This window comes from Devosia sp. UYZn731 (assembly GCF_040546795.1).
GTDB lineage: Bacteria > Pseudomonadota > Alphaproteobacteria > Rhizobiales > Devosiaceae > Devosia.
Genome location: NZ_JBEPOL010000020.1, coordinates 1 through 46,102 on the forward strand (window position 1 = coordinate 1; position 46,102 = coordinate 46,102).

Annotated in this window: 52 protein-coding genes, 1 tRNA gene and 2 pseudogenes; 25 read left to right on the top strand and 30 right to left on the bottom strand. The window is 59.1% G+C overall.

What is annotated here, in order from left to right:
* The first annotated feature begins 238 nt into the window (after window positions 1-238).
* A complete protein-coding gene (locus ABIB57_RS26165) occupies window positions 239-571 on the top strand; it encodes a hypothetical protein (RefSeq protein WP_354044359.1) in 333 nt (110 codons plus the stop codon).
* Window positions 572-1,131: 560 nt separating this feature from the next.
* On the opposite strand, the gene ABIB57_RS26170 is transcribed toward ABIB57_RS26165, so the two are convergent.
* Window positions 1,132-1,749: a class I SAM-dependent methyltransferase gene (locus tag ABIB57_RS26170; protein WP_354044360.1), complete on the bottom strand. Its 618-nt coding sequence runs from the start codon at window positions 1,747-1,749 to the stop codon at window positions 1,132-1,134.
* 468 nt (window positions 1,750-2,217) lie between these two features.
* Between ABIB57_RS26170 and ABIB57_RS26175 the strand changes: the two genes are divergently transcribed.
* Both ABIB57_RS26175 and ABIB57_RS26910 read left to right on the top strand, forming a co-directional pair.
* Entirely contained in the window at window positions 2,218-2,613 is a 396-nt protein-coding gene (locus ABIB57_RS26175) for a YkvA family protein (RefSeq protein WP_354044361.1), read from the top strand.
* Window positions 2,586-3,233: a hypothetical protein gene (locus ABIB57_RS26910; protein WP_502914489.1), complete on the top strand. Its 648-nt coding sequence runs from the start codon at window positions 2,586-2,588 to the stop codon at window positions 3,231-3,233. The genes ABIB57_RS26175 and ABIB57_RS26910 overlap by 28 nt, the downstream gene beginning before the upstream one ends.
* Window positions 3,234-3,568: 335 nt before the next feature.
* Here the strand turns inward: ABIB57_RS26910 and ABIB57_RS26185 are convergent, their stop codons facing one another.
* Window positions 3,569-4,150: a TetR/AcrR family transcriptional regulator gene (locus ABIB57_RS26185; protein WP_354044363.1), complete on the bottom strand. Its 582-nt coding sequence runs from the start codon at window positions 4,148-4,150 to the stop codon at window positions 3,569-3,571.
* A gap of 104 nt (window positions 4,151-4,254) precedes the next feature.
* Between ABIB57_RS26185 and ABIB57_RS26190 the strand changes: the two genes are divergently transcribed.
* Window positions 4,255-4,407 (top strand): hypothetical protein, encoded by a 153-nt coding sequence (locus tag ABIB57_RS26190; RefSeq protein WP_354044365.1) that lies wholly within the window; start codon window positions 4,255-4,257, stop codon window positions 4,405-4,407.
* Window positions 4,408-4,893: a hypothetical protein gene (locus tag ABIB57_RS26195; RefSeq protein WP_354044366.1), complete on the top strand. Its 486-nt coding sequence runs from the start codon at window positions 4,408-4,410 to the stop codon at window positions 4,891-4,893. It begins immediately after the preceding gene.
* Window positions 4,894-5,076: 183 nt separating this feature from the next.
* Here ABIB57_RS26195 and ABIB57_RS26200 read toward each other — a convergent pair whose 3' ends face one another.
* The 3 genes from ABIB57_RS26200 to ABIB57_RS26210 all read right to left on the bottom strand — a co-directional run bounded on the left by ABIB57_RS26200 (window position 5,077) and on the right by ABIB57_RS26210 (window position 8,839).
* Window positions 5,077-5,844, bottom strand: a complete 768-nt coding sequence (locus tag ABIB57_RS26200) for a DUF930 domain-containing protein (RefSeq protein WP_354044367.1) — start codon at window positions 5,842-5,844, stop codon at window positions 5,077-5,079.
* Between the two features lie 71 nt (window positions 5,845-5,915).
* Window positions 5,916-6,335: a CopM family metallochaperone gene (gene copM / locus ABIB57_RS26205; protein WP_354044369.1), complete on the bottom strand. Its 420-nt coding sequence runs from the start codon at window positions 6,333-6,335 to the stop codon at window positions 5,916-5,918.
* 137 nt (window positions 6,336-6,472) lie between these two features.
* Window positions 6,473-8,839, bottom strand: coding sequence for a heavy metal translocating P-type ATPase (locus tag ABIB57_RS26210; protein ID WP_354044370.1), 2,367 nt, complete (start codon window positions 8,837-8,839; stop codon window positions 6,473-6,475).
* Window positions 8,840-8,957: 118 nt separating this feature from the next.
* On the opposite strand from ABIB57_RS26210, the pseudogene ABIB57_RS26215 reads away from it, so the two are divergent.
* Window positions 8,958-9,413, top strand: a pseudogene (locus tag ABIB57_RS26215) (transglutaminase-like domain-containing protein); the annotation flags it as partial.
* Between the two features lie 772 nt (window positions 9,414-10,185).
* The gene (locus ABIB57_RS26220) at window positions 10,186-10,464 is read left to right on the top strand and encodes a GlsB/YeaQ/YmgE family stress response membrane protein (protein ID WP_354044371.1); all 279 of its coding nucleotides are present in this window, start codon (window positions 10,186-10,188) and stop codon (window positions 10,462-10,464) included.
* Window positions 10,465-10,942: 478 nt separating this feature from the next.
* Here ABIB57_RS26220 and ABIB57_RS26225 read toward each other — a convergent pair whose 3' ends face one another.
* The 7 genes from ABIB57_RS26225 to ABIB57_RS26255 all read right to left on the bottom strand — a co-directional run bounded on the left by ABIB57_RS26225 (window position 10,943) and on the right by ABIB57_RS26255 (window position 17,930).
* The gene (locus ABIB57_RS26225; RefSeq protein ID WP_354044372.1) at window positions 10,943-11,080 is read right to left on the bottom strand and encodes a hypothetical protein; all 138 of its coding nucleotides are present in this window, start codon (window positions 11,078-11,080) and stop codon (window positions 10,943-10,945) included.
* 135 nt (window positions 11,081-11,215) lie between these two features.
* Window positions 11,216-12,250, bottom strand: a complete 1,035-nt coding sequence (locus ABIB57_RS26230) for an Ldh family oxidoreductase (protein WP_354044373.1) — start codon at window positions 12,248-12,250, stop codon at window positions 11,216-11,218.
* Entirely contained in the window at window positions 12,247-13,320 is a 1,074-nt protein-coding gene (locus ABIB57_RS26235) for an ABC transporter ATP-binding protein (RefSeq protein ID WP_354044375.1), read from the bottom strand. The genes ABIB57_RS26230 and ABIB57_RS26235 overlap by 4 nt, the downstream gene beginning before the upstream one ends.
* A gap of 30 nt (window positions 13,321-13,350) precedes the next feature.
* The gene (locus tag ABIB57_RS26240) at window positions 13,351-14,820 is read right to left on the bottom strand and encodes an alpha-L-arabinofuranosidase family protein (protein ID WP_354044376.1); all 1,470 of its coding nucleotides are present in this window, start codon (window positions 14,818-14,820) and stop codon (window positions 13,351-13,353) included.
* Window positions 14,821-14,842: 22 nt separating this feature from the next.
* Window positions 14,843-15,670 carry a carbohydrate ABC transporter permease gene (locus ABIB57_RS26245; RefSeq protein ID WP_354044377.1) on the bottom strand — a complete coding sequence of 276 codons (828 nt, stop codon included), beginning with the start codon at window positions 15,668-15,670 and terminating at the stop codon, window positions 14,843-14,845.
* A 9-nt stretch (window positions 15,671-15,679) separates the two neighbouring features.
* On the bottom strand, window positions 15,680-16,540 hold the full coding sequence (locus ABIB57_RS26250; protein WP_354044379.1) for a carbohydrate ABC transporter permease: 861 nt from the start codon (window positions 16,538-16,540) through the stop codon (window positions 15,680-15,682).
* Window positions 16,541-16,643: 103 nt separating this feature from the next.
* Window positions 16,644-17,930, bottom strand: coding sequence for an extracellular solute-binding protein (locus ABIB57_RS26255; RefSeq protein WP_354044380.1), 1,287 nt, complete (start codon window positions 17,928-17,930; stop codon window positions 16,644-16,646).
* A gap of 178 nt (window positions 17,931-18,108) precedes the next feature.
* Here ABIB57_RS26255 and ABIB57_RS26260 point away from each other — a divergent pair, with 178 nt between their 5' ends.
* Complete coding sequence (locus tag ABIB57_RS26260; RefSeq protein ID WP_354044382.1) at window positions 18,109-18,831, top strand: GntR family transcriptional regulator; 723 nt, start codon at window positions 18,109-18,111, stop codon at window positions 18,829-18,831.
* A gap of 459 nt (window positions 18,832-19,290) precedes the next feature.
* Here ABIB57_RS26260 and ABIB57_RS26265 read toward each other — a convergent pair whose 3' ends face one another.
* The 4 genes from ABIB57_RS26265 to ABIB57_RS26280 form a co-directional block, all read right to left on the bottom strand.
* The gene (locus tag ABIB57_RS26265; protein ID WP_354044383.1) at window positions 19,291-20,019 is read right to left on the bottom strand and encodes an ATP-binding cassette domain-containing protein; all 729 of its coding nucleotides are present in this window, start codon (window positions 20,017-20,019) and stop codon (window positions 19,291-19,293) included.
* Complete coding sequence (locus ABIB57_RS26270; RefSeq protein ID WP_502914490.1) at window positions 20,016-21,005, bottom strand: ABC transporter permease; 990 nt, start codon at window positions 21,003-21,005, stop codon at window positions 20,016-20,018. Before ABIB57_RS26270 ends, ABIB57_RS26265 begins: the two co-directional genes overlap by 4 nt.
* Window positions 21,006-21,090: 85 nt before the next feature.
* Window positions 21,091-22,047, bottom strand: a complete 957-nt coding sequence (locus tag ABIB57_RS26275) for a sugar ABC transporter substrate-binding protein (protein WP_354044384.1) — start codon at window positions 22,045-22,047, stop codon at window positions 21,091-21,093.
* 100 nt (window positions 22,048-22,147) lie between these two features.
* Complete coding sequence (locus ABIB57_RS26280; protein WP_354044386.1) at window positions 22,148-23,674, bottom strand: aldehyde dehydrogenase family protein; 1,527 nt, start codon at window positions 23,672-23,674, stop codon at window positions 22,148-22,150.
* Window positions 23,675-23,810: 136 nt separating this feature from the next.
* Here ABIB57_RS26280 and ABIB57_RS26285 point away from each other — a divergent pair, with 136 nt between their 5' ends.
* Complete coding sequence (locus ABIB57_RS26285; protein WP_354044387.1) at window positions 23,811-24,494, top strand: GntR family transcriptional regulator; 684 nt, start codon at window positions 23,811-23,813, stop codon at window positions 24,492-24,494.
* 730 nt (window positions 24,495-25,224) lie between these two features.
* On the opposite strand, the gene ABIB57_RS26290 is transcribed toward ABIB57_RS26285, so the two are convergent.
* Window positions 25,225-25,881, bottom strand: coding sequence for a Crp/Fnr family transcriptional regulator (locus ABIB57_RS26290; RefSeq protein ID WP_354044389.1), 657 nt, complete (start codon window positions 25,879-25,881; stop codon window positions 25,225-25,227).
* A gap of 237 nt (window positions 25,882-26,118) precedes the next feature.
* Here ABIB57_RS26290 and ABIB57_RS26295 point away from each other — a divergent pair, with 237 nt between their 5' ends.
* From ABIB57_RS26295 to ABIB57_RS26325, 7 genes are all read left to right on the top strand, one after another.
* Window positions 26,119-26,400 (top strand): hypothetical protein, encoded by a 282-nt coding sequence (locus tag ABIB57_RS26295; protein ID WP_354044390.1) that lies wholly within the window; start codon window positions 26,119-26,121, stop codon window positions 26,398-26,400.
* 79 nt (window positions 26,401-26,479) lie between these two features.
* Window positions 26,480-26,953: a response regulator gene (locus tag ABIB57_RS26300; protein ID WP_354044391.1), complete on the top strand. Its 474-nt coding sequence runs from the start codon at window positions 26,480-26,482 to the stop codon at window positions 26,951-26,953.
* 229 nt (window positions 26,954-27,182) lie between these two features.
* On the top strand, window positions 27,183-27,833 hold the full coding sequence (locus ABIB57_RS26305; protein ID WP_354044392.1) for a ferritin-like domain-containing protein: 651 nt from the start codon (window positions 27,183-27,185) through the stop codon (window positions 27,831-27,833).
* A gap of 11 nt (window positions 27,834-27,844) precedes the next feature.
* Window positions 27,845-28,507: a ferritin-like domain-containing protein gene (locus ABIB57_RS26310; RefSeq protein WP_354044393.1), complete on the top strand. Its 663-nt coding sequence runs from the start codon at window positions 27,845-27,847 to the stop codon at window positions 28,505-28,507.
* A 149-nt stretch (window positions 28,508-28,656) separates the two neighbouring features.
* Window positions 28,657-28,860, top strand: a complete 204-nt coding sequence (tatA, locus tag ABIB57_RS26315) for a twin-arginine translocase TatA/TatE family subunit (protein ID WP_354044395.1) — start codon at window positions 28,657-28,659, stop codon at window positions 28,858-28,860.
* A 121-nt stretch (window positions 28,861-28,981) separates the two neighbouring features.
* Window positions 28,982-29,167, top strand: a complete 186-nt coding sequence (locus tag ABIB57_RS26320; protein WP_354044396.1) for a hypothetical protein — start codon at window positions 28,982-28,984, stop codon at window positions 29,165-29,167.
* Entirely contained in the window at window positions 29,131-29,352 is a 222-nt protein-coding gene (locus tag ABIB57_RS26325; protein ID WP_354044397.1) for a response regulator, read from the top strand. Before ABIB57_RS26320 ends, ABIB57_RS26325 begins: the two co-directional genes overlap by 37 nt.
* A gap of 219 nt (window positions 29,353-29,571) precedes the next feature.
* On the opposite strand, the gene ABIB57_RS26330 is transcribed toward ABIB57_RS26325, so the two are convergent.
* Window positions 29,572-29,648 (bottom strand) — tRNA-Arg (locus ABIB57_RS26330).
* Between the two features lie 505 nt (window positions 29,649-30,153).
* On the opposite strand from ABIB57_RS26330, the gene ABIB57_RS26335 reads away from it, so the two are divergent.
* Both ABIB57_RS26335 and ABIB57_RS26340 read left to right on the top strand, forming a co-directional pair.
* Window positions 30,154-31,575: an ATPase domain-containing protein gene (locus tag ABIB57_RS26335; RefSeq protein WP_354044399.1), complete on the top strand. Its 1,422-nt coding sequence runs from the start codon at window positions 30,154-30,156 to the stop codon at window positions 31,573-31,575.
* Window positions 31,576-31,606: 31 nt separating this feature from the next.
* Window positions 31,607-31,978 carry a response regulator gene (locus ABIB57_RS26340; protein WP_354044400.1) on the top strand — a complete coding sequence of 124 codons (372 nt, stop codon included), beginning with the start codon at window positions 31,607-31,609 and terminating at the stop codon, window positions 31,976-31,978.
* A gap of 3 nt (window positions 31,979-31,981) precedes the next feature.
* On the opposite strand, the gene ABIB57_RS26345 is transcribed toward ABIB57_RS26340, so the two are convergent.
* The 3 genes from ABIB57_RS26345 to ABIB57_RS26355 all read right to left on the bottom strand — a co-directional run bounded on the left by ABIB57_RS26345 (window position 31,982) and on the right by ABIB57_RS26355 (window position 34,611).
* Complete coding sequence (locus tag ABIB57_RS26345; protein ID WP_354044401.1) at window positions 31,982-33,451, bottom strand: PAS domain-containing protein; 1,470 nt, start codon at window positions 33,449-33,451, stop codon at window positions 31,982-31,984.
* Window positions 33,452-33,510: 59 nt separating this feature from the next.
* On the bottom strand, window positions 33,511-34,098 hold the full coding sequence (locus tag ABIB57_RS26350; protein ID WP_354044403.1) for an NIPSNAP family protein: 588 nt from the start codon (window positions 34,096-34,098) through the stop codon (window positions 33,511-33,513).
* Window positions 34,099-34,473: 375 nt separating this feature from the next.
* Window positions 34,474-34,611 carry a hypothetical protein gene (locus ABIB57_RS26355; protein ID WP_354044404.1) on the bottom strand — a complete coding sequence of 46 codons (138 nt, stop codon included), beginning with the start codon at window positions 34,609-34,611 and terminating at the stop codon, window positions 34,474-34,476.
* Between the two features lie 64 nt (window positions 34,612-34,675).
* Here ABIB57_RS26355 and gst point away from each other — a divergent pair, with 64 nt between their 5' ends.
* Window positions 34,676-35,377, top strand: coding sequence for a glutathione transferase, Atu5508 family (gene gst, locus ABIB57_RS26360; protein WP_354044405.1), 702 nt, complete (start codon window positions 34,676-34,678; stop codon window positions 35,375-35,377).
* A gap of 151 nt (window positions 35,378-35,528) precedes the next feature.
* On the opposite strand, the gene ABIB57_RS26365 is transcribed toward gst, so the two are convergent.
* Window positions 35,529-35,834 carry a YciI family protein gene (locus ABIB57_RS26365; RefSeq protein WP_354044406.1) on the bottom strand — a complete coding sequence of 102 codons (306 nt, stop codon included), beginning with the start codon at window positions 35,832-35,834 and terminating at the stop codon, window positions 35,529-35,531.
* 188 nt (window positions 35,835-36,022) lie between these two features.
* Here ABIB57_RS26365 and ABIB57_RS26370 point away from each other — a divergent pair, with 188 nt between their 5' ends.
* Complete coding sequence (locus ABIB57_RS26370; RefSeq protein WP_354044407.1) at window positions 36,023-36,736, top strand: glycoside hydrolase family 16 protein; 714 nt, start codon at window positions 36,023-36,025, stop codon at window positions 36,734-36,736.
* On the opposite strand, the gene ABIB57_RS26375 is transcribed toward ABIB57_RS26370, so the two are convergent.
* The 3 genes from ABIB57_RS26375 to ABIB57_RS26385 all read right to left on the bottom strand — a co-directional run bounded on the left by ABIB57_RS26375 (window position 36,707) and on the right by ABIB57_RS26385 (window position 38,131).
* Entirely contained in the window at window positions 36,707-37,105 is a 399-nt protein-coding gene (locus tag ABIB57_RS26375; RefSeq protein WP_354044408.1) for an FAD-binding oxidoreductase, read from the bottom strand. The genes ABIB57_RS26370 and ABIB57_RS26375 overlap by 30 nt on opposite strands.
* Before the next feature lie 379 nt (window positions 37,106-37,484).
* Window positions 37,485-37,685: a DUF2161 family putative PD-(D/E)XK-type phosphodiesterase gene (locus tag ABIB57_RS26380; protein WP_354044409.1), complete on the bottom strand. Its 201-nt coding sequence runs from the start codon at window positions 37,683-37,685 to the stop codon at window positions 37,485-37,487.
* Window positions 37,682-38,131, bottom strand: coding sequence for a DUF2161 family putative PD-(D/E)XK-type phosphodiesterase (locus tag ABIB57_RS26385; protein ID WP_354044411.1), 450 nt, complete (start codon window positions 38,129-38,131; stop codon window positions 37,682-37,684). Before ABIB57_RS26385 ends, ABIB57_RS26380 begins: the two co-directional genes overlap by 4 nt.
* Before the next feature lie 178 nt (window positions 38,132-38,309).
* Between ABIB57_RS26385 and ABIB57_RS26390 the strand changes: the two are divergent.
* Window positions 38,310-38,459, top strand: a pseudogene (locus ABIB57_RS26390) (exodeoxyribonuclease III); the annotation flags it as partial.
* Between the two features lie 68 nt (window positions 38,460-38,527).
* Here the strand turns inward: ABIB57_RS26390 and ABIB57_RS26395 are convergent.
* Both ABIB57_RS26395 and ABIB57_RS26400 read right to left on the bottom strand, forming a co-directional pair.
* Window positions 38,528-39,292, bottom strand: a complete 765-nt coding sequence (locus tag ABIB57_RS26395) for an SDR family NAD(P)-dependent oxidoreductase (RefSeq protein ID WP_354044412.1) — start codon at window positions 39,290-39,292, stop codon at window positions 38,528-38,530.
* A gap of 31 nt (window positions 39,293-39,323) precedes the next feature.
* Window positions 39,324-40,946, bottom strand: coding sequence for a GMC family oxidoreductase (locus tag ABIB57_RS26400; RefSeq protein ID WP_354044414.1), 1,623 nt, complete (start codon window positions 40,944-40,946; stop codon window positions 39,324-39,326).
* A 449-nt stretch (window positions 40,947-41,395) separates the two neighbouring features.
* On the opposite strand from ABIB57_RS26400, the gene ABIB57_RS26405 reads away from it, so the two are divergent.
* From ABIB57_RS26405 to ABIB57_RS26420, 4 genes are all read left to right on the top strand, one after another.
* Complete coding sequence (locus tag ABIB57_RS26405; RefSeq protein WP_354044415.1) at window positions 41,396-42,688, top strand: cation:proton antiporter; 1,293 nt, start codon at window positions 41,396-41,398, stop codon at window positions 42,686-42,688.
* 554 nt (window positions 42,689-43,242) lie between these two features.
* Entirely contained in the window at window positions 43,243-44,304 is a 1,062-nt protein-coding gene (locus ABIB57_RS26410; protein ID WP_354044417.1) for a sensor histidine kinase, read from the top strand.
* A gap of 18 nt (window positions 44,305-44,322) precedes the next feature.
* Window positions 44,323-44,535: a hypothetical protein gene (locus tag ABIB57_RS26415; RefSeq protein WP_354044418.1), complete on the top strand. Its 213-nt coding sequence runs from the start codon at window positions 44,323-44,325 to the stop codon at window positions 44,533-44,535.
* Between the two features lie 47 nt (window positions 44,536-44,582).
* A complete protein-coding gene (locus ABIB57_RS26420) occupies window positions 44,583-44,759 on the top strand; it encodes a hypothetical protein (RefSeq protein ID WP_354044419.1) in 177 nt (58 codons plus the stop codon).
* 59 nt (window positions 44,760-44,818) lie between these two features.
* Here ABIB57_RS26420 and ABIB57_RS26425 read toward each other — a convergent pair whose 3' ends face one another.
* The 3 genes from ABIB57_RS26425 to ABIB57_RS26435 all read right to left on the bottom strand — a co-directional run bounded on the left by ABIB57_RS26425 (window position 44,819) and on the right by ABIB57_RS26435 (window position 45,939).
* Window positions 44,819-45,217: a response regulator gene (locus tag ABIB57_RS26425; protein ID WP_354044421.1), complete on the bottom strand. Its 399-nt coding sequence runs from the start codon at window positions 45,215-45,217 to the stop codon at window positions 44,819-44,821.
* A gap of 140 nt (window positions 45,218-45,357) precedes the next feature.
* Window positions 45,358-45,594: a hypothetical protein gene (locus ABIB57_RS26430; protein ID WP_354044423.1), complete on the bottom strand. Its 237-nt coding sequence runs from the start codon at window positions 45,592-45,594 to the stop codon at window positions 45,358-45,360.
* Between the two features lie 162 nt (window positions 45,595-45,756).
* Window positions 45,757-45,939 carry a hypothetical protein gene (locus ABIB57_RS26435; RefSeq protein WP_354044424.1) on the bottom strand — a complete coding sequence of 61 codons (183 nt, stop codon included), beginning with the start codon at window positions 45,937-45,939 and terminating at the stop codon, window positions 45,757-45,759.
* Between the last annotated feature and the right edge of the window lie 163 nt (window positions 45,940-46,102).

Sequence of the window (46,102 nt, forward strand, 5' to 3'; positions counted from 1 at the left end):
GAGCAGGTCTCGTCCTCACAAGACGCGCCGATAACCCCTGCAAGCGTCGTCGCGGCCCTACCCAATTCGCCAGCACCACCGGCGCCAGCAGCGCAGCAACCGCAGGTCACCCCAGCTAACACGCCTCCCGAAACCTCAGCTGGGCAAACCACTCTCGGTCAGTCGAACGGCAACGGCGGCGGGAACGGAAACACCGGCAGCAGTAGTGGTAGCGGGAGCAGTAACTCCGGCAACGGCAATGGCAATAGTGGCGGGAACGGGAACGAAAATTCCGGGAACGGCAACGCCAATAGTGGCGGGAACGGGAACGAAAATTCCGGGAACGGCAACGGCAATAGCGGCGGGAACGGGAACGAAAATTCCGGGAACGGCAACGGCAATAGCGGCGGGAATGGGAACGGAAACTCCGGCAACGGCAATGGCAATGGTGGCGGGAATGGGAACGGAAATTCCGGGAACGGCAACGGCAAAGGCAAAGGTGGCGGGAATGGGAACGGAAATTCTGGAAATGGTAACGGCAATGGTGGCGGGAACGGCAAGGGCAAAGATTGATCGCCTTACCCTGTCTTAATGTCTCCGGCTCGGCTTCATCTTTCCCAATTGTTCGCTTTTTTAGAAACGGAACAACCCGTTCGGGCGTGGGGCCGCCGCTTCTACCGAGCGTTGTATGTCCGGTTTTCGGGAGCCCCGGTATTTCTTAGACGGCATACATGGGGTCGGCTGCTGACCAGTTCGGGGTGGAAAACGGCCCGACTGCTTTCGGACGGCAGACGGCAATAGCTGCCGTTGCCAAAGGTGTCTGTCGAGGGCGTTTGTTCAAAGCGGCATCCACCTTGCTAGGCCGCTTCGACCGAGCCTCGCCGCAAAGCCCTGCCACGGCGTGATAGGATCACAACTGTGATCAGAACCTGCACTAGGTCCGCAAGCGGCTAGGCGGCCCATATTCCAGTCTCACCCATCAAGAACGGCAGGGCGAAGGTGAGCGGGATTGCGAAAAGCTAGGTTCGCATGACTCGCGTCATCGGCATGCGCACGACGGCGCAGTGACCGAGCCGCACTCCCACTTGCATCGCCATGCCCACCCACATTTTCCGGACGTGTATCATCGGCACCGTCACGGCAAGCGGCGCGTTATCCTACCTTTTCAAACGTGCTGAACTGAAATTTTTGCACCGAACCCCACGGCGTGGTGTGTTCGTGTCGGCGCGTTGCCATGAGCTTGAAGCCGGTGCCGAAGATGGCATGCAGGCTCTCCGCATCGTGCCGCGCGACTTCAAGGCCGCTGCACTTTTCCGGGCCGTCCGGTGCGAAGGTTCCGATGATGGCCTTGCCACCCTTGACAAGCGCTTGGGTCATGACTTCAGCATATTTCTGCTGGTCGGCAGGCGCAGTTAGGAAATGAAACGCTGCCCGATCGTGCCATAGGTCATAGGATCGCGTTGGCTGCCATGTCGTCACGTCCGATACGAACCAGTCGACGCGGTCGGTTGCCTGCATCCGAGCACGGGCAAATTCAAGCGCGCTCGATGACAGGTCCAGCACGCTCACATGGGCCTGTCCCGCCGCGATCAGGGTATCTACAAGGCGAGACGCACCGCCGCCGATATCGATGATCGCTGCTGCAGGCGTTAGGCCTGCTTCATCCAGAAGTGCAAGGGAAAGTTCCGGCGAGTCCTCAAACCAACTCACCTCATTTTCGCCTTTGGTGGAATAGACTTTGTCCCAATGGGACGTGCGTTCGGTCGGCATAATATCTGTCCCTATTTTGGCGATGCTGTCGCTGACAGGATTGCGAAACGTTAAGCATCAGTTTGAGACGCCCAAGCGTCTGCCACTCTGGCTTGGATGGCACTTCCAGTTCAAACGTGCAGCCTCGGCGAGCGTAAGGTGGCCCAAGGCAACAGCCGCACGCGTATAGACTAGCTCGGTCATGCAGCGCCGTGCACTGCTTTGGCCTGATCGCCCAGATAAAAGGTTAGCCTAGACAACCCAGCACGTTGATGACGATAGGCACCTGTCGAGAATGCAGGTCGCCCCTACGATGCACATGTCGGCATTTAGATCGGGAATCGGTGCTTTGGCTATGGCTTGTCGGGATGGCCCGTGCCGTATCGCTGGGATAATATTGGCGCTGTGTTGGGTTTCGTTGCCGCCGTTCTAAACCTCGCCTAGCTTTAGGCGAACCACCATGGTCTGTTTCATTGAAAGGAGGTGACCATGACCACCCCCACTGGATGGCTGCAACAGGCAAAAACGTGGGCACGGTCAATAAAATGGGACGTGGTTGCCCTCTGGATCGCGGCGCGAGATCGGCGGGTGCCGTGGTACGCAAAGCTAGCGGCCGGATGCGTCGCTGGCTATGCGCTGTCACCGATTGACCTGATCCCTGATTTCATTCCGGTGCTCGGGTACCTCGATGACATCATTCTGGTGCCGCTCGGCATAATGTTGGTGGTGCGGCTCATTCCGGTGCGACTGATGGCCGAGTTTCGTGCAATGGCGGCAGTAAGAGACGGGCGTCCAATGAGCCGGGCGGGCGCGGTAGCCATCGTTCTGATCTGGTTGGTTGCAGTGGTTTTGTTCGCTTGGAGATTCTGGCCGCGCCGAACCTGATGTTTCCAGATGAAGCGTGGTGCATCTGTCAAGATTTACGCGCTGGATCTGAGTTGGGCGGTATTTTGATACTGACCTTACCAGTGTGGGAAGGCGGACGGCGCTTTCGGCGTAAAAGTCTTCAACACGTAGCGCGCCGGAAAGAAAATGGCCCGGCAATGGCCTGGCCCAGCGTTTCAGGACTTCAGATTGCCGGTGTAACCCGCGTCTTCGATGGCCTGGGCGAAAGAGGCCGCGGGTTGGGTGCTATCGATGCGAACCACCTTGGTCGCCAGGTCGATCAAAACTTTGGCCGCAGGATCGGCACTCTGGACCGCCTTTTCAACGGTACCAACGCAATGAGAACAGGTCATGTCGTTGACTTGAAAATTGAGCATCTGCAATTCTCCATTTGTATCATCAACAGGGTGCGTCATTCCAAGATGGTAAGGTCAAGGGCCGCGTTGCTTTTTGGCGTTTGTGGAAGGCAGCATTCTTCCCAGTACGCCGCGCTCACCACTGAGCCATCGTGCCAAGAGGCCCATCAGGTGCAATGCAAACAGCAAAAGCATGATATAGAACAAGAGTTTATGCGCCACGGCTCCGGCCGCGGACGAAGTAAATGGTATTGTGGGCAGTGAAGTCCAAAGACGCTGGGCGGCGGTGTGAACGCGGAGCGCTGGCTCGCCGTTAGACCGGATAACGCCAAAGCGATGGAGGTCACGTAGAGGCCCGCATAGAGCCGCGACGAGAAGCGCAGTTTTATTCTGGCCGATCCAGAAACGACGCGCACCAGCAGACGAAACACGATCACCGTTAGAACGGCAACGCCCAACGAAGCGTGCCAAGATCCTCCGAAGCGCTATGGCCCCCCAAAATCCCGTGGCGAACGCGGGCACCCGTATGATGACCGTAGTCCAATGGCCAATTTGGACTAGCGCGTTCCAACGTCGGAGGTCGGAGCCATGGGCTAGCGCTACCGTTTGTCGGGTGCAAGGACGCCCAGGCCGTCCAGCACAAGCTCGAGGTAACGCTCCCGACCACTGGACGATGCCGGCAGGCCAGCGCCAGACAATGTTCCCAGGCAATACTGCGTCAGTTCGGTCGCGGAGTAGTCGGTACGCAACCCGCCGGCTGCCGCAGCGTCGGCGATGCAGTCCCGCACCAGATGCAGCAATCGATGGTGGGCCGGCGCCATGTTGGACCTTTGATGCAAAAAAGACGGCACCCCAGCCTCATGGCTGCCGCGTTGCAACCGGGTGTAAGCAGTCAGCACGGCCAGTAACCCGGCAAGCGCATCCGGCGCGGACGCCCGCGCCGCTTCAAGGTGCGTGAGATGCTGCTCGACCTGACGTTCGTGCCAAGCCAATAGTGCAGTATCGACATCGGCAAAGTATTTGTAGAGCGTCGCCCGGCTGATACCGGCGCCGAGCGCGACATCGGACATGGTGACGCCGCCGATCCCTTTTTGCTCCACCAGCGTACCGATAGCGTCGAGCACAGCGTCCCTGACAGCCTGCCGGTGGGTATCGATGGTGGTGTTCCAAAGCTTTGGCATGGCGTGCAGCGATACATCACGCCGCAGGGGGTGTCGAGACACGCCGATTTGACTCTTTACACAGTGTATAGATAAATGAGGTAACCACTCGAGGAGCCCGACCTATGACCATGCCAGCCGGAAACGACGGACGCCGTGCCACTTCCATGCCAAAATGGGTCAAGGTTTCGCTGTGGATCGGCGGCGTCCTCATTGTGCTCGTTGTGGTGATGACCGCGCTCGGTCATGGGCCCGGACAACACATGGGCCTGCATTAAATGAGCTGGTCTCCGTTCTGGCGCAAATTACTCTTAACCCTGCATGTGGTGACTTCGGTAGGGCTGATCGGGGCAGTCGCGACCTTCCTGCTGTTGGCGACCATCGGCGCCAGCAGCAGCGATCCAGCCTTGGTCAATTCGGCTTATCTGGCCATGAACCTGATCACCTGGCCGATCATTGTACCACTGGCCTTTGCCTCGCTGCTGATCGGCATTGTGCAATCGTTGGGAACGCCATGGGGCCTGTTCCGCTATTATTGGGTGATCCTCAAGCTGGTGCTGACGGCTGTGGCTATTGTTGTTCTACTGATCCAGACACCGACAATTGCGGCGCTGTCACACGCAGCCAACGGCGGTGAACTTACCCAATTGGCCGGCGGCAGGTTCGCGATGATCTTGCACAGCGCGGGCGGGATCGTGGTGCTGATGCTCGCCACCGTGCTCTCGGTCTATAAGCCGCGCGGCATGACTGCCAGTAGGATTTGATGTTGACCCTACAACGGATGGAAACTGCACCTCCAAATTTCTACATCGAGAAACTTGCTGACCCGAAGATATTTCCCGACCGGGGAGCTGGTCTGAGCGCCACACGTGGCTGCACTCGGTTCAATGGCGAAAATCGTGCTCAAGTCCCGCTTGCGGGTCTCGGTTTGACCTTGGCCCCGGTCGTCAATCCAGCTCGATATCGTCATCTATCAGATTGTGGCTGTCCCACTGGTTGTGTGGGATGGCCGCACCAAGCTTGAACTTGAAGTCAATTACGCTTTGGCGGTCGAGCCCAACTTTACATGTGAACGACACGGAGTACCACTTCTTGTGGAGTCGATAGGCGCCCCCCGGTGCGTCCAGAGTGTCGCCGGTAATCGTGGTGTCGGCCATTGCACTTGGGTCAAGCGAATCCGGCACTTTGCCGGCTGACACCAGTCGCAACTGCTCGAGCCCCTCAATGTTGCATAGTTGGATAATACGCTCCTCCGGCCCAAGGCGCGGCAGCGTCTGCTTAACCTGACGGTTTTTCGGATCATCGAGAATTCGACTGGTGAAGAACTGCGTGGCTGTGGTCATGCCGCCATTTTCGGTCGTCAGAACGGGCTCTAGAGTTGGCGGCATCGCTGGTGCCGGCACCGTTTCGGCAGGGGTAGACAGTACTGCCGGCGGCATTCGGGGCGTGGGTATGGCAATCGGCGCGGGTGGAAGCGTTGCGCTGCGGAACTGCTGTTCGGTGATAATATCCACGTCGACGGCCCGTGGACGGGGCACCGGCAGTTTTTCACTCGTTACCAATAGCAAAAGCGCTGCCAAAACCGCCGCGTGAATGCAGATGGAAACCAAGAACGGCAACGAACGCATCTGCCGAGCGAAGACAACAACATGCAGTGTGCCGAGAACATCAGGCCGCCTTGTCGGAATAGGCCCGCGCATTCTGTCGGCAACCATTGGAGAACGTGGATACGGGTGTCACTGAACTTGTGGCGGCGCGGTAAAGCTGCTCCACACACACGGCTGGCTCACTTCCCGTGGGTTTCCAGCCACTTGGTCATGTCTGCGATTTCTTTTTCCTGCGCAGTGATAATTTTCTGGGCCAGCGCCTTGGTCCACTCATCCTTGCCGTATTGCAGTTCTGCCTTTGCCATCGTTATAGCGCCCTGATGATGCGGGATCATCCCACAAACGAAAGCCACGTCGAGGTCGGTGTTGGCGGCACCCGCCATCATGTTGGTGTTCATCTGGTCCATGCCAGCCATTAGCGCCTTGTGCGCATCGTCCATCGGCGCTGCTGTATCGCCCATAGCCATTCCTGCCATGGGAGCGACCGCCGAGGTAACGCCACACTCGGGCGGGAGTGGTTGCATGTCCTGGGCGAATGCAGGGGCGGCAACTCCCAGTCCAAGAGCGATGAGGGTCGCAGAAAAAGTGGTCTTCAGCATCTGGCGTTCCTTTGCTAACGAATGCAGCAGGTGTTGGGGATTGGTTCAATTTGAAATCAGCTTCACCTTGGGACCATCCCTTGTGGGAAGGTCAAGGCAACATCGATAATGTCGATCACCTTCGCAGGAGCTGCCGTTCATTCGATCCGGGCATTGCGCAAACGCAGCGAATTGCCAATTACGCTGACTGAGGAAAGGGCCATGGCGGCCGCCGCAATGGCAGGCGACAGCACAAGTCCAGAGAACGGATACAGCAGCCCCGCTGCAATCGGCACGCCCGCTGCGTTGTAGGCGAACGCGAAGACCAGGTTCTGTCTAATATTGCCCATCGTGGCTTGCGAAAGTTTGCGCGCCTTGACGATGCCCATCAGGTCGCCACCCAGTAGTGTCACGCCAGCGCTTTCGATCGCCACGTCGGTCCCGGTTCCCATGGCGATCCCGACGTCGGCTGCGGCTAGCGCCGGCGCATCATTAACCCCGTCACCAGCCATCGCCACGACGCCGCCTTCAGAACGAAGGCGTGCGACGACCTCGCTTTTGCGCTCGGGCATGACATCGGCCTCGATCTCAGTAATGCCCAGCTTCCGGGCAACCGCTTCGGCGGTTACTTTGTTGTCGCCGGTCATCATCACGACCTTGATCCCCTGCCTGGCTAGTTCTGCCAGAGCGGCGGGTGTCGTCTTGCGGATGGGATCGGAGATGCCAATCAGCCCGGCAACATCCTTGCCGATGCCAACGATCACTGCGGTCGCGCCTTCAGAGCGTAAATCGTCTGCCCGCTTGTGCCAGGCCTTGGTTTCTATGCCGACCGATTGAAGATAGGCCGCGCTGCCGATGAAAATAATCTTGCCGTCAATCGTTCCCGTCAGTCCTCGTCCAACCGGGGAATCCACCTCTGTCGGGTCGGAGAGCTTAAATTTGCGGTCGTTTGCCGCTCCCACTATCGCTTGGCCAAGCGGGTGTTCGCTGGCGCGTTCAAGACTTGCTGCCAGACGCAGTAATTCGGCTTCCTCAATGCCGTCCGCAGCAACGACGGCCGTGACCGTGGGGCGGCCTTCCGTGAGCGTGCCAGTTTTGTCGACAACCAGTGTGTCGACGCGCTCAAGGCGTTCCAGCGCTTCCGCATTCTTGATCAGCAGGCCCAGACTGGCTCCCTTGCCGACGCCAACCATGATTGCCATTGGCGTTGCCAGCCCAAGGGCGCAGGGACAGGCTATGATAAGCACCGACACGGCGGCGACCAGACCGAAAGCGAATCGCGGTTCCGGTCCCCAAATGCTCCAGGCGGCAAAGGCCAGGATGGCGATGCCGATCACCAGGGGGACAAACCAGCCCGAAACCTGATCGGCGAGTTTTTGTATTGGCGCGCGTGAACGTTGCGCGCTGGCGACCATCTGCACGATCCGCGACAGCATGGTATCGTGCCCGACCCCCGTTGCCTCCATAACGAGGCCGCCGGATTGATTGATGGTGCCGCCGATCAGCTTGGCGCCAACGTCCTTTGTCACCGGCATGGATTCACCCGTGACCATCGATTCATCCAGGGAACTGCGTCCTTCGAGCACCTTGCCATCGACGGGCACTTTTTCCCCGGGCCGGACACGTAGATGGTCTCCCAACGCGATTTCCTCGATCTGCACTTCCTGATCGGTCCCATCGGCGCCAACGCGACGGGCAGTCTTAGGAGCAAGGTTCAACAGCGCCTTGATCGCACCCGAGGTTTTTTCGCGCGCCCGCAATTCCAGAACCTGACCAAGAAGCGCCAGGGCCGTAATGACGGCAGCGGCCTCGAAATAAACCGGCACAGCACCATCCATGGCACGCATATCCCGCGGGAAAAGCCCCGGGAACAGCGAAGCCACCATCGAGTACAGCCAGGCAACGCCGATCCCCATTGCGATCAAGGTGAACATGTTGAGGCTTCGATTGCGTAGCGAATCCCAACCTCGCGCGAAAAATGGCCACCCAGCCCACAGCACCACCGGTGTCGCCAGCACCATTTGCACCCAGTTCATGTTCTGGGGCGAAATAAAGCTATGGAAGTCAAAGAGGTGGCTGCCCATTTCCAGCACAAATACCGGCGCTGCCAACGCGGTACCAAACCAGAAGCGCCGGCTCATATCAGCAAGCTCGGGGCTGGTCCCGCTCTCAGCGGTCGGCATTTCGGGCTCCAGCGTCATGCCACAAATGGGGCAGTTTCCCGGGTGGTCCTGCCGGATCTGGGGATGCATGGGGCAGGTATAGATCGCTCCGCTGGCACCCGGTTCAAGTTTGCTCGGCACCGCCTTTGCATCCACAAAATCTGACGGACTGGCGACGAATTTGTCGTGGCATTTTTTTGAGCAGAAATAGTAGTCGTGGTTGGCGTGAAGAGAATTAAACTTGGCTGTTTTCGGATCCACAGCCATGCCGCAAACTGGGTCCTTCACCGCTCCAGTCGTATTGTTATTGGCTGGGTGAGAGTGTCCATGATGAGTCGTATGATCAGTTTCGAGTTTGCTCACGTGCCATCCTCCAAAAGACTGTGAGACAGCCTTGCACCTTCCCCCGGGGGTAAGGTCAACGGCTCAATCGGCCAGCTGGACCTGCGTCCTAAACCCTCAGATCCCGGAATCCGGCCTCTTCGGTCAGACTCCCCCGGGCTGGCCGCGCGTCCAAGGTATTCTCGATTTCGTCCATCAGCACATTGCGTTCGACTACCAAAAGGCAGATCGCACCCGGACTGCGTACGGTGCTTATATCGATCAAACCGGAGTATGCCGCGATTTCGCCCATCTGGCCCTGACGTTCTGCCGGTGTATGAATATTCCGGCCAGGTACTGTACCGGGTACCTGGGAGACATCGGGGTGCCGTTCAACCCGGACCCGATGGACTTCTCCGGCTGGTTCGAAGTCTACCTCGGCGGGCACTGGTATTCGGCAGACGCTCGCCACAATGAACCGCGAATTGGGAGAGTCCTGATGGCCAGAGGGCGTGATGCCACGGATGTTGCGCTGTCCACTCAATTTGGCCCGGCGACCCTCTCGAGCTTTTCCGTCACCACCTACCAGATGCCTGATCCGATCGGACAGCGGTGAAGGATATCGACCTGGTGTTTCTCGATATGCAGAGGACTTGCCTCCTGAAGGCCCTTTGCCACGACCGAAATATGCTGAAGCCTAATGGCCCCGGGGAAAGCGATCGCTGCTCTCGTCTCCTCGCCCAGCAACTGCCAGGCCCTTGCTGGCGTTTGTTGATTTGGAGGAGACCGTAGTGCCGCAGATCCAGAAGCCTCCCAGCAAAGCCGTTATTGACGAAGATCCCGACCATAGCCCCATGACCCGGCGCGGGCCCGATGGCCGCGCGCACAAAACGCCGGAGACGGAGCCCGGCGAATCTGTGCCCAAGAGAGGGGACGACCTGCTGCCAAACCCGTCGACTGTACGGACCAATCCCGACTAGGCCCCATCGGCCAGTCGTTGGGTGGCATCGGCGCTCATAGTCGGGGTCAATCTTCGATATTGCGGACAAGGCACAGGGCCGTGGCCTGCAATGCCGCCCAACCAGGGCGGCCGCCAGCGAGGCGCCGGCATGATCGTGGGCAACCGCACCATCACCGGTGCGGAGATAGTTAAACTGTACCACGCGCGCTATCCGTTACCGCGGAAAGTCCTCCGACGTCCTGTCGCAATCGGCAGAAAGACGCGAATATCGGACAGGAGATCAACCAAAAAAATTGCTGAAATTTGCTTCGACGGGCACTCAGCGCCTTGTTTCTGGGACGATCAGCGCGGCGTTGAAGCCGTGCGTAGACCCAGTCTTTGTAACACTGTAGCGTCATCGCGCCGATATTCGGCGCTGGAGTTCCAAATGCAACTGAGCACCGAAAGCCTACTGGTCATTCTCCTCGTTGGCGCCATAGCTGGCTGGCTCGCCGGCCAAATCGTTCGGGGCTACGGCTTCGGCGTGTTGGGCAACATTGCCGTGGGCATTGTGGGGGCTTTGATCGGAAGCTGGCTTCTGCCGCAGCTCGGGATCTTCCTCGGCACCGGCATCGTCGCGTCGATTGTAAATGCCACGTTGGGCGCCATCGTTTTGCTTATCGTTCTGGGACTGGTGCGTCGTAGTGGCCGCGGCTGGCGGCGCTAAAAATTACACGGCTGACTCCCCAAGGCATCCACAGACGCCATTTCGAAGGGTGTGTTGGCGGCGCTCGCTTCACCTAGCTTTTCGCTCTATGACGTAGGGGCCTCTTCTAGACCGTAGTCGTGGGCATGGGCCACCGCCCACCTCCTGGCGGTGGCCTTTTCATTCCTGCGTTTGAAAAGCATAGCAATGAGCCCAAGCGCGACAAAATACTGAACCGCGTCGGACTTCTGTCCACCCCAGCATACAACGTACAACCTTGGCGGCCGGTACGTGTATTTCCTGCATGACCGAACCTGAGAACAAGTTGTTCGGACAACCGTATGAGCTCTTTGTATTCGCCCGTAAAATCTCATTGGCATTGCCAGAGGAATTCTGGACCTGAACGGGCCTGACCGGGAAGCTTGCGACCGGGACGCCGCCTCAGCGCACCCAACCGCGCCCGGCTCATTGACCTGACTAGCGCTAAGAGGACGATGCGTTAGGCTCGCGCGGCCAACGCTTTCCGCGCACCAGCTGCGGCGCGTCGAGCGATGGCGAGTCGACGTTCGTCCTCATCGGCCGACCACATGGGATCGATGCGGTCTTCACGGTCGTCACGTTTGATCTGGGGCGTCATTCTGTCGTCCTCTGGTTGACCTAAGTATCCAGTCATCATGGTTAGCAGACGGTTAACTACCCGATCACGTTTTAAAACCGCGCATAACGGCAGTATCCCGCGCTTCTTCGGTAGCAGCCACGTGGCGGAGCTCAGCTAAACCAAAGTCAGCCCAAGCTTGGTTGCAAGTGTAACAAGCTGCGCCGTGATGTCGTGGCGAAGCTCTATGCCATCGCGGAGGGAACTTTTCTTGCTTGCCAGGGCCCGTTCACCCGGAAGGCGCACGACTCCCCGGTCGCGGCGCGGGCGAGAACCGCGGCAGAGTTCTATCAGAAAGTCGGTCTGATCAATGAACTGATCGGTGCCCGCGAATGCCGCGGGGTCGAAAACCTGCACAAATACCGAGGCGCTCCAACGCTTGGCGCCACCGTTGCGGCCATGGCCCGACAGGCCCTGCGACAGGGCCTCTACGGTCAAGGCCATGCCGTAGCCCTTCTGGCCGTGATCGTGCCCTCCGGTCAGCAGCAGCGCGCCCAATGGATGGCCCGACAGCACTGCCGGATCGTCGGTCGGGTTGCCCTCATTGTCCTGCAACCATTGCCCTTGGAGGCGCCCGCCTTCCTTGGCAGTGCGGGCGACCATGCCATTGGTGGTGATGGAGGACGACATATCAATGAGGATAGGATCGCCCCCAGTGGGAATACCAACTGCGATCGGATCAGGCCCCAATACCGGATCGAGCCCACCAAAGGGCGCCACGGTAGAGGATCCAGGATCGGAGCTGGCGATCATTACCATCAGCCCCTGACGGGTGGCGCGCTCCAGATAAGCCTGCAAGCATGCTGTATGGTGGGCATGCTTGATGCTGACCGCGCCAATTCCATAAAGCCGCGCCTTGGCCGCCGCTGTATCAATTGCCGCCACAACCAGACTAACGCCGCTAAGCCAGCGGCCATCCCAATGCGCCACTGCGCCGCTATCGCGCAACACCTCGGGTTCGCCGGACCCCAGCATCGTGCCACGCTGGAGCTCCCCGACATAGGCCGCCAGCAACGCAAGGCCATGCGTGTCATGCCCCAGCAGGTCCGCTTCGACCAGGATTTCGGCCACGAGCCGGGCCTTGGCGTGCATGCCGGCTTTGGTCAAAGCCGCTGCCGCAAAAGAGACAAGAGCGTCGGAAGCGTATTTCAAAGCCGGTTGCCGTCGGGGCCAAACAGGTGAGCCCTTGTCTCGTCCAAACCCAGCGAAACAAATTGTTCCAATTGCACCTCGATGTCACCGTCGATCGCCGCGAAGATTGTGCCCCCGGCGCCACCATCCACTTCCACGACAGTGGAATCGCCCAGCCGTTCGATAAGCCGAATCTTGCCGGTGATGGGCCCATCGGCGTCTGGAACGAGCAGATGCGGGCGAATGCCAAACGTCAGCGTATCGCCCATGGTCAATCCTGACACGGAACGGTGTAGCGTCGTGGACTTGAGCGATGGCGCCGAGACCGTGATGGCGTCGCCAGAAACGGCGTCCACGGTCACGGGCAGCAGGTTCATCTTGGGGGCGCCGATGAATCCGGCAACAAAGAGGTTTGCTGGGAAATTGTAGAGTTCCATCGGCGTGCCGACCTGCTGCACTTCGCCGAAGTTCAGGACCACGATCTTGTCGGCCATGGTCATGGCTTCTACCTGATCGTGGGTCACGTAGATCATGGTGGCCCCAAGATCGGTATGGAGCTTGGACAGTTCCATGCGCATGTCGACGCGCAAGGCGGCATCCAGGTTGGAGAGCGGTTCGTCGAACAGGAACACTTCGGGCTGGCGAATAATGGCGCGGCCGATGGCGACGCGCTGACGCTGGCCGCCGGAGAGCTGGCTCGGCTTGCGCTCGAGCAACTCTTCCATCTGCAGTATCTTGGCGACTTCGCGAACCCGCTTGGCCCGCTCGGCCTTGGGAACGCCGGAGAGACGCAGCCCGAACCCCACATTTTCCTCGACAGTCATGTGCGGGTACAGCGCGTAGGACTGGAACACCATGGCGACGCCGCGATCGCGCGGCGCTACCTCATTGCACTTCCGCTTACCGATGAAGAGCTCGCCGTCCGTGATCTCCTCTAGGCCGGCAATCATCCGCAGCAGGGTGGACTTGCCACAGCCGGAGGGACCGACAAAGACGACGAATTCCCCATGCTCGATGGCCAGGTCTATGCCCTTGATGACCTCGACCTTGCCATAGTTCTTGCGGACGTTACTGAGCTGCAATCCAGCCATTCTTGCCTCCTTCGGCCTGCGCAGAGCGGACTATTCGGCCAGTTCGATGACGTAAGCGCTGACAGATGCCTTGGGGATAGCAATCCCCGACAGCCCCGGCACGGCGCTCTGCCTGACGGCAAAAACATCGAGATTGGTCGAGTCGATGGCATCGTCGAGCTTGTCGGGAGAAATACGATGGCACGTCGTGCTCTTCGCCTTGGCCCCGCCCAGGTCGATGTCGATCGACGCGTCTTTCTCGATGTCGGTATTGGTCACGTGCAGGTAAACGGTGTTGCCCTTGCGGGACGCCGAAACCACGACGCTGTCGCTATCGGAGTCAGCCTTGAGGCCGTGCGTCCCCGACTGCGTCTTGAACAAGCGCATCACATGGCCAACCGGCAGCAGATAAGGCCGTTCGCGGGGCGAGCCGGTCAGCAGTGCATTGACCGTCCAGCTCGTACCGGCAAAATCGGCCAGGGTGCAGATGTCGATAATATCGGAGTGGCGCTCGAACAGCGTCATGCAGCGGGCGTGATAGACGCCTGACAGCCATTCGCGCAGCAGTTCGATCTTGTTGTGCGGCTGCAGCGACAGATGGCCCTCGGTAATCGCCAGCTTCAGCTTTGGATTGGCCTTTGACACCACGGCCCGGGCGTCGAGCAGCTTCTTTTCCACCGTCTGGTAGATGGCATCGAGCTCTTTCCAGGTCTGGTTGGTGTCGTTCCGATAGCGACGGCCCTTGAGCACGGTGGTTTCGCTGTTCGCAGGGTGCTGATGCATCATGTGCAGCGCCACCATGTCGATCTGGTCGCCCGCCGCTTCGATGAGGTCGTTGGCCCACCACATATTGGTGTCCCGCTCCATGTCGCCCCAGCCGATCAGCAGGATGTTGGGATCGCGGGCCCGCATCGCATCGGCGAACTCACGATAATTCTGGGCGTTTTCCTTGGAGGTGAAACGCTCGCCGGCCCTGGGATAGGAGGTCTCGTTGCCGATCTGCCAGGTACGAACATTCCATGGCTTGTCGCGCCCATTGGCTTCGCGCTCGGCATTGTCGGGATCATTGCAATAGCTGACGAGATCAGCAGCTTCCTGCGCATCGCCCGAGCGATGTTCGCCGCGCGGGGTATTGATGTATTCGGGACGACCGTCGGCGGCGAAATTGATCGCCATGATCGGCTCGGCGCCGACCGCCTCGCAGAAATCGAGGAATTCGTGCACGCCGACGCGGTTGGTTTCGACACCGCCCCACAGGTAGTTGATCATCGGCACGCGCGCCGTCGGCTCGCCGACGCTTTCACGCCATTTCCAGAAGCTGGTGAGAATGCCACCCCAGCGCACCGAAGACGGCGACAGGTCGCGCGTTACCTCGATGAAATCATCGCGCCACTTGTCATTCTCGATATCCCAGCAGGCCTCCACCGAAGAATCTGTCGTGCCGAGCGGCTCCATGAATTGCATGTAGAGACGCGGCGAAATTTCGTGGCGGGGACTGACGTCCACCTGAATGGCTGGCATTACAAACTCCTGATAAAAGCGGTTACTTGATGCCCGAAGTCGGGCGCATCCCATTGACGATCCAGCGCTGTCCGAACAGGAACAGGACGATCATGGGCAAGGATGTGAAGAAGGCGGCGGCGAGGATCACCGTGTAGTTGAGGATCGCCGCATCCGAGGCCGAGAGGTATGACACGGCCACTGGCACGGTCATCGAGGCGGGCGAATTGGTGATGATCAACGGCCAGAGAAAATTGTTCCAGCTATAGAGCGCCGTCAGCACCGAGAGCGTAATAATGGCCGGCGCCGCCAGCGGCACCATTATCAGGCGAAACACCTGGAAATCGGTGGCGCCATCCATGCGGGCCGCTTCGTCCATTTCGCGGGGAAGCTGCATGAAGAACTGGCGAAGGATGAAGATACCCACGACGCGCGGCAGGCCAGGCAGGATGACGGCATAGATAGTGTCAACCAACCCCACGTTGGCCATCAGGTCATAGAGCGACAGCACTTCGAGGATGCCGGGCATCATCATGGTGATCAGCACGAGGAAGAAGATGAAGTCCCGGCCCGGCCACTTCAGCCGGCCAAAGGCATAGGCCGCCGGAATATCGAGCAGCAGGATGCCGATGACCTGCGCCACCATGATGATGGCGCTGTTGAGCATAGCCTGCGGAATGCTGACGCCAGCACCGGCATCGGTCAGCACTTTCCAGTAGTTAGCCAGGGTCCAACTGCTGGGGATCACCTGATCCTTGAGGATTTCCGTCGGCGGAGCGAAGGAGAACAGCACCAGCGAAGCGACCGGCAGCACCCAGAGCAAGGCGAGGACGAAGAGGACGATCCAGCGCAGCGAAGTATTGCGTTTCATGAGCGTCCCCTAGCGTTGGCGGAACACGCGGAACTGCACGAGGGACAGCGCCGCGATGATGATGGTGATGACGACGCCGATGGCAGCGGCCTTGCCGATGGCAAAGTTACGGAAGCCTTCTTCGTAGAGCAGCATGGTCAGCACTTCGGTGCTGCCGAACGGCCCGCCCCCGGTCATGATCAGCACCTCGCCAAACACCTGGAACGCCTGCACGAGGCTAAGGATCATGACGATCAGCAGGATGGGCTTGAGCAATGGCAAGGTGATGAAGAAGAAATCCTGAACGGCGTTGGAGCCATCAAGATTGGCCGCCTCGTAGAGGTCGTCGGGAATGTTCTCGAGCCCGGCCAAAAGAATGATGACCATGAAGCCGACATTGATCCACAGGGTGATCAGCGCGATGGCGACGAGCGCCCAACCTGGCTCGGTCAGCCAGGATTGGTCAGGCAGGTGCAGCAGGCGCAGGATCTGGTTGATGGTGCCGGCCTGTGGTTCGAACAGCCATTTAAAGGCGATCGAAGCCACCGCGACATTGACCACCAGCGGGAAAAAGAACGCCGTGCGGAAGATGGCGATGCCCGGCAATTTGCGATGCAGCAGCACGGCAAGCAGGGTTGAGACCACCATGATCAGCGGCACGAAAATCAGCGCAAAGCGGCCAGTTGTGAGGAAGCTGTCCCAGAACCGGTTATCGGACATCAGCGCCGCGTAATTGCCGAGGCCGACAAAAGCGTTGGGGCCAAAAATGCCCCAGTCAAACAGGCTCATATAGACCGCCCTTACGATCGGGTAGCCTAGGAAAATGGCGAACACAACCAGGTAGGGGCCAACCAGCAGAAACGGAAACAAGCGGGCGCGCAGATGCGACATGGCTAAGCTCCACCCAAGGCATGAGGAATATGTCGGCCGTCGCACAAACGCCGGGTTGGCCGAGGGTGGCCGGCTGCCGAAGCAGCCAGCCGGAAAGGTTGGGTTATTTCGTCAGCGCAGGCGGAATGCCCGCGGCGAGCTTGGCCACGCCTTCATCAACCGTCGTCCGCCCCGCGTAGAATTCCTCGAGCACCTGCTGCACGACCCGGTCGACGGCAGGCTGATTGACCAGCGGCGCCGGGAAATGCGCTGTTTCGATAGAAGCAGTGACGATCACCTGCTCGGGCAGCGCCTTGTAGGCTTCGCTCTCGATCACCGAATATTGCGGCGAGACCTTGCCGGTTTTGGCCCACTCGACGCCGTGCTCGCCGATCCATTTGACGAAGGTCAGCGCATCGGCGCGGGCCTCTGGATTGGTGCCGCGCGGAATGAGGAATTCGTGCGCCATGGCGAAGACCGCAGGCTTGGCCCCGAAGGTCGGGAAGCTGGCAATGCCGTAGTTGAGACCGAGGTCCTTGGCCGCTGCCTGATAGACCGGCAGATCGGTAATCTGCATCACGGCGATGCCGATCTTGTTCTGCGCAAAGAGTTTGGAGGCGTCCGCGCCGACATCTTTGGTCGGGGTCACACCGGCGTCAAGAAAACCCTTGAGCTCGGTCAATACCTTGGTCGCCGTTGCGGTAAAGGTATCCGAAACATTGGTCATATCGGCATTATAGAGGCTGTCCTCGTACTGCCAGTAGATGCTGTAGAAGTTGCGGAAGGTACCGCTGCCCGCCAAGTTGAAGAACAAGCCGGTCGTGCCATCACCAAGCGCCGCGATGGCCTTGGCGTCTTCCAACAGCTCGGCGCCAGTGGTCGGCGGCGAATTGGGATCGAGACCGGCTTTTTCGAACAGGTCCTTGTTGTAATAGATCGAGCGCGGGAAGATCGAGATCGGCACGCCATATTGCTTGCCGTCGAAATTGCCGGCATCCCAGGCCTTGGGAACATAGTCAGCCTGGACGATACCAGCGGCAGTCAGCTCTTCGGGGGTGAACGGATCGAGCGCACCCTGATTGGCATAGACGGGAACCTGATCAGAATTGACCACTGTCAGGGCGGGTGCCTTGCGCGAGGCCATGGCCACCGAAAGCTTGGTGTTGAAGTCATCCCACGGGATGATCAGCAGCTTGACTTCGACGTCGGCTTCCTTGCCGGCGGTCGCATTGAAATCCTTGACCAGGGCGTCGATTGCCGCACCATCGGGACCGCTGAACAGGGTCCAGAACTCGATGGAACCTGCAAAGGCGCCGGTAACGCTAAGGCACGATAGAGCTGCGGCGCCCAGCAGGGCTGAACGGAAATGGCCTAGTTTCGACTGCGATCGTTTGGAAATTGTCTTGAACATAATCCCTCCCTCGGAGTGCGGACCCTTCTTGGGCTCGTTGCTAATATTGCTAATGCCATCTTGTATACCAGTCAACAGGATATTGCTAATTTTATGACTTGCATACCAGCACTTGCCTCACTTAGGCTGTGATGCCATTGAAGACGGCCGCCCAAAAACACTGAAAGTCATGTGATAAATGCGAGGAATCGTGGAGAAGGAGCGCCCTCAGGGCCGACAAGCTGCGCGACCCCTACGAGACACGAGCCGAGCGTCTGGAGCTTGGTTACTAGTATACCAGGGTGTTAGGGCGAACATCGTCGCGATGGAAATGCTGCCGGGCGACAAGATCAGCGAGAATGAGCTGGCGCGCCGTTTTGGCGTTAGCCGCACCCCGGCACGGGAAGCCATGCAACGCCTGGCTGACGAGGGGCTGGTAGAAATTTTCCCGCAATCCGGCACTTTCGTAGCGCGCATTCCCTACGAGGAACTGCCCGAGGCAATGGTCATTCGCAAGGCCTTGGAAAAAACCACGGCCAGCATGGCGGCCACATTGGCGACCCGAAGCCAGGTATTGACCTTGGCGTCAGTCATCGAGCAGCAGCGCGAGGCCGCCATGGCCGAAGATCGCAGCGCCTTTCACCGCGCCGACGAACTGTTTCACGCCAAACTGGCCGAAATCGCAGGATATCCGGGAATTTGGAAGCTGGTTTTGCAAGTCAAAACCCAGGTCGACCGATTCCGCCGGCTCACCTTAGTCCTGCCACATCGAATGTTTGCCGTGATCGAGGAGCATGAGCGGATTCTTGCTGCGATCGGGCAAGCCGAACCCGATATCGCTGCGGCAGCCATGATCGCTCATCTTGACTCGGTACTGCCCGCAATAGGGCAAGTTAAGGACGCGCAGCAAGACGAAAGCTGAATAGTGGCTGGCATTTGACCAGCGCCCAAGGTCCGCAGCGCGTCCCAGCCGACCACTGCAGTCAGATTGCTTTCTAGGAGCGGAGCAGTGTGCGGCAACAGCGCCAAGCTGATTTCGAGTGAGATTGCTGAACGCAACAGCGCTGAATTGATAGGCATATGTAAGTCCTCAACTTTCCCCATAAACTCAGCAAACCAGTTCAGCCACGCACCTGATCGGTTCGCCCCGAACGCCCGAACGTCGAACTCGCCCGCCTCGGCTAACCAGATATTAGCTGTTTTGGCCGAGACGGCTTGGCGCCCATTTGGACGTTGAACTGACCACTGGGCAACAGCGCCTGAATGCCCAACCCCAGTTTCGAGATTCGGCGCAAGCGGAGCGGCAGGTAACGCATGTCAGGACGTGTAAGCCATAAATGCTCTGTCGGCTCGCTGGGGTAATTCGCAGCCTTTGCTTTATTTAGGTCAGAACGACGTGCTGCGTTAGTTCCTCAATGGTTGTTTCGGCTTTGGCGACGTCGAAGACCTTGGTGCCGTGGCTCATGATCACGAAGCGGTCGCAGACTTGGTACGCGTGATAGAGGTTATGCGTCACCAGCACGCTCGATACGCCCTCCGATTTGAGCTTGAGCACCTGATGCAGCAGCGCCTCGGTCTCGCGCACCGAAAGCGCCGAAGTCGGCTCATCGAGTAATAGCACCCGGCGCTTGAAGAACACGGCGCGCGCAATGGCGACGGCCTGCTTCTGGCCACCCGACAGATCGCCGACCAGCTTGTCGGGACTGTCGATACCGGAGATATGCACGGCGCTTTCCAGCACCTGCATGGCGATGTCGCGCATCTGTTTGAGGTCCAGAAAACCGAAGCGGGTAGTCAGTTCGCGGCCAAGGAAGATGTTGCGCGAGATGGAGAGGCAATCGACCAAAGCCGTGTTCTGGTAGATGGTCTCAATGCCGGCCTCGGCGCTGTCGCGGCGGTTGGCGAAGTCCTGCCGCTGCCCATCCACGGAGATGTAGCCGGAGCTGGGCCGATGGATGCCGGAGAGCATGTTGACAGTGGTCGACTTGCCGGCGCCATTGTCACCGAGGAGGCCGACGACTTCGCTGTGGCCAACTTCGAAGCTGAGGTCGGTCAGCGCTTTGAGCGGGCCGAAAGTCTTGTTGATGTTGTGCAGGGCCAAGAGGCTCATGACGCGGCTCCCCGGCGGTCCAGGCCGTGATTGAAGATCGAGGCCACGACGATCAGCGTGGCGACGAACATGTCGAGGTAAAAGCCCGGCGCGCGCATCAGCAGCAGCACGTCGGTGATGGTGAAGATCAGCATCACGCCGAGGAAGACGCCGAGGATCGATCCACGCCCGCCGCGCAGCGACAGGCCGCCGATGACGCAGGCGGCGATGGCCTGGAGCTCGAGACCGGCGCCCTGCCCCGGCTGCACCGACCCGACACGGGTGGTGGCCAGGATGCCCGCAAAGGCTGCCATGAAGCCGGCAATGGCAAAAGCCATCAGCTTAATGCGGTTGGTATTGACGCCGATGGCCGTCGCCGCCGAGCGATTGCCGCCGGTGGCGAAGACGTGGTTGCCGAAGCGGTGGCGATGCAGCATGGCCCAGAAAACCAGGCACAAGCCGATAAACCAGATGAACGCGGCGTTGATGCCGAACAGCGTGCCGGAGAAGAGTTCGTTGAACACCGGATTGGGATCGAACCGCACCTGCACCGCACCATTGAGCAGCAGCACGGCGCCGCGCCAAAATAGCAGGCCGCCGAGCGTCACGATGAAGCTGGGCAGGTTGAAGCGGAGGGTCAGTGCGCCGTTGAGCACGCCGATGGCGGCGCCGATCAACAGGCCGACGGGCGCGGCCAGGAAAGCATCGACGCCATTGCCGACCAGCATGGCCATGACGATGGCGGTGAATGTATAAACCGAGCCGATCGAGAGATCGAATTCACCAGCGATCATCAGCACGCCGGCGCCGAGGGCCAAGCTTCCGAGCACGGGCACAGAGCGCATCATGATGCCCATATTGGCGGAAGAGAGATAGCGGAAGTCATCGGGGAAGAGCAGGCCCGCCAGGATGCAGCCGAGCTGCACCACTACGAAGACCAGCAGAATGGCGCCCGCCGGCATGGTGAGAAGCGCATGCAGGCGCTGGGCCACCGTTGGCTTGGGCATGGCGGCGCGATGATCGATCATGTCGGTCACGGTCATATCCGGTTGAAAGAGGGTGCCCCGGCCGGTCGGGACCGGGGCCATTAGATCAGCGATAGGTGCCGATGAAGGGTTTCACGACGCCGATGCGTTCCTTGTTGAGGAAGGCACCCTGGCCGGTGTCCACATCTGTGGGAGTCAGGCCGTAGCGCTTTGCCATGGCGATCTGAGCGATCGGGTAGTAGCCCTGCAGGTAGGGCTGCTGATCCATGGTGGCAAACATCGCGCCCGACTCGACGGCGTTGACGATCTCCACTGCGAGATCGAAGCCGCCGAACGGCACGTCGACCCCCGCATCCTTGATGGCGCCTGCGCCAACGGTGGAGGTGACCGAACCGGTGCCAAAGACAGCCTTGATGTCAGGATTGGCAATCAATGCCTGGGCCATAATGTTCTGCGCTTCGGCCGGATCGAGGCCGGCGCGAACCGTTTCGACCTTGATGCCATGCTCTGTCATGGCACGCTCAATGCCGCCGCCGCGCGCCACCGCAAAACTGGCCTCGGGGATTTCGCGCGGGTTGAAGACCACGTCCCCTTCCTTGAGACCGAATTCCTCGATCATGCGGATGCCCAGTTCATAGCCCGAGGCTTCCTCGTTCATGCCCACATAGGCCTGGCGGCAATTCCCCTTGGCGCCTTGGAGATCATCATTGTTAAAGCCAATGACCACGATGCCGGCTCCCACTGCCGCGCAGATGCTTTCGTCGAACGCATCCGAGCTGGAGATGGCGACCGCAATGCCATCCACGCCGGTGGCAACAGCCGACTCGATCAGATCGTTCTGGCGGACCGGATCATTGTTTGCATATTGCACATCCAGGTCTACGTTGAAGGCCGCGGCGGCGTCCTGGGCGCCCTTCACCACCGGATTGAAGAACTGCACGCTGGGGTCGAGATAGATGATCATGGTGGCCTTCACCGGATCATTCTGCGCGATAGCTGGGCCAGCCGATGCCAGCATGGTGCAGCCGGTCAACAGGCCGGCCGTTAGTTTGGTCAGTTTCATTTCAGTCCTCCCTTGGATGAAACGGGCCCTCCTCAGGTCCCGCTTCGCGCGGCATTTTTTCACCGCGCGAATTCTCTGTTTGCCTTAGTTTTCGTACTCCTCAGTGCTCGAACCAGGGCTGCCCGCGTCCCAGGGTCATGTGCAGACCCTTGAACTGGGAATATTCGTCAAAGCCGAAGCGGCCGAGCTCGCGGCCGGTGCCGCTTTTCTTGTAGCCGCCGATCGGCAGCTCGGGAGTGCCGTCGATCACGGAATTGATCCAGCATCGCCCGGCGCGCAGCTTGCGCGTAGTCTGGATGGCGTTTTCGAGATCGCGCGACCAAACGCTTGCCGAGAGGCCAAAGGGCGTACCATTAGCGAGAGCCACAGCTTCCTCGGGTGTGTCGAACCCAATGGTAGCCAGCACCGGCCCGAAGATTTCCTCCTGGGCGATGCGCATGTCGGGGCGCACCTTGTCGAAGACCGTGGGTGCAAAGAAATTGCCGTTCTCGGCATCGACCGGGTCGCCACCCAGCAGCAGTTCGGCGCCTTCCTCAAGGCCAACCGCAACATAGCTTGCGACCTTTTCGAGGTGCTGCTGAGATACCATGGCGCCAAAGCGCGTTCCCGCGCCAAGCGGATCGCCGAATGGGAGCTTGCGTGACAGTTCGAGGAGCCGCTCGAGCAACGCCGGCCGGATCGCGTTCTCGACGATTAGCCGGCTCCCCGAAATGCAGCACTGGCCGGCATTGTGATAAACGCCATAGGCAATGCCATCGGCGGCGGCTTCAAGATCGGCATCGGCGAAAACGACCTGCGGACCCTTGCCGCCCAGTTCGAGGCCGACGCGCTTGACTCCCGCTGCGGCAATGCCGGCAAGCTGGGTGCCGACCCGGACCGAGCCGGTAAAAGCCAACACATCTACGCGTGGATCTTCGGCGAGGATCTGGCCCACGGCCGGGCCATATCCGGTGATAACGTTAAGGACGCCCGCAGGCAGCCCAGCCTCAAGCGCCAGTTCTGCCAGGCGGATGGTGGTACCCGAGGTGAATTCGCTCGGCTTGACCACGACCGTGCAGCCGGCTCCCAAAGCCCATGGCACGCGCTCAGAGACGATGATGAAGGGGAAATTCCATGGCGTGATGATGCCGACTACGCCGGCCGGTTCGCGCAGCACTAGGCCAAGGCGGTTTTCGCCGATGGCATTGTGGGTCGAGCCTTCGAGACCACGCGACTGGCCAGCGGCGTAATTCCACAGGTCGGCGCAGTAGCCGATTTCGCCCTTGGCCTGATCCAGGGGTTTGCCGGTTTCGAGGCATTCGATCAGGCCGAGTTCGTCGACATTCTCGAGAATTTTAGCGGCGACAGCATGCAGGATGGTCGAGCGTTCGGCGCCACTCATGCGAGGCCAGGGACCGTGGTCGAAAGCTTTGCGAGCAGCGGCGATGGCGAGGCCCGCATCGGCCGTGGTGCCTGCGGGCCATTCGCCGATGACCTTGCCGCGATGGCCTGGGCTTTCGCGGGTAACGGTTTCGCCCGACTGCGCATCGACCGACTTGCCGTCGATAAACATGCGATAGGCGCGTTTACTCGCCAGCCGCGGATCACTAAGGTTCGGAGCGATGAAATTATCTTGAAAACGGGACATAATGACCATTGCAATGGCAGGCAAAAGCCCACCCTCCTCGAGACTATGTTAGGCACGTTGACCGCGCCCTGCGTGGAATTGTATGGTAGCGTATGGTGCATTGATGATCCCGTCAATGACCTGGACGGGATGTAGTATGGTTTTGGAAATGCAGACGGCCGCGCGCGGGGAAAGCGCTGCGGCATTGATCGAAAAGGATCTACGGCGCGCCATAATTGAGTTGGAGCTGACGCCCGGATCACGCCTCAGCGAGCAGGACATCGCGACCCGCCTCGGGGTGTCGCGCCAGCCGGTGCGCGAGGCGCTGATCCGCCTTGCCAATTCGCGGCTCATTGAAATCCGGCCGCATCGGGGAACCGTTGTGGCGCGAATCTCCGCAAAGGAGATGACCGAGGCGCTGTTCGTTCGGCAATCGGTGGAAATCGCAGTGGTGGGCAAGGCCGCCCAGAGTTTCGACGCCTGGCAACGCAAGCGCATCGATAGTCTCCTGCTCAAGCAGGAGGAAGCTTCAAGTGATCTTGATCATGCCACCTTCCGCGAACACGACGAAGCCTTCCACATTGCCATCGCCATTGGCGCGGGCGTGGGCATCGCCTGGATCGCTATAGCCGACATGAAGGCGCTTATGGATAGGGTGTGCAACATGACGCTGCAGCGCGCGGCCGACATGCAGCGCCGAGTGCGCGAGCACAGAGCCATCGTGGATGCCATCGACGCTCATGATGTAACAGGTGCGCAGAACGCCATGGCCCTGCATCTGGGCAGTATTCTCGACGACCTGCCCGAGCTCGAGACGCGGCATGCCAGCCTTTTCACCTAGCGTATCCAACGCCGGAACCGCATAATGACAGAAGCCGCCCACAATCCGAGCCATGTCGGCGTCCGATAGTCACGTTCAAGGGTTAAAGGCCGCCATAGGTGCAGAGCGCCAGCCCGTGGACTTCGCACAGTATCCCCGCATCGAAATCCGTCCGTCGAATAGCTCCGTTTGCCAGCGCCTGAACGTGGCTTGCGCCCTCTCTCGGGCATCCCTGTCAGTTTCTACGTGCCTGAAACCGGGCACGGCATGAACGTAACCGTTACCTTTCGCATCGACTGAACCTGAAAGTCGCTAGCATCGGACGTGCGCTCGCGAGCAATAGTCGGTTCAGGTGAGTCCGCCCTGCGAGCGAGGCTTTCGCTTGTCGGGGTCGATCATGGCGTCAATGTCGGTACTGCTGGTCTGGAACACGGGAAGGCACTCGAAAGCGTCTTCCGCAAAACCTCGAGCCTTTGCTCGCAGGTCGGACCGCTGGAAGACAAGCGCGGTCGCACGGCTGCCGGAAGGCGCCGAGGCAATAGGTCCGTGTTTGGTCTGGGTCGTGTTCATGCGTGAACAATTAGAGAGCATCTTAATCGGTGTCACGCGGCAAGCAGCTGTAGTTAATGAACCCCAGGGCACTTGAAATACAACGCGGTCAAGAACCTCATGAGAAAGGTCTGTGGCGGTAGGGAATGCTTGGCTTCCGTCGATCAATGGTTCTTTGGTGTGCCGTCAACGCAACCCGTAGCTATGCCAGCCTGCGAATCTTCCGATGCAGGTAGTTTTCGTCGAAGCCGGCAATCTGGAGCAGCTTTGCGGGATCGACGATGTTTAGACTGCCGCGTTTCAGGGTCATGGCGCCGCTCAGCCGCAGCATCTTGAGAATGCGGTTCACATGGACCGCGGTCATTCCAAGGGAATCCGCCAGGAGGAGTTGGGTTAGCGGCAGTTGGAGCTCCGGCTCGAATTCAAGACCGACGTTGCGGGCCCGGAGGTAAAGCTCGCACATCAGGTGGGCGACACGTTCGACGCTGGTGCGGCGCCCCATGCTGGTGATCCAGGACCGCATCGTGCCCTCGTCGACCAGCTGGGCGATATACATGGCCTTGGCGATGCTGCGGTGCTTGTCCATGATAGCGTCCATGTCGGTACGCTCCACGGTGGCGACCAATGCCGGCGTAATGACCTGGATACTATGATCCATCTCATCGAGAAGGCCGATGTTGAGGTCGCAACAGTCACCCGGCATCAGGTAAGCGAGAATCTGGCGGGTGCCGTTGGGCAGTATCTTGTACCGGCACGCCCATCCTTCGAGCATGATGAAGACCGGCCCCGGTCGGTCGCCCTCCCGGATCAGGTCTTCTCGAAGAACGTACTTCAGAGGGTTTGACGTCGCTTTGGCCAATGCCGCGACTTCGAGCGCGTTGAGATGGCAAAAGCCATGGAGCTTGTCGACGAAGCGATTTATCATCCGTCACCATGTCACGGTTCTTATTCGGATAACATTGTTGAATGTTAATGTCGGAAGTTGATCCAGGTGGTAGTTCGAAACTTGTAGTCGGCGTACAAGGCTGCATCGTCGGCCAATCATCAGGCTCCGGCGGCTGAGGGACTCGTGCCCTCGCCTGCAGGAGTGACCGATATGACAAGCGAGATCTCGAACGACAATGTAGTGCTGCCCCCGCGTGAACCGGATGCCCACGGCCAGGCCGCGATGCTGCTGGTAGAGAGCCTGATTCACGGCCTCATCGAGCGGAAGGTCCTCAGTGTTGCCGACGCGGTCGAAATCGTTGACGTAGCGACCGAAGTCAAAAGCGATACCGGTCCAGAAATGGGTGATTCACCGGAAAATCTTCAAAAGTCGATTACCATGCTGCAGGCCATCAGTGCCAGTTTAAGGCCGGATATACCGAAACCAAGGTAAGCATTGGTTCTGAAAGATTATTTTTCGATACATGATCCAGGTTGCACAAGTGTCGTGACCGGTCAGGTACGGTGTTGCCATGACAGAGCACACCGAGATCACTCGCCGAGCTAAAGCCGTCGAACCGCGCTCCGTCGAACCCACTGTAGGCCAGGTGCGTGGTACCAAGCGGTTGCTAGCCCTATTGCTCGAGGATGAACCCTTGATTGCAATGGATGTCGAGATGACCCTCGAACGGGCGGGCTTTGACGTAATCAATCTGATGTCGCGCGAAGAGGCTACCACCTGGTTGGACCTACACTTTCCGGATGTTGTCATCGTTGACGTCGATCTGCGCGATGGACGTTGCACCGATGTAGTGTCTCGTCTGTTTCGGGCAAATATCCCCTTTGTCGTCCACTCTGGCCAAGAGCAGCACAAGTTCGCGGACAGTCCGTTTGCAAGTGGGACTTGGGTGGGCAAACCTTCGATTGCGGACGATCTGGCCAATGTGGTGAAGAATGCTGCCAATGGCTTCTCGCGACCAGTCTCCAACTATGTTTGGCCACCCTGACGGGTCAAATCCGGCATCACCTGCGAGCAATTGACAATTGATTGTAACGCGTCATACATAAGTATGAGGCGTTCCTTCTGTTGTATGATATTTACATACTACAATATAAACTGAGCTTATACAAAAGTTCCATCAATTATAAGTGCTTCTATATTAGTCGTTATGCTTGGACTATTGTGGTGAGGAAGCGTTTATACGTCGTACTTCCAACAGCGCCGCGGAAAACAAAATGCAAAATTCGATGTCTCGCCGTCGCCTCCTGAAATGGTCGGGAGCCACAGCCACCGTCATGGTCGCAGGCAGCCTCCTTCCCAATTTCGGCATCACAGCCGCCCTTGCCGCCGATCTCGGAGAGGGCGATGTCGGTGTCCTGAACTACGCTTACGCTCTCGAGCAGCTTGAGGCCGCGTTCTACACGCAGGTCATCGAGACGCCATATGCAGATATCACCGAGGAAGAGACCGCACTCCTCACCGACATCCGCGACCATGAGGTCGAACATCGCGACTTCCTGAAGAAGGCACTTGCCGAGGGCGCCATCCCGGCGCTCGAGGTAGACTTCTCCGCCGTAGACTTCACCGATCGTGCCAGCGTGCTAGGCACCGCCATGGTGTTCGAGGACCTCGGTGTGTCCGCCTACAATGGCGCTGGCAAGCTGATCGAAGACGTTGCCTATCTGGCGGAAGCCGGTCGCATCGTTTCGGTAGAGGCCCGGCATGCCGCAGCTATCCGTGACCTGCTGAACCCCAACAGTGTCTCGTTTGCAGGCGACGATGTCGTCGACGAGAACGGCCTGGATGTCGTGAACGAACCGGCTACGGTCCTCAAGGCCGCCGATCCGTTCATCAAGACCGAAGTCACCGCAATGTCGCTGGTTTGAGGAGCAACACCATGACCATCCAAACCAACAACCTGATCGCCGGTATCGACCCCGAAATCAAGGACATCCTGGTTTCCAACCGCCGTGAATTCTTCCGGGGCTCCGCTGCCAAGCTGGGCTTGATGGCATCGGCACCCGTTCTGCTTGCCATGACGGCGCAGAACGCCTTCGGCCAAGAGCTGCCCCAGGACATCGTCGATGTTCTGTTGTTCGCCTTAACCCTGGAGCATATCGAGGACGCATTCTATCGCTCGGGCCTCGAGGCTCCGGGTCTAATCCCCGAAGAATATGTCGGGATCTTCAACCAGATCGGCAAGCATGAGGCTGCCCACGTCGCGTTCCTGACCACCGCTCTCGGCAGTGCTGCGATCGAACGTCCCGAGCTCGACCTGACGGCCGGCGGCAAGTATGCCGATGCACTCACGAACTTCGATACCTATCTGACCCTGAGCCAGACGTTCGAGGATCTCGGTGTGGCGGCCTACAAGGGCCAGGCCGGTGTCCTAGCGCCGAACGACGACATCCTGACGGCTGCCCTGCAGATCCATTCGGTCGAGGCCCGCCACGCGGCCATCGTCCGCAAGATCGGCGGTAAGAAGCCCTGGGATGGTGCGTTCGACGAGCCCATGACCAAAGAAGAAGTGCTGGCCGCAGCCGGTCCGTTCTTGGCTTAGGCAAACCTGTATTACAGCGAGGTTCACTCGCGCCCAACAGGATATCGACCTTCCTGCAACCTCGGTCCGCTCGCAGGAGCGGACTGTTTTTGTCCGGTTTACTGGCCCCGCAGAGGCGCAAGACGCCCACAATTACAAGGAGTTGAAATATGCACGCACCTGGAATTTGGGGGATTCTCATCGTTGCTGTGGTCGTCATTCTGCTGTTCGGTCGCGGTAAGATTTCCGGTCTAATGGGTGAAGCCGCTTCCGGAATTAAGGCGTTTCAGAAAGGCATGAAAGACGACGAGCCGGTGGAACGCGTTCCTGTTGATGGGGAAATCGCTCGCCGGGCCGACGAGAATGGCGCTTGAGACTTGACGCCGCACTGGCCCGGGGCGGCGTTCTTGTCACTGCATCCCGTGCGAGGGCGGCCTTCTGTGGCCAGGGATCGTTCGTCCGGTCCTGACGTTGGTTCAGGGAACGGAGCAGGCGATGAAAAAGATTACAGTACTGGTTGTCGAAGACGAGGCACCGTTGCGGATGGCGACCGTGGACGACCTGACCGACATGGGTCTTGACGTCATGGAAGCATCGAACGCTTGGGAAGCCATCGAGATACTTAAAGCCGGTTCGAGATTCGAATGCCTTTCACCGATGTCGATATGCCGGGTGATGTAGACGGGCTGGAACTCGCCGCCTTGGTCAAGTCGGCATGGCCGCCGATCGATATCATCGTGACGTCGGGCCATCGAGACGCCCGTCCCGAAAAGTTGCCGCCTGACGGCCTGTACGTCGGGAAGCCGTACTCTCCGGCGGTAGTGGCAGAGTTGATCCGCAAGCTGCACGCCGATGCGGCATCCTGACGAGCTGCCATATTGCCAGAAGCTACAAATGACCAGCAAGGCCCGTCAGGATTAAACGGCACAGAGATCGGGGTACTTACCCAATTTCCCTGATTATTCAGAACCAGCGCCTTAACGCAGCAGGATTAGACAGCAACCTGGGTCTTGAAACAGGCTATCGACCCACGAATCTTTGGAATCGACCCAACTCGAATTTGGCCCGACATTCCAATAGGCTTTTGGTGCACCCGACAGAATTCGAATCTGTGACCTCTGCCTTCGGAGGGCAGCGCTCTATCCAGCTGAGCTACGGGTGCATCCGTGAGAAGGGCCAAAGGCCCTGCTGAATTCGCGCAACCTAGCCAAAGCTTCGGTGTGGCGCAACAAGCAATACGGCGGTCACTAGTAGCAAAAGCATGGCATCTACGGCAGCGATCCGTTTTGTATTGGAAACTGCATGCCGCACGTGTCTGAATTCAGGTGCCAGCACAACGCCGTCGGCGGTAAGGGAGCGGCGATGAACTCAGAGGACGACCGCGATGGCTGCCCGGCTTCTATGCAACGCAAGCGTTCACAGAGCATTTGAGGGGTGGCGCTCCGATGGCTTTGGTTCCAAACTATCCTTGGAAAATGCCGATCCTATCCACCTCATCAAATTCGTCCTGATCCCTGCCGCCAAGTGCTCGCTAGTGGCTAATCGTTCGCATGCTCATCGTGCCGGGGATGTCCATAACTTTCAGCTACACAATGACCGTCCCCTCCCACAGATTGTCGTAAAAATGCGAGCCGAGGCGGACGAGTTTGGTGGTTACCCTCCCTAGAATGGATGCCGGAGTTCCTGGCCTGAACGAAATTCTCGGCGGCGGTTTCGTCGAAGGGGCGTCCTATATTATCCAGGGGCAACCGGGGGCGGGCAAGACCATCCTGGCCAACCAGATTGCCTTCATCAACATGGTGGGCGGTCGCAAGGTCCTCTACGTCACCTTGCTGGCGGAGACTCATGATCGGCTGTTTCAGTCGTTGGGCACCCTCGATTTCTTTGATCGCGCAAGATTGGGCAATGGCATCGCCTATATCAGTGTCTTTCAGACCCTGCGCGACGAGGGCCTGTCGGCAGTGGTGTCGCTGTTGCGACATGAGACCAAACGCCAGGGTGCTACCCTGCTCGTTTTCGACGGACTGTTGAACGCGCGCGACCGAGCGGACACCGACATCGACGTCAAGACCTTCGTTGCCGAGGTGCAAAGCCAGGCCGCTTTCGTCGGATGCACGGTGCTTTTTCTTACCAGCGCCAGGTTGGGGGATGACAGCCCCGAGCACACGATGGTGGACGGCGTCATCGAGCTGAACGACGAGCTGGTTGGCGTCAGGTCGGTTCGTCGTTGCAGGGTGCGGAAATCGCGGGGAAGTTCCGCTTTGAGTGGTTTCCACCAGTACGAGATTGGCCCTCGTGGCCTTACGATCTATCCGAGGCTGGAAGCGCTGCTGGCTAACCCCTCCGTCCCCGACGAGATGCAGAATTATCGTTTGACCAGTGGCGTCGAAGGACTGGACCAGTTGCTCAATGGAGGTTTGCCAGCGGGTTCGGTCACCCTACTCTTTGGACCGTCTGGTAGCGGAAAAACCTCGCTGGGCATCGACTTCCTGTCCGCTTCCAGCAGCGACGAACCCGGCATGCATTTCGGCTTTTACGAAACGCCGGACCGTCTGCTTCTTAAAGCTGACGCGCTGGGCCTCAATCTCCGAGACTTGCACGCCGCGGGCGATGTCCACATTTTCTGGAGCCCGCTGACCGAAAATCTCATAGACAAACTCGCGGCAGAGCTCCTCCACAATGTGCGCCGACTGGGTATCAAGCGCCTGTTCGTCGACGCCCTGGCCGGGTTCGAGCGCGCGTCAACCTACAAGCCCAGAATGGTCGAGTTTTTCGCCGCGCTCACCAATGAGCTCAGGGCAATCGGGGTAACAACCATTGCTACCTGGGAAATGAAGGACTTTTCCGGCCCTAGCGTCTCAGCACCCGGCTCCGAAATCTCAAGCATTCTCGACAACCTGATCATGCTGCGACAAGTCGAACTTGATTCTCGCCTAGAGCGAATATTGGCAGTCCTCAAAGTCAGGGACGGTCATTTTGATCCACGGCTATATGAAGTGGACTTTGGGAACCACGGGCTGAAAATCACGTTGCCTCTACGGCCCGTTGATGGCGCAACAACAGGCATTGCCAGTTCCCAGGAGCCATGATTTTCGTGACTCAGTTCCGTGACAGCGCGCAATGGCAATCATAGTCATTGCTGAGGATGAATTTCTCCTAGCCGACATGCTTGCCTCGATCCTTGAGGAAGCTGGGCATGAAGTTCGATCCGCGCCACACGGTGCCGGCGCCCTCAAACTTACCCGCACTCACAAGCCCGATTTGGTCATAACTGACTATATGATGCCGCTGATGACGGGCTTGGAGCTGGCACAAGCGATACGGGCAGATGCCGATCTCGCCAACATTCCAGTCCTGCTAGTCAGTGGGGCGCAGGGTAATATTGGCAGGGACAATCCAGAATACTTCTCGGCGGTCTTGGACAAACCCTACACTCAGGCCATGATGATCAGGGCTGTCGACGAACTGCTGAGCCACAGCGGCAGTTCTTGAACATCATTGCTCTTGGGAAGACGTCTCGGTGAGATTGCCCCGGTCGGTCGTCATAACGAAGTGGACGCCGCTCTCCAGATATTCAATCGACGCGACCCCCAGAATGCTGGCCGCTAGTGCTTGCTCTATCATCTTCGACCCGAATCCCCTCCGCATCGGCTGCTTTACCGCAGGCCCGCCAGTTTCAGTCCACGTCAGCTCGAATGTTTCGCCGTGAACGTGCCAAGCGACCGAAACCGTGCCACTTTCGTTGGACAGGGCACCGTACTTGACCTCATTGGTCGCCAACTCGTGTAGAGCCAGGACGAAGGCCGTGGCGGCGCGAGCCGAGACGATGACCTCATCGCCACTCGTCCGAATTCTGGCTCCATTGCCGGTATCGAACGGCCAGATCGCTGCTGCCACAATTTCACTGAGCCGCGCGGCCTCCCAACCCCGATTCGTGAGGACGTCGTGGGCCCCGGCCAGCGCGTGCAGCCGTTGCGCGATAACCTCGGCGACCGCAGGTGGCACGTCCTCGCCCCTCAGCGATTGCGTGACAATGGACTGAACTGTGGCGAGCGTATTTTTTACGCGATGGTTCAGTTCCTTGGTCAACAAGTCCCGGTGCGTCTCGGCTTCTTTGCGGTCCGAGATATCCTGGGACAGGCCTGCCATCGATATCGGTTTGCCATCGGCGTCAAAGCGGGTCTGGGCGCGCACTTCCATCCAGCGCAACTGTCCTGCTGGCGTCACGATGCGAAATTCGAGGTCAAAATCACCGCTACCCTGCAAAGCGTCAGCGAACTTTTGTTCCCACCGTTCGGCGTCATCCTCGTGAACAGAGGAACGCAAATCCTGATAGGTAAATCTGTCAGTTGAACTGCGCCCAAAGTTCACTTTGAAAAGCGACGAGGCGAGGAGGCGCTTGTTGCCGATGTTCAGTGTCCATGCCCCCAGACGCCCGGCCGCCAGCGTAAACTTTAGTCGGTCTTCGCTGGCCATAAGGTCGCCAACGCGGCGTGAAATCTCCTCTTCGAGCCCATCACCATCGGCCGACAGCCGTCCCAGACGCTCCCGTTCAGGGGTTATGTCAAATTGGGACGCAAAAAAGTACGTCAGTTCGCCGTTGTCGAAAACTGGGGATATAAGCAGGCGGTTCCAGAAGGTTGTGCCGTCCTTGCGATAGTTCAGCAGATCCAGCTCGATAGCTTCGCGCTTCCGAACAGCCTCATGGATGCGAGCCACATCATCAGTGTTTGTCCCTGGCCCTTGGAGAAATCTACAATTGCGACCGAGTGTCTCCGACCTGGAGTAGCCAGTCAGGTGCCCAAACGCATCGTTGACGAACACAATGGGATTGTCCGGCTGCGTTGGATCGGTGATCAGCATTGGCATCCGGGTCGCTCTAACGGCTGCCAAAAACGGGTCCGTTCCACCTGACTGACGGTGCAGTTCGAGCTCGATACGTTCTTCTTCGACTTGGTCCGCCATGGCTCGCAATGCTGATGAACTGCCTGCAACAATTGCGGGGCGCCGGTCAACGGAACGCCTTACACGTAATGGAGTTCCTGATCGACTATTATAGCGTGAGTGGTCGCAGGCGCAGATCCAATATCAAGGGCACCGCCGGAAACTGTAGTATCGGTCCCCAAATCGCACGACTTCAACGGAGTCCAACGTTTCTTAAATCGGAGCCGAAATGCCCAAAGCGGCCAGTCTGATCTGGCCCTACCCCGCCCTTCCATAGAATCAGACTGAGGGACTGGCGATAACGGAGGCGGATTGGGATCGAGACCTTGGTGCAGGCGGGCAGCGGTCACCGACGTGTTCGGTCCTATGTCAGCGACGAACAGTTCGGATTGCAGCGACGTGAGCTTATGAGAGCCGCCCGGAGGGGGCCAGATGCCTTCCTTGCTCGCCTGACCGCGCGCTTTGACGCGGTCTTCTTTCGAATGATACGGCCAGATATGGACCATGCGCAGCGGCGCGCCTTCAAGCGAGCCCATGATGGTCAGCACGGGCGACATCTCGTTGCGGCGGTCCATCACCTTGCTCCAGGCTTCGGCCGTTTCAGGCAGGCCGCCCGGAGCTATTGTGTAGGTGCGGAACTCGTAGAACGGACCGTAACTTCCGGGCACGACCGGCTTAGCAAAAAACAGCGGCGAAAATGCCCGGCTGTCGACGCCGCCCAGATAGGGCGCGATGCCATAGGGGTCTTCCGAGTTAGATACCGTTCAGCGTCACGGCAATACCTAGGCCCATGGATGCGACCCAGTAGCGCGCGGGGCGGGGTGACCTTGCGCAACGCCAGCACCGTGATCGAGGCGCTTGCTGCTGAAAGTGGAGCCTTGTCTGCGCAACGCCGCGTGAGACATGATCCAGCCTGGGCGTAAAGCGTAGAACGCAGCAGTGGATAGTCTGCCTGAGAGATGGACCACGCGGTAGTGCTCCGGCATTATGCGGGGTCACGGTATATTCCTCCGCGGAAGCCGTCAGGCGGGAACGCGCCCCGTTCAGAGGTTCATGCCCACTTCGCCGGTGCCCGAAACCTGACGCTGGCCGCGAACGGTCCTAACGACCACGGCATCAAACGTCGCCGCGGCGGTGCCTCCTTCCACACCTTCGCTCAGGCTTTTCGTTGCAATCTTCATATTGCCTCGCCACCGATCAATCGCCGGCGCGTTCCCACTCTACCAATCGTGATGGAGAGGAACTTTGGCCGACTACGAACTTCTCTACTGGTCTGCCCCCTTTCGCGGACAGTTTATCCGCGCCGTGCTGGCCTTTGCTGGAAAAACATGGACGGAGGGCGGTGACACGAAGATCGCGCGGCTGATGGAGGGCCCAGTGAAGGATATGCCCGTGCCCTTCATGGGGCCGCCTGTCCTGATCGACCACATGGCCAGCGTCGCCCTTGCCGAAATGCCCGCCATCATCCTCTATCTGGGTGAAACACTAGACCTGATGCCGGACACGCCTGAGCTACGCGCGATGACGATCAAGATCGTCAATGACGCTAACGATGTTATCGACGAAATCACGCTCAATGGCGGTGATCACATGTGGACCGAAAAGCGCTGGCAGGAGTTCATGCCCCGTCTCGCAAAGTGGATGAGCATCTGGGAGGATACTGGCCGACGCAATGGGCTGGACAAGGACGCGGGCCACATCCTAGGCGGCCGGGCGCCAGGCATTGCCGACGTGATCACCGCTACGCTGTGGACCACGATGACCGAGCGGTTCAGCAAAATCCGCGATCTGTTCGAGGAAACCGCGCCAATGACGGCGGCGCTGTGTCAGCGCGTCTCCGCGCTACCGCCCCTCATCAAGCTGGCCGAAACGGCAAGGAAAGACTATGGACAGGCCTATGCTGGCGGGCAGATCGGCGCCTCCATGGCCAAGATACTCAACGACTAGCAAATGGAGCTCTGAGCGTACATGACGGCAACGGAGCGAAATGCAAGCCCAATGCTGGTGTCGATTATGGCGGCAGAAGCCGCAGGCCCAACGTGCCCCAATCCGGACGTTGCACGCCGGCAGTCGATCACCGAAAGCAGACGCGAACTGATCAGGATTCCGGATCGAACATGATCTCGCGCACCTCTTGCGCGCACTGGCAGGCGGCGGCGATCCGCGCCGCCCAAATAAGAGCGTCGTCGCGCGAAGGCACCTCGATGATAGAGAACCCTCCCAAAACGGCCTTTGTCTCATGCACAGGCCCAACTGTGACGGCTCCGTCAGTCGCAACGATTGTTGATTGCTGTTGCTGAATCCCGCAGCCGAAGATCCAGACCCCGGCCGCCTCGGCCTCGCGAACGACCCTGTGTGAAGCCTCTCCAACCATCGGCCAATCTTCATCGGGAATGTGGTCCATCGAGCCATCATCGAACGAAATTAGGTACCTAGGCATGTCCTCTCCACTCAGAGGACGGCTTTCGCCAGGAGCGCGTCACTGGGTCACGAACGGGTACGGATATGCCGCCAACGCGATACGCTGAAACGCTATGGACGGAACGGCGTTTCAGAATGGCTGGCCCCCGCGTCCAAGGAATGCTCCGCACGATGACTTCCTTTAGCAAACTGATTTGGTCCGACGAGTTCGACCGCCCCGCAGGCACCTTACCCGACCAATCAAAATGGATCCATGAGATCGGCGGTCACGGGTGGGGCAATGCCGAGTTGCAAACCTACACTACCGATGCCGCAAATGCCTGCCACGATGGTGAGGGCAACTTGGTCATCAAAGCGCACAGGTTGGGCGATGGCTTCACGTCCGCCCGGCTGATTTCGAAGGGTCTGTTTGACGTCACCTATGGGCGACTTGAATGTCGTGCTTTGCTTCCAGGAGGTGCCGGTCTGTGGTCGGCATTCTGGTCACTAGGCGCCAACATCGACGTTCGTCCCTGGCCCATGTGCGGGGAGATCGATGTCATGGAGAACCTTGGCAGTGAGCCCAGGCGGGTATTCGGGACGATTCATTGCCCAGGACACGCCGGCAGGGATAGCATTGGCGGCGAAGTCCTCGTGCCGAGCAGTCTGCATGAGAATTTTCACGTCTATGCCGTCGAGTGGTCGCCAGACGGGATCGCCTGGAGCCTGGACGGCGCCGTGTATCATGTCGTCACCAAAGGCCAGATTGGCTCAGCATGGGTGTTCGATCACTCGTTCTACCTACTGATAAATTTGGCTGTCGGTGGTTGGCTAGGGGGCCAGGTCCACGCCGAGAAACGGTTCCCCGCTGAGTTTTTAGTTGACCATGTCCGAGTATTTTCGTGACGTCATACCGGCATTTGATCCGGACGAGATGATCGCGAATAGGGTATAAACGTCCATTCCCCGCGAGCCGCCGCCAATCCTCACCGTGGCACGGTCCTGCGATACCTCGGCCCATCGCATCGGCGTCAGGTCCAACACCACCCCGTCGCAAAGCGCCCGGCCGACCCAGTCGTGCCCGCCTGCCCTCACCGAGACGGGCAGTCCAGCTTCCCTCGCAATTGTCAGTCCAGCCTGCACATCGTTCGAAGTCGCGCAGTGCACCACGATCTGAGGGGTTTTGGATGTGTGAGCCCATATGTTGATGGTAGTGGCAAAGTCGCCCCGAGCCTGGCCAAGAAACACGAAGATTGGGGTAAGAATGGGCGGCACGTTCCAGGACCGAATTCATGAGAGCCTCCGCAATGGCTAAAATATTGCGTCAGCGTGGATCAGGCCGCTCCGTGTGGCAACCGAGAACTTGCGGTGCATGGCCACCGCGCCGGATTCTTCGGGTCACTACACGAATGCCTACGGTATCGGACAATAGTGATATACACCGCGGGGATATGCCGGGAGCCGCGTTCCAATTCGCATATTATGCAATCCAAATGTAGTCGCTTTCCCTGCTAGAGACGGCAGGTCTGCGCCCCATTTCGGCCGTTCAACAAATCTTCGAGTAGTCCTAGAAGCGGACAATGCCGCCCGACTGCGATTGGAGGATGTGCTGGGTTTCGGCAAGGCCACGTGGTCGGCTGCGCATTGGTCAGTGCTAGTGCAGCGGCAGCACCGCAGCCCGGCCAATCTCGGTCAGCTTGTATACGCCTCTGCTCTCGCGTTGGAACCAGCCATACACATTGTTTCGTAGAATGGCAGGCGCCCTGGCGACCAGCACTTTAAGCTGCTTTGGGCTTTGTGGACCGGGCAGCAGCGAGGTGGCGCACACTATGCAATCTTGCCTGTAGGCAGTCATGATCGGCTTGCCGCGCCCCCGCCTACCTGCGGGTCACCCACTCTCCGCCTATGCTCATCAAGAAGCCGAGACCGCCTTTTCGCGTCACGGCGTGGTGTGGCTGCAAAGGGCGCTAGGATAACAGTCACTTCTCCAGCGTCCGAGACTGAAATCACTCCGAACCCAAGCCGACGACACAAATTCCGAAAACGGGCATCATGCTCACGCCCCCTCCCAGTCTTTGATGCTCGTGCCGCAAGCCAGACCTCATCACAGAACGATGCCCGCTTCACCCCTTGCATGACCAATTCTAGATTAAAGGCGAGCTTCATTTCGCAGACGAGGATGAGCGGCGGATCGCCGTCTCTGATGCCAACCAGGTCGCAATCGTTGACCTCGCCTTTGACAGAATAGCCTGCGCTTTCCATGTAAGCCTTCAAAGGAAGGTAGAGTTCAGTCTCTGCCATTTGGTCACTTTCATCGAGATGAACAGGAAACTCGATCTACCTGAGTGTGCAAATTTGCGTCGGACCAGGGGGGAAGTTTTGAGCTGTCGAAATCAGTGGAGGCAACGCGCCCCATTCCGACCACTCAAGGATCACCGAATATCTCTCGAAGCCGTCGTTGCTCTTGAGCTCGTCGGCCTGGCCCCGAGACGCCGGCCTTCGCCTGGACCACCTCTTGCTGAGCAAGAAACTGACGAAACGCCTAACCTGCTCCGGCGTCGATCGCGAGGTCCGTGGGGAAGGAGGAGCAAGCGACCATGCACCAACATGGGTTGAGCTCCGTGACTGACCGCCCACTGAGCAAAAACGATCAGCTTGTCGATGATTTCGGACGCGCCCTGGCCGCGCGGTGCCGAGTTAGCGGGCGAGGTACCCGCCGTCGATCACCAGGACTTCGCCGGTGACGTAGCGCGAGGCATCGGAGCAGAGGTAGAGCGCGGCGGTGCCGATATCCTGCGGGGTGCCGACCATGGGCAGCGGGGTCATGGAGCGCCAGATCGGACCCCATTCGGGATCGGATAGGCCACCAGAGGTCATGTCGGTGTCGATATAGCCGGGAGCGATGGCGTTGGCGCGAATGCCTTCGGCGGCATAATCGCTGGCGAGGCTCTTGGTCAGCATGTGCACGGCCGCCTTGGAGGCGTTGTAGGCCGCCTGTGGCTGCGGGATGTTGGAAATGAAGCCGGAGATGGAGCCGATATTGAGGATGACGCCGCTCTTTTGCAGGCGCATCGGCACCAATGCGGCCTGGCAGGCGCGGAACACGGAGTCGACGTTGATGTTCATCAGGCTCCGGTAGTTTGCGGCGGTGAAGCTGTGGGTCTCGCCATGCTGCGCGACGCCGGCATTATTGACGAGGATATCTAGCCGGCCAGTGAGAGCCGTGGCGTCGGCGACCAGTTTGGCCGGGGCCGCCTCGTCTTCAATATCGGCTTGCAGGTAATCGATTTTTAGGCCGCTGGCGCGCAACTCGTCGATCACCTCGGGCTTGGGCACGCGCGACGACATGACGACATGCGCGCCCGCCTCTCCTAAAGCACGCACGATACCGAGGCCGATGCCGCGGGTGGCGCCCGTCACCAGGGCTACCTTGCCATCTATCCTAAACAGATCCAGGATCATTTCTATCTCCCTATTTTTGTTGTTCGGCACGTCAATCGAGGCCGAGGATGAAGTCGGCGCAACGGTCGCCGAGCATCATGGCCGGCGCGGTGGTATTGCCTGCATTGATATTGGGCACGGCGGACAGGTCGGATACGCGCAGGTTATCGACGCCGCGCACGCGCAGTCTTGCATCGAGCACCGCCATGGGATCGCCGTCGGCACCCATGCGCGCTGTGCTGGCCGGGTGGTAGTTAGTCTTGACGAAGCGGCGGCAGTGTTCGGCCATGGCCTCGTCGCTGAGGTCGGGACCGGGCGGCGCGATGATCTTGTCGATACGCTTGCCCAAGGGGCCGCTCAGGAGCACATCGCGGAAGAAACGCTGGCCCTCGACCATAATCTTCATGTCCTCGGGATGCTTGAGCAGATGAGGCGAGACCGTCGGCATTGCCATGGGATCGGCGGAGCGCAGCGCGACATAGCCGCGCGATTTGGGCTTGACCAGAACCGTGGTGATAGTGACGCCATAAGTGTCGTCAAAAACCTTGAGCAGGTCGCGGTCGAGATAGACGATGGGGACGCAGAAGGCCTGGATCGAGGGCGGCGCCTCGCGATCGATGGGGTTGATGAAGGCGCCGGCCTCAAAGCCCGTCGACAGGATGGGCCCATTGCCGAACAGCTTAAAATTGAGGCCGTTCTTGAGCATGCGCCAGCCTACGCCCTGGCGGAAATAACCATAAGGGCCGTTGGCGACCGAGATGACGGGCACTTCGGGATGGTCGATCAGGTTCTGGCCGACGCCGGGGAGATCGACGATGGTGCCGATGCCGTGCTGCTTGAGGTGGTCGGCGGGACCGAGGCCGGACAGCATCAGGATTTTGGGGGTGACGAGGGCGCCGGAGCTGAGCACGATATCGCCGCTGGCGTAGACTGTGTGTTCCGTACCGGAAGCATCGCGGTGGGTGACGCCGACGGCGCGGCCGTTTTCGATGTTGATGCGGGTGACGGTGGCTTGCAGCCGCACGGTGAGGCGCTTATCGTCCTTGAGTGGCTCGACATAGGCATAGGCGGCGCTGGAGCGTTTGCCGTTGCGGTTCATAAACTGGTAGAAGCCGACGCCGCGCTGGGTGGGGCCGTTGAAATCTGCGGTGAAGGGCTCGCCCTTCTGCTGCACGCTCTGGACGAACCAGCGCGAGACGTCGTCGACATGGCCGGGATCGGACACCAGCAATGGGCCGTCATTGCCGTGCAGGTCGTTGCTGAGGCGGTTATTGCCCTCGATGCGGCGGAAGTGCTTTAGCACACTCGACCAGTCCCAGCGGGCGCCATCGTTGTTGCCGCGTAGCGTGTCGTCCCACTCGTCATAGTCGGAGGGGCGGCCACGCATGTAGACCTGGGCATTGACGGACGTACCGCCGCCGAGCACGTGGGCCTGCGGGATATCGTGCACCCGGTCGTGCAAATGATCCTGCGGCACGGTCTGGTGGTACTTCATGTACTTGGAGCCGTTGATCATCTTGAAGATGCCGGGCGGCATATCGAGCAGCGGATGGTGATGGGAATAGCCGGCTTCAAGCAGCAGGACGCGCCGGCCGCCATCCGTCACCAGCCGCGCGGCGGCGACGCAACCGGATGCGCCACCGCCAATGACGATGTGATCGTACTCCTCGCGCACATTCCCCTCCCTGGCGTGCCGAACTCTGTCGGCTACCATAGACATAATCGTGGGCGGATGTTTGCTCGATCTGCTGGCTCAACGGTTGCTCGAAGCTAGATTGTTGTCCTGAACCAGGCACAAGCATTGACGGCATCGCTAGTGTGGCGTCACAACTACGCCACGACTATCGAGCTTAGGGGCTCAGATGGGTCGCAAGCTGCCGGCCGAAATGCGCCCCATATCTGCCGTTGAGGTCGGGATTTCAATTTCCCAAAACCTGCCGTTACACTTTGCCCACCGCAATGTTGAAAACGGGGTGGAAAGCCGTCAGTCCGCTTTTTGGCAAACGATAGCAGAAGCTGCCGTCATCGAACCCAGAACAGCACTCACGCCGACGCTGAACCAAATTGAGGACGCCATGCATCTAGCTTGGGCGTCGGGCATTGTTCGGGCCACAAGGATAGCCAATGCCCGAATGGTCGCCGGATCCGTACATCATCGCCTTGACTGGCACTGGCGTTCTCATCGCGCTCGTCGCTTGGCTGCCGCTGGCCCTGCGTCGATTGCCGATATCACTTCCAATCGTCTGCATCGCGATTGGCGCGCTGCTGTTTGGAACCTCATATCCTGGCTTCAATCCGTCTCCAGGCGTCCACCCCTATATTACGGAGCGACTGACGGAATTCGTGGTGATCATCGCCTTGATGGGAGCAGGACTTAAGATCGACCGCGTGTTCTCCTTTAAGCACTGGGCAATGGCTTGGCGGCTGCTGCTCATCACTATGCCGCTCAGCATTCTGGCCATAATGGGCGTCGCGACATGGGTGCTGGGCACTGGTGCAGTAGCTTCGCTCCTGCTTGCTACGAGCCTGGCGCCCACCGACCCGGTCCTCGCAGCAGATGTTCAGGTGGCAGGACCCAAGGAGGGCGGTGAAGACACGGTGCGCTTCGCCCTGACCTCCGAGGCGGGGCTTAACGATGGCTTTGCATTCCCGTTCGTGCATCTCGCCATCGCCTTGAGCCTAACTGCATCAACTGGCGACCACTGGTTCACCAATTGGCTGACCTTCAATGTCCTTTGGGAAATCATCGCTGGCGTCGGTTGCGGTTGGCTGATCGGGCGCCTGTTTGGATGGCTCACCTTCAAGGTACCGGGAGACACTTTGGCCAAGACCGGCGACGGCCTTATTGCCATCGCGGCGACTTTCGTCTCTTACGGCGTATCCGAACTCATGCACTGCTATGGCTTTTTCGCGGTGTTCGTCACCGCGTTGACGCTGCGCAGTACCCATCGCGACCATGAATTCCAACGTGACATGCATGACATCACCGAGCAAGTCGAGCGCATCGCCATGATGGTGCTGCTTCTCGCGTTCGGAGGCTCCTTGATCACTGGGTTGCCAGCGCCCATCGGGTGGGCCGAAGTCCTCGCCGCGATCCTGATCCTGTTTGTGGTGCGGCCAGTCACCGGGTTGATCGGCCTGATCGGCGCGCGGGCGACGCGCAGCGAGAAGATCACCATTGCCTTTTTTGGCATCCGCGGTGTGGGCTCGTTCTACTATCTTGCCTATGGTCTCAACCACGGAGAGTTCGCCGATGCCGACCTGTTGTGGACCATCTTGTCATTGGTGGTGATAATGTCGGTCGTTCTGCATGGCCTCACTGTGACGCCAGTCATGCGCTGGCTGGACCGAAGCCAAGGCCGCGACCCCGATAGCGAGGTGCAGTCTGCAAAGGGGCTTGCGAGAACCCGAGACTGACTAAGCCGGACTTCTGGCCGCCTCTCACTGGATAGCCCGAGGCCGGGCAGTTCCATGGTGGGTAACCGCGAGCCTTGCTGTGGAATTGGCTAACGAATGGAGCAATTCCAGCGTGGAGGTCCTATCTTCAGGACGCATCGAGGCTGACGCGTTTCAAACAATCTGAGCCTTGGGCGAGGCTTGTCTTCATCACGGTCATGTAGCGATGTGGCAGCTCGGCGCTCGCGATCCGGCTCTTCGGCGAAGAAAATCCGGCCCACCATCATGAAATCCAATTCGGCGCGTGTAGATTGTTGTCAGCTAATGGCGTTGGGCGTGCGACCTTCCTCAACAAATACATCACCACACCGAATGTACAATTTGAACAATTCGTGGCTGGAGGTACACTTCCCGATAGACACCAGCACGGGGCAAAATGGAGCCAATTGCCCTCATTGTATAGTTATGTAAAAAGTGTACAGTTCAGACCAAACTCCAATTGCGGCGTCTTTGTTGGAGTCTTCTGCCGGAACTAGCTCGCGTACCCGCAAGCCGCCGGTTGTAGAGGGCCAAATATGGCTAACCTCTCACCTCCCGCCGACACCTCGAGCTTGGTGCTCGCCATCGTCATATCGTCGAACGCGCCGATCATACTACTCGACCGCGATATCAACGTTGTCGCAGCCAGTTCTTCTTTTTGCCTGGCATTTGATTTGGACTGCGAACACGCTGCGGGAAAACACCTTTCTGAGCTGGGTGCGGGCGAATGGTCTTTGCCGCAGCTGATTTCCGGACTGATGGCTGCCGGGTCAGGAAAGTCGACGATCAAGGATTACGCCATGACACTGAAGCGCGATGGCGTAGAGGATCGGCACCTCGTTATCGAAGCGTACCGGCTCGACTATGGGAAGGACGAAGATGTCCGGATCATGCTGTCAGTCGTCGATGCCACCGACACCAAGCGCGCCGAACGAATCAAAGACGACCTTTTGCATGACAAGGCTGTGCTGCTCCAAGAGCTGCAACACCGAGTCGCGAACAGCCTGCAGATCATCGCCAGCGTGCTTATGCAGAGCGCCATGTCGACGCACTCTGATGAGAAACGGGGCCACCTTAATGATGCTCATGATCGCGTCATGTCCGTTGCAAATCTGCAGCGTCATTTGGCTGTATCTCAAGTCGATGACGTCGAGTTACGGAGCTATTTCAACGATTTGTGCCGCAGCATCGGCGCTTCGATGATCCGGGAGCGCGACCTGATCTCGATAGGTGTAAGCTGTGACGACAGTACAACGACACCTGAACAGTCGGTCAGTCTTGGGCTGATTGTCACCGAACTGGTCATCAACGGGCTCAAACACGCATTTCCAGCTCGGCGCAAAGGCAAGATTGCCGTCGAGTATCATTCCTCAGCGCAGGAATGGACGTTGATCGTGCGGGACGATGGTATCGGCATGCCCAAGGCCGGCAAGTCCTCGGAAGCTGGCTTGGGCACGAGCATCGTCGAAGCCCTGGCGCGACAATTACGGGCCGACATTCAGGTCAGTAACACCCGCCCTGGCACGCAAGTATCAATCGAATACCGGGATGTTGGTGACGTCAAGCACAGACCGCGGCTCGCACTTGCGGCCGTTTAGCAATGAGGAACCCTCTGGATGTCTGATGCAAACTACATAGTCGTACGACGCAACGGGCAGTGGTCGTTCACGATCGATGGCGATTTCTACGGGCCATATCAGGGACAAGCGGGGGCAGAAGCGGCTGCGATTTCCGAGGCGAAGCATCGGGGACGAACAGGCGAAACCGCCAAGGTGTCTGTGGACGTTCCCGATGACGGCATGCCGGTGATTTTCGACACCGAGGACTGAAATCACGGCAGCCGGCGGTAAGCGGCGATGCAGGGGGACGGCGCACGATGAACGACAAGAACAACGAAACGAGTGAGGTCCAACAGCCGTATGAACTGTTTACGTTCGCGAGGAAGCATGGTCTTCCGCTCGATTCCGCTCGCGAGATTGTTGAGCGGTTTGGCGCAGATAGAGCGGGTGCCGATGCCGCGGCGACTCTCGCCAAGTCTCACATCCGCACTTAAGGCCATATCCGGCCCGCCCGCGCTGGTCTGGCACAGGCGGCTGCCAGTTTAATAGAGGGCTATTCCTGCCGCTCGATGTGCAGCCCGGCGCGCAATCGGATGATGGTCGAGCGAAGTTGATCCATCGAAAACGGCTTGGCCAGGAAATCCCGGCCCCGGTGTCGCCCGGGCAGGATATTGGACTTGTCCCCGCTAGAGAAGATGAAGGGTATGTCCCGATCGTCCAGCGCATCCGCAACAACGAAGTCTGGGCCCGAATGGGTGATTGAACAATCCACCAGTGCCAGTTGCGGTTTAAAACTGTCGATCGCACTTAGGGCTTCGGCGACAGTGGCTGCGGTGTGGAAAGACAGGCAGCCGAGTTCCTCGGCAAATTCCTCCACCATGATCGCGATCAGCACTTCATCTTCGACGATGAGGAGGCGGACATCAGAAAGCGGCTTGATGAGATCGACCATGTGATGCTCCCGTTGCGGAAGAGCGATCAAGGTTCTCTCAATTGGTTGCGCCCGTGGAACTGCTACCAACGAAGGCCAGTAGCGCCTCACCGAGGCCAGAAGCAACGTTTGATTCCACCCCCTGAACTTTCGGCTGCTAGCTACTGATCATCCACGAGGGTCGATGATAGCGGTCTTAGGGTGGACTCCAGTGTGGCCCCGGTAATCGGAACATCATCGATCCACATCTTGATCAGCGACCGTTCAGTCTCCGGGATATGCATGACGATCCAGTCGGACGCCATGGTCAGCTCCTGAAAATTCTGCTGCTGAAACTTGCCTTCGCCCTCTTCGTGCTCGCCGATCTTGGGCGTGCGGTAGGTGATGCGAATGGTCATGGACTTACGCCTTCCCGCATGAGGAGGGAGCCGATAGGACTGTTTCTACTGTCATGGGGCGGCCCCTCGAAAGGGCCTTGCGATCTGGGTACACATTGCACCCTCTGTCCAGAACCGTACGCTCAACTTGGTATGGATGATACAGTTATCGCGGCGGGGCGTTCACAACACACGGCGCGGCGGCCCGTGGTCGGAGCGCAATTTCAGGGTGACGAGTTCCGGGTCCACCGCTTCGATCAGTTCATCATAGCTGCGCTCGGTCTTGCCATAGGCGTTGCCGGCACGGTCCCGAAGACCATTGCGATCGAGAATTTCGACTCGACCCCGGGTGGACCTGATCAGCATCTCACCCTCCAGTTCGTGGAGCGATGTAGTGGACTGCCCCTAGCCCGGTAGACAGGCCCCGCCTATCCTTGGACTGCCCCTAGCCCGGTAGACAGGCCCCGCCTATCCTTGGAGCATAGGAGGCAGCTTGTGAGTACACAGAGATTTACGCCGGAATTTAAAG

What these genes read in the sequence shown, in the direction of transcription:
- tatA (WP_354044395.1), top strand. Translation starts at nt 28,657, where the DNA reads ATGCACGCACCTGGAATTTGGGGGATTCTCATCGTTGCTGTGGTCGTC.
- ABIB57_RS26265 (WP_354044383.1), bottom strand. Translation starts at nt 20,019, where the DNA reads ATGAGCCTCTTGGCCCTGCACAACATCAACAAGACTTTCGGCCCGCTC.
- ABIB57_RS26325 (WP_354044397.1), top strand. Translation starts at nt 29,131, where the DNA reads ATGCCTTTCACCGATGTCGATATGCCGGGTGATGTAGACGGGCTGGAA.
- ABIB57_RS26240 (WP_354044376.1), bottom strand. Translation starts at nt 14,820, where the DNA reads ATGCCAGCCATTCAGGTGGACGTCAGTCCCCGCCACGAAATTTCGCCG.
- ABIB57_RS26175 (WP_354044361.1), top strand. Translation starts at nt 2,218, where the DNA reads ATGACCACCCCCACTGGATGGCTGCAACAGGCAAAAACGTGGGCACGG.
- ABIB57_RS26335 (WP_354044399.1), top strand. Translation starts at nt 30,154, where the DNA reads ATGGATGCCGGAGTTCCTGGCCTGAACGAAATTCTCGGCGGCGGTTTC.
- ABIB57_RS26380 (WP_354044409.1), bottom strand. Translation starts at nt 37,685, where the DNA reads ATGACTGCCTACAGGCAAGATTGCATAGTGTGCGCCACCTCGCTGCTG.
- ABIB57_RS26220 (WP_354044371.1), top strand. Translation starts at nt 10,186, where the DNA reads ATGCAACTGAGCACCGAAAGCCTACTGGTCATTCTCCTCGTTGGCGCC.
- ABIB57_RS26280 (WP_354044386.1), bottom strand. Translation starts at nt 23,674, where the DNA reads ATGTCCCGTTTTCAAGATAATTTCATCGCTCCGAACCTTAGTGATCCG.
- ABIB57_RS26405 (WP_354044415.1), top strand. Translation starts at nt 41,396, where the DNA reads ATGCCCGAATGGTCGCCGGATCCGTACATCATCGCCTTGACTGGCACT.
- ABIB57_RS26415 (WP_354044418.1), top strand. Translation starts at nt 44,323, where the DNA reads ATGTCTGATGCAAACTACATAGTCGTACGACGCAACGGGCAGTGGTCG.
- ABIB57_RS26430 (WP_354044423.1), bottom strand. Translation starts at nt 45,594, where the DNA reads ATGACCATTCGCATCACCTACCGCACGCCCAAGATCGGCGAGCACGAA.
- ABIB57_RS26245 (WP_354044377.1), bottom strand. Translation starts at nt 15,670, where the DNA reads ATGAAACGCAATACTTCGCTGCGCTGGATCGTCCTCTTCGTCCTCGCC.
- ABIB57_RS26165 (WP_354044359.1), top strand. Translation starts at nt 239, where the DNA reads ATGGCAATAGTGGCGGGAACGGGAACGAAAATTCCGGGAACGGCAACG.
- ABIB57_RS26410 (WP_354044417.1), top strand. Translation starts at nt 43,243, where the DNA reads ATGGCTAACCTCTCACCTCCCGCCGACACCTCGAGCTTGGTGCTCGCC.
- ABIB57_RS26365 (WP_354044406.1), bottom strand. Translation starts at nt 35,834, where the DNA reads ATGGACCACATTCCCGATGAAGATTGGCCGATGGTTGGAGAGGCTTCA.
- ABIB57_RS26190 (WP_354044365.1), top strand. Translation starts at nt 4,255, where the DNA reads ATGACCATGCCAGCCGGAAACGACGGACGCCGTGCCACTTCCATGCCA.
- ABIB57_RS26250 (WP_354044379.1), bottom strand. Translation starts at nt 16,540, where the DNA reads ATGTCGCATCTGCGCGCCCGCTTGTTTCCGTTTCTGCTGGTTGGCCCC.
- copM (WP_354044369.1), bottom strand. Translation starts at nt 6,335, where the DNA reads ATGCTGAAGACCACTTTTTCTGCGACCCTCATCGCTCTTGGACTGGGA.
- ABIB57_RS26270 (WP_502914490.1), bottom strand. Translation starts at nt 21,005, where the DNA reads ATGCCCAAGCCAACGGTGGCCCAGCGCCTGCATGCGCTTCTCACCATG.
- ABIB57_RS26185 (WP_354044363.1), bottom strand. Translation starts at nt 4,150, where the DNA reads ATGCCAAAGCTTTGGAACACCACCATCGATACCCACCGGCAGGCTGTC.
- ABIB57_RS26285 (WP_354044387.1), top strand. Translation starts at nt 23,811, where the DNA reads ATGGTTTTGGAAATGCAGACGGCCGCGCGCGGGGAAAGCGCTGCGGCA.
- ABIB57_RS26340 (WP_354044400.1), top strand. Translation starts at nt 31,607, where the DNA reads ATGGCAATCATAGTCATTGCTGAGGATGAATTTCTCCTAGCCGACATG.
- ABIB57_RS26295 (WP_354044390.1), top strand. Translation starts at nt 26,119, where the DNA reads ATGACAAGCGAGATCTCGAACGACAATGTAGTGCTGCCCCCGCGTGAA.
- ABIB57_RS26200 (WP_354044367.1), bottom strand. Translation starts at nt 5,844, where the DNA reads ATGGTTGCCGACAGAATGCGCGGGCCTATTCCGACAAGGCGGCCTGAT.
- ABIB57_RS26225 (WP_354044372.1), bottom strand. Translation starts at nt 11,080, where the DNA reads ATGACGCCCCAGATCAAACGTGACGACCGTGAAGACCGCATCGATCCC.
- ABIB57_RS26345 (WP_354044401.1), bottom strand. Translation starts at nt 33,451, where the DNA reads ATGGCGGACCAAGTCGAAGAAGAACGTATCGAGCTCGAACTGCACCGT.
- ABIB57_RS26385 (WP_354044411.1), bottom strand. Translation starts at nt 38,131, where the DNA reads ATGGCAGAGACTGAACTCTACCTTCCTTTGAAGGCTTACATGGAAAGC.
- ABIB57_RS26355 (WP_354044404.1), bottom strand. Translation starts at nt 34,611, where the DNA reads ATGAAGATTGCAACGAAAAGCCTGAGCGAAGGTGTGGAAGGAGGCACC.
- ABIB57_RS26300 (WP_354044391.1), top strand. Translation starts at nt 26,480, where the DNA reads ATGACAGAGCACACCGAGATCACTCGCCGAGCTAAAGCCGTCGAACCG.
- ABIB57_RS26275 (WP_354044384.1), bottom strand. Translation starts at nt 22,047, where the DNA reads ATGAAACTGACCAAACTAACGGCCGGCCTGTTGACCGGCTGCACCATG.
- ABIB57_RS26305 (WP_354044392.1), top strand. Translation starts at nt 27,183, where the DNA reads ATGCAAAATTCGATGTCTCGCCGTCGCCTCCTGAAATGGTCGGGAGCC.
- ABIB57_RS26260 (WP_354044382.1), top strand. Translation starts at nt 18,109, where the DNA reads ATGCGAGGAATCGTGGAGAAGGAGCGCCCTCAGGGCCGACAAGCTGCG.
- ABIB57_RS26235 (WP_354044375.1), bottom strand. Translation starts at nt 13,320, where the DNA reads ATGGCTGGATTGCAGCTCAGTAACGTCCGCAAGAACTATGGCAAGGTC.
- ABIB57_RS26420 (WP_354044419.1), top strand. Translation starts at nt 44,583, where the DNA reads ATGAACGACAAGAACAACGAAACGAGTGAGGTCCAACAGCCGTATGAA.
- ABIB57_RS26370 (WP_354044407.1), top strand. Translation starts at nt 36,023, where the DNA reads ATGACTTCCTTTAGCAAACTGATTTGGTCCGACGAGTTCGACCGCCCC.
- ABIB57_RS26395 (WP_354044412.1), bottom strand. Translation starts at nt 39,292, where the DNA reads ATGATCCTGGATCTGTTTAGGATAGATGGCAAGGTAGCCCTGGTGACG.
- ABIB57_RS26320 (WP_354044396.1), top strand. Translation starts at nt 28,982, where the DNA reads ATGAAAAAGATTACAGTACTGGTTGTCGAAGACGAGGCACCGTTGCGG.
- ABIB57_RS26310 (WP_354044393.1), top strand. Translation starts at nt 27,845, where the DNA reads ATGACCATCCAAACCAACAACCTGATCGCCGGTATCGACCCCGAAATC.
- ABIB57_RS26170 (WP_354044360.1), bottom strand. Translation starts at nt 1,749, where the DNA reads ATGCCGACCGAACGCACGTCCCATTGGGACAAAGTCTATTCCACCAAA.
- ABIB57_RS26425 (WP_354044421.1), bottom strand. Translation starts at nt 45,217, where the DNA reads ATGGTCGATCTCATCAAGCCGCTTTCTGATGTCCGCCTCCTCATCGTC.
- ABIB57_RS26255 (WP_354044380.1), bottom strand. Translation starts at nt 17,930, where the DNA reads ATGTTCAAGACAATTTCCAAACGATCGCAGTCGAAACTAGGCCATTTC.
- ABIB57_RS26195 (WP_354044366.1), top strand. Translation starts at nt 4,408, where the DNA reads ATGAGCTGGTCTCCGTTCTGGCGCAAATTACTCTTAACCCTGCATGTG.
- ABIB57_RS26435 (WP_354044424.1), bottom strand. Translation starts at nt 45,939, where the DNA reads ATGCTGATCAGGTCCACCCGGGGTCGAGTCGAAATTCTCGATCGCAAT.